The organism is Kribbella sp. NPDC104218 (assembly GCF_055584105.1).
Genome location: NZ_JBVJMQ010000002.1, coordinates 1818068 through 1873498, shown reverse-complemented (window position 1 = coordinate 1873498; position 55431 = coordinate 1818068). Strand labels below are relative to the sequence as shown.

Below are 55431 nucleotides of genomic sequence, written 5' to 3'. Positions count from 1 at the left end.
CCGTCGGTGGCGAACGTGACGATCAGGTTGACGACGAGGCCGAGCACGAGCAACGCCCCGGCCACCGCGAGCACCCGGGGGAGCCGGACCGTGCCGACCTCGGTGTCCTCGGGATTGTTCGGACGTCGTTCGGCTGGCTCGCGGTCCTTCGGGGCGCGGTCTTTGGTGGTGCGGTCCTTGGTGGTGCGCTCCGGCGTACGGTGGTCGTCGTCGGGGATGTTCCAGTCGGCCACCTGGGGCTCGGGCTGGGTGATCTGGGGGCGCTCGGTGCCGGCTGCCCACGGTGATCTGGCCGACTCCAGGTAGTCCGCCGAGGGGTACCCGGGCCAGGCCGCGCCCGGTCCGTCGGGCTGGGCGGACCGTCCGTCTGTCGGCGCGAAGGGCGAGTCTGCCGGTACGTCGTCGTCCTGGTCACCCGGAGTCGTTTCATACCCCGAGCCCGCCGCGCCGGCCGGGGACTCCGCCCGGGCCGAGTACTCAGCGGCCGAGTACGGGCGCGGCGAATACCTGTCTCCCGACCCCCGCCCACCCACGTGCCCACCCGCCGTACCCCGCTCGGCCGCCGTACCTCGCCCAGACGCCGTACCCTGCTCGCCCGCCGCGCCCTGCCCAGCCGTGTACTCGTTCGCTGTACCGCGCTCGGCCGCCGTGCCCTGGTCACCCGAGATACCCCGCTCGGCTGGCGTGCCTTGCTCATCCGCCGTACCTCGCTGGGCTGGTGTGCCCTGCCCAGTCGTCGTCCCACGCTCGCCTGTTGCGCCTCGACCGGGCGCGTACTCGCTTGCTGCGCCGCGTTCGCCCGCTGCACCTCGCTGGGCTGGTGTGTCCTGCCCAGCCGTCGTGCCCTGCTCGGCCGCTGCGCCTCGCCCAGTCGCGTACTCGCTTGCTGTACCCCGGTCGGCTGGCGTGCCCTGCTCGCCCAACGCGCGCTGCTGGGCTGGCGTGCCCCGCCCGGGCGTGTACTCGCTCGCTGTGCCGCGATCGGTCGCCGTGCCCTGCTCACCCAACGCGTCCCGCTGGGCGGGCGTGCCACGCTCAGCCGCCGTACCCTGCTCGCCCGCTGTACCTGGCTGGGCCGGTGTTCCCTGCTCGGCGCCTGTAGCCCGGTCGGGGGTGGCGCTCGCCGCGCCCCAGCCGGGCACGTGGCCGTCTGGTGTGCCGGGGGGTGGGGCGTTTCTGGTGCTTGGATTTGTTGCGGCGGCCGGGGAGTTTGTCTGGGGCGGGTAGTCAGCGGCCGGATAGGAGCGAGGGGAGGGGGTGGCGGGCGGGGCTTGGTTGGGGGTGTCGTTGGCCGGAGTGCCCGGAGTGCCCGGAGTGCCCGGAATGCTCGTGTCGGGGGTTTCCGCTTGGGGGGAGGGGGCGGCTGGTGGGGGTTGGGTGGGGGTGGGGGTGCTTGGGCTGGCGAGTGCGGCGGCTGCGGTGCCTGCGCCCGCGCTCGAAGGACCCACGCCTGATGTGCCTGTGTTCGGTGTACCTGCGTTCGACGCGCCTGTGTCCGGCGTGCCTGCGTTCGACGTACCTGCACCCGGCGTGTCTGCGCCTGCCGTGCCCGCGTTCGGCGTGCCTGCGGCTGCGGTGGGGGTGGGGGTGAAGGTTAGGACTGAGCGGCCGATGTGGATTTGGTCGTTGGGGGAGAGGGGGGTGGGGGCGGTTAGGCGGCGGCCGTTGAGGCCGGTGCCGTTGCGGGAGGCGTCGTGGAGGGTCCAGGTGGCGCCTGAGCGGGTCAGGCGGGCGTGGATGCGGGAGATCTGGTCGTCGGCGGGGAGGCGCACGTCGGCGTTGGAGGCGCGGCCGATGGTGATTTCGGCGGCGGTGGAGGGCAGGGGCCAGTGCTGCGTGCCGAGAGACAGCGCGTATTCCGTTTCCACCAACACCCCACCCGGCAGCAAACTCCGTCGGCGCGATTCTGCCTGCCTTACCCGCGCCCGGTCCAGGGGCCCTGCCCTGTTGAGATGCGCAACACTAACGGAGGACGGCGGCCTCGCGCAGGTGGCCGCCGTACCGAGACCAGTGGGTTCAGTAATTAACCAAGTGTCATACGGGGTTCGCCGTTGCTCAGGCCGGTGCCGGCGATCGTGCAGGTGCCGCCGCGGTTCTGGACGTAGGTCTGCCGGACGCAGGAGCGCAGCGCCAGTTGCGCCCAGTAGTTAGGGTGCAGGGATTCCTGGATGTAGTAGTTCGAGCCGATCGTGGTGACGGTGCGGATCTGGTTGATCCACTCGGTCTTGTCGACGGCGGTCGGTTGCGTCCAGGAGTTCAGGCCGACTTCTTCGTACAGGCCAACGGTCTTCTCGCACAGCCGGCGGCCGTTGAATGCGGACTGCAGTTCGAGCAGCCGTGCGTTCGTGAGGCCGGACTGGGCGATCGCGGCCCGGACGGTGTTGTTGATCGTGAGGAGGGCCGAGCTGTTGGCCCAGTCGGCGTCCGCGTTCCAGAAGCCGCAACCGCCGACGCTCTGGCGCGTGTAGCCGGTCTGGACGTAGCGGAAGCCGCTCCCGGCTGGGATCGGCGAGGGGTACGTCTGGACGACGAGCGTCCAGGCGTTGTCGGCGTACCCGGCGTTCCGCATCGCGGTGCGGACGTTCTGGTACGCCGTCGCGATCTTGGCCCGGACTGTCGTCACGTTGGCCGAGGTGAAGTTGTTGACGACCGACGAGTCGTCCCTGCAGTAGTCGGGCGCCCAGGACGGCGACAGCAGGAAGTTCTGGACGCATCGCGTGACGATGGCGGCGAAGTTGAAGTCGTTGCCGCCGATCGAGACGACGACCTGCCGCACGTTGTGCGTGGTCGCGAACTGCTGCAGGGCCTTCGCCTGGCCGACGCGACCGGCGCCGTTGTCGTAGAAGTCGACACCGGGTTTGAACTCGTCGCCGGCGCTGGTGGTCGCGCGGGCGCCGGAGCAGGCCAGGTTCAGCCCGCCGACGCCGCCGCCGATGAAGGCTTCGGCCGAGCGGCTGCGGTGGCATTTCGGGATCGCCTCGGCGGTCCCGGCGGCGTTGTCGTGGTAGGCGTGCGCGCCGAGCGCGTCGGCGGGCGCCTCGGAGTTGTTCGAGCTGCCGGCCCAGCGGCCGGCCTCACCCGAGATGTAGGAGTCGCCGACGGTGACGACGTACGGCGTCCCGGTGCCGGGACCGTCGGCGCGGGCGGGAGTCGCGACCAGGCAGAGCCCGATCAGAGTGAGGCTGAGGACGGCGGGGAGCCGGAGGGGCGGAATTTTCACCGGGGTACCTCTCTTGCCGGAGGTCGGCGACCGTCAGGCCGCCGACCCCATGTACTCACAGGTAACCGGCGAGGTACAGACCGAGCGTGGTGGCACGTTTGCGTACCGTCACCGCTGTGTCACGCGCCCGGCAGGTCCAGCTGCTCGGCATAGCGCTCGTTCCACCAGGACTGCCAGGCGGCGTCGAGCTCGTCGCGGTCGACGTCGCCGTACAGGGTGAGCAGCGCCATCGAAGCGCCTTCGGGTTTGGCGGGCCCCGGCGGGATGTGGCTGAGTACGAGCAGACCGTTGCCCCAGGCATCTACTGTGACCCCGACCTGGTGCTCGGAGGTGTAGAGGACCTCGCTGTTGACTTGCCCGCCCGGCAGGTCCAGCTCGGCGGCGGGGACGCCCAGCTCGGTGATCGGATTGACGTCGCCGGCGCCCGAGTAGAAGAGCGTCCGCCGGGGCTCGCCGGGGTGTTGCTCGACGGCGAACCGGAGCTGGTTCATGAAGGTGATCCAGCCTTCGGTGACGTCGTCGTAGTACGCGTCCCATTCGGGATTGCCCCCGAGCGGGGCCCGGGTCAGGGTGATCCGGCTGCCGCCCTCGACCGGCTCGACGACGAACTCGTCACCGCTGCCCAGGGTGAGTTTCGTGCCGTCCTCGGTCGACTGGGTGAAGTAGATCAGGTCGATCTCTTCCTCGAGGCCGCCTTGGGGGCCTTCGTACTCCCAGCCGTGCCAGTGCCGGATCTGCTTGCGGTCGCGCAGCGCGTCCCAGACGGCGTCCACCGGCGCGGCGACAGTCACGACGATCTTCGGGGTTTCCTCGCTCATGATGCTCCTTCGGTACGTCGGGGCGCCGGGTGACCACCGGCGATCACGCGATAGGGCCGCCCCTCGGCGGTGTCGAACTGCTCGATCGTCTGCCGGACCGCCTCGGTCAGCGCGTCGGTGAACCGGTGGACGTCGCCCGGTTCGCCGAACCGGACCTCGGCCTCGAGCGTGAAGGTCAGCAGCCGCTTCCCTTCGGCGCCCGCTGCGCTCTGCATTCGCGCGACGTCGCGAACCGTGCCGGCGGCGACGTCGACGAGGTGCTCGGCGGCGTACTGGTCCTGGATGCCGGTGAAGGCGTGGCCCACCACTGCCGGATCGACCACCAGCGTCGCGGCCCGCAGGATCCGCTCGGTGAAACCGCGGCGCTGCCGCTCCTCGACCAGCTCGAGCAAGCCGGCCTTCTCCAGCTCGCGTAGGTGGTAGTTGACCCGCTGTCGCGGCAACTCCAGCGCAGCCGCGAGCTGCGTCGCTGACGACGGCTCCCGCAGCAACTCCAGCAGCCGCCGCCGGATCGGCGACAGCGCCACCCGCACCTGCTCCGGTTCCTCCACATATCCGAGCATGAGCTCAACCTGCCATTAGACAAGAAAAGCTGTCAATATCGGATGGCGTTAGTGCACTGACCTGGAGGCGGGGGAGGATGCCGCCATGGTCCAGGGTCCGCAGTTGCCGGTGGGGACGCAGGTGGTGATCCGGGTGGCCGCGCCCGACGATCAGGGCGGTACGGCGCAGCGCGGCGCCACCGGCCGGGTCGCCGCGATCACCCCGGACGGCCGGTACGCCGTCCGGCTCGCCGACGGCCGGGAAACTCTCGCCGGCCGCGATCAGTTGAGCCTGCGGACGGCGTACCAGGCCGAAGCGCTCGACCTCGGGCAACCCGACGGCGATCGCCTGGTCCGCGAGCACACCATCTTCGCGGCGGTCGTCGGCTCCCGGGCATTCGGGCTCGACACCGACACCTCCGACACCGATACGCGCGGCGTCTATGTCGCGCCGACCCGGGACTTCTGGGGCTTGGCCAAACCGCCCACGCACGTCGACGGCCCGGAGCCGGAGTGGTTCTCCTGGGAGGTCGAGCGCTTCTGCGAACTCGCCCTCAAGTCGAACCCGAACCTCCTCGAGGTCCTCCACTCACCCCTCGTCGTCCACCAGACCCCGCTGGGCGCCGAGTTGGTCGGCTTGCGGACGGCGTTCCTGTCCCAGCTCGCTTACCAGACCTACTCCGGCTACGTCCTCAGCCAGTTCAAGAAGCTCGAAGCCGACTTCCGCCGCGACGGCGCCCCCAAGTGGAAACACGTCATGCACCTCATCCGCTTGTTGCTCTCGGCCCGCACCCTCCTCCTCGAAGCCGAACTCACCGTCGACGTAGGCCCCGACCGAGACCGCCTCCTCGCAATAAAACAAGGCGATCTGCCCTGGGACGACGTCGAACGCTGGCGCCTCGCCCTACACGCCGACCTCGACCAAGCCCTCCGCCACACCGTCCTACCCCCAACCCCCGACGTAGCCCGAGTGGACACCTGGCTGCGATCCGTCCGCCAAAGGAGCCTCGATGACGCGTGACATGCGAACCCTCGACTTCGTCGAGCTCCGGACCATCGTCGGCGAACAGCCGTTTCCGTTGCTGTTCGCAACGGTGTCCGGCGCGCATCTCTACGGCTTTCCGTCTCGTGACTCCGATGTCGACCTGCGCGGCGTCCACATCCTGCCCGCCGCGGAGGTGGTCGGCCTGCGGACTGGGCCGGAGACGCTGGATCGGAGTTGGTTCGAGAACGAGGCCGAGGTCGACCTCGTGACGCATGATCTGGGGAAGTTCGCCCGGCTGATGTTGCGGCGGAACGGGTATGTGCTCGAGCAGGTGCTGTCGCCGCTGGTGGTCGTCAGTACGCCGGAGCACGAGGAGCTCAAGGCGCTGGCGGCCGGGTGTATCACCAAGTGGCATGCGCATCACTACCGCGGTTTCGCGAAGACCCAGTGGGAGCTCTTCGGGAAGACGGGTGAGCTGAAGCCGCTGCTCTACACCTTCCGGGTGTTGCTGACCGGCATTCACTTGATGCGGTCGGGAGAGGTTCAGGCGGATCTGCGGGAGTTGTTGGGCGGGGCGCCGGCGTACTTGCCTGAGTTGATGGCGCTGAAGGCTGAGGCTGAGCATGGCGCGCTGGAGGGGCCGTCGGTCGAGGTGGTGGCGGCTGATGTCGAGCGGTTGATGCGGGCGCTGGATGAGGGGGAGGCGGAGAGTCGTCTGCCGGAGAGTTCGGTTGGGGACGTTGGGTTGCACGAGTTGTTGGTTCGGGTGCGGCTCGGGGGGTGATTCCGTCGTTGTAGAGGGGCGGGCGGAGCTCTATGGTACTTACTTAACTTCGTGAAGCATTGACATCCGGGCTGGCGGGGTAAATAGTTCCGTCACGGAATCAATCAGAAAGCAGAGTGAATCAACAGTGTCGAACATCGAGGTGCTGCAGCTGCGCGCTGCTGGGGTCAGCTTGGTGCTGGACTGCTCGGGGCCGGCGCTGCCGTCCGTGCTGCATTGGGGCGCGGATCTGGGGGAGCTCACGGGGCAGGCTCTGCTGGAGCTGCGGCGTGGGGCCGGGGCCGTGCAGGACGGGAACGGGCTGGACGAGAACCGGCCGATCGCGATCGTGCCGGAGTACTCGGCGGGCTGGTTCGGCCTGCCGGGGCTCAGTGGGCACCGGGACGGTCAGAACTTCTCGCCGAGTTTCGCGCTGACCAGCGTCGCGCAGACTGACAACACGGTTGTCGCGGACGCGGTGGACGCCGAGGCCGGGCTGAGTATTCGCCTGACCGTCGAGCTGACCGACTCGGGTCTCGTCCGCGCGAAGGCGGACCTCACGAACACCGGCGGTACGGCGTACAACGTCGACGGGCTCGTGCTCGCACTGCCCGTGCCGACCGAGGCGACCGAGCTGCTCGACCTGACCGGCCGCCACATCGGCGAGCGGCACCCGCAGCGGCACGCGTTCACCCAGGGCGCGCACATCCGCGACAACCGGCGCGGCCGCACCGGCGCCGACGCGACGCTGTTGCTGATCGCGGGTGCCAAGGGCTTCGGGTTCACCGAGGGCGAGGTCTGGGCCGTCCACACCGCGTGGAGCGGCAACCACCGCTCGTACGCCGAACGCGGCATGAGCGGGTACGCCGTCATCGGCGGCGGTGAGCTCCTCCTTCCGGGCGAGGGCCGCGTCGAGCCGCAGGGCACCTACGCCACCCCCTGGATCTACGGCTCGTACGGCGTCGGCCTGGACCGCATCTCGACCCGCTTCCACGAGTACCTGCGCGGTCGCGCGAGCCACCCGAAGACCGACCGTCCGGTCGTCCTGAACACCTGGGAAGCGGTCTACTTCGACCTCGACCTGGACAAGCTGAAGGGCTTGGCCAACGCCGCCGCCGAGGTCGGCGCCGAGCGCTTCGTCCTGGACGACGGCTGGTTCCGCGGCCGTCGCGACGACCACGCCGGTCTCGGCGACTGGTACGTCGACGAAGGCATCTGGCCCAAGGGCCTGCACCCGCTCGTCGATCACGTCCGCGGCCTCGGCCTGCAGTTCGGCCTCTGGGTCGAGCCCGAGATGGTCAACCCGGACTCCGACCTGGCCCGCGAGCACCCGGACTGGATCCTTGCCACCGGCAACCGCCTCCCGCCGACGGCGCGGCACCAGCAGGGGCTGAACCTCGGCGTCCCGGCGGCGTACGACTACATCCTGGAGCGGCTCGACAGCCTGCTCACGGAGTACGACATCGCGTACCTGAAGTGGGACCACAACCGCGACTTCATCGACGGCGGCAACCAGCAGACCGGGACGGCGGGGATCCACGCGCAGACCCTGGCCGTGTACCGGCTGATCGACGAGCTCAAGCGCCGGCACCCGGGCCTGGAGATCGAGTCCTGCTCGTCCGGCGGCGCCCGCGTCGACCTCGCCATCCTGGAGCGCACCGACCGGGTCTGGGGCAGTGACAGCAACGACGCGCTCGAGCGTCAGACCATCCAGCGCTACACGCAGCTGCTGCTGCCGCCGGAGCTGATCGGCTGCCACGTCGGCCCGCCGAAGGCGCACACCACCGGACGGACGCAGGACCTGTCGTTCCGCGCGATCACCGCGCTGTTCGGCCACTTCGGCATCGAGTGGGACATCTCGCTCGCGTCGGACGAAGAGCGCGCTGAACTCGCCGGGTGGGTTGCCCTGCACAAGGAACTGCGGCCGTTGCTGCACACTGGCCGGGTGGTTCGCGCCGACCGTGGTCCGGACGACTTCCTGCTGCACGGAGTGGTTGCCCAGGACAACAGCCGGGCCGTGTACGCCGCCGTCCAGCTGACGCAATCCGTCACCTCGGCCGTCGGCCGGGTCCGGCTGCCGGGCCTCGACCCGCAGCGGACCTACCGGGTGAGCCGGATCGCGACCCCCGGCCCCGAGCCCCGCTCACTACCGTCCTGGACCGAGCCCGTCGAGCTGAACGGCGCCGCGCTGGCCGCGGTCGGCGTCCAGCTCCCGGCGCAGTGGCCCGAGCACGCGCTGCTGCTGGACGTGACAGCGATCAGCTGACCAGTCCCCGACAAAGGAGATCCCCCGTGACCGCCGCAACCAACGCACCACCAGCTGAACGAAGTCACGGGGAACAGGCGCCGCCGGTCCGGAAGCGACGGCGCCTGGGAGACCTCAAGGTCGCGATGATCTTCCTGGCCCCGGCGACGCTCGGGTTCGTCGTCTTCTACATCTGGCCGACACTGCGCGGCGCCTACCTGAGCTTCACCGAGTACAGCTTGCTCGAGGCCCCCAAGTTCAACGGGCTGGACAACTACGAGCGGATGATCCACGACAGCTTCTTCTGGAACGCGCTCGGCGTCACCGTCCAGTACGTCCTGATCAACATCGGCCTGCAGACCGTCCTCGCGGTCGCGATCGCGATGCTGATGTACCGGCTGACCAAGTCGATCACCGTCCGGGCCGCGATCCTGCTGCCCTACCTGGTCGCGAACGTCGTCGTCGCGCTGGTCTGGTACTGGATGCTCGACTTCCAGGTCGGCATCGTGAACCAGGGCCTGACCTGGCTCGGGATCGACCCGATCGCGTTCTTCGGCGACTCGAACTGGGCCATCCCGACCGTTGCCGGGATCAACGTCTGGCGGCACATGGGCTACACCGCGCTGCTGGTGTTCGCCGGCCTGCAGACCATCCCGTCGTACGTGTACGAGGCCGCCGAGGTGGACGGCGCGAGCGAAATGAAGACCTTCTGGCGGATCACGCTGCCGCTGCTGCGTCCTGTTCTGGTGATGGTCCTGGTGGTCACCATGATCGGGTCGTTCCAGATCTTCGACACCATCGCCGTCACGACCCAGGGCGGACCGATCAACTCGACCCGGGTCATCTACTACTACATCTTCGAGCGGGCGTTCACCCGCTTCGACTTCGGCTACGCCTCGGCGATGGCGATGGTGCTGTTCGCGATCCTGGCGGTCGTCTCGCTGCTGCAGCTGCGGCTGCTGCGCGCCAAGGAGAGTGATCTGGCATGAAACGTCCGCTGAACCCGGGCCGGATCGTCGCCTGGGCCGTGCTGATCATCCTGCTGATCGTCACGCTGTTCCCCTTCTACTGGATGCTCCGGACGGCGCTGTCGAACAACACCCAGCTCGCCGGCCACCCCAGCTCGCTGCTCCCGGTCGAGACCACCCTCGGCGCGTTCAAACGCGTGCTCGGGCTGGCCACGATCGAGGAGGCGCAGGCCCAGGGCGGCTCCGGCGCCTCGGTGAACTTCTGGCTGTACCTGCGCAACTCGTTGGTGGTGGCAACGATCACCACGGTCTGCCAGGTCTTCTTCAGCGCGATGGCGGCGTACGCGTTCGCCCGGTTGCGCTGGCCCGGCCGGGACAAGGTGTTCGCGCTCTTCCTGGCCGCGCTGATGGTGCCGCCGATCTTCACCACGCTGCCGAACTTCGTGCTGATCAAGAACCTCGGCCTGCTGAACAGCTTCGCCGGCATCATCCTGCCGGGTGCGTTCATGACGCCGTTCGCGATCTTCTTCCTGCGCCAGTTCTTCCTCGGCATCAGCCGGGAGCTGGAGGAGGCCGCGATGATCGACGGCGCCGGCCACGCGCGGCTGTTCTTCGGGATGATCATCCCGATGAGCGCGGCGCCGATCGCGACGCTGGCGATCCTGACCTACATCAACTCCTGGAACGACTACTTCTGGCCGCTGCTGGTCGGTCAGCAGGAGAACGTCCGCGTGCTCACGGTCGCCCTCGGCGTCTTCCGCTCGCAGACCCCGCAGGGCGGCCCGGACTGGGCCGGCCTGATGGCTGCCACGCTGATCGCGGCGCTGCCGATGATCATCCTGTTCCTGGCCTTCGCCAAACGCATCACCAACTCCATCGGCTTCTCGGGGATCAAATGATGAACCTCTCCCGCAGGACCTTGCTGAAAGCCGGCCTCGCCGCCCTCGCCGTCCCGCCGCTGGCCGCCTGTAACAACGGCGCCGCGGCGCGCGGTGAGGGGGAGGTCATCTACTGGCTCTGGGACTCCGCGCAGCTACCGATGTACACCGAGTGCGCGAAGGTCTTCCAGCAGCAGAACCCGCAGTACAGCGTCCGGATCGAGCAGTACGGCTGGGGTGACTACTGGTCGAAACTCGTCACCGGGTTCATCTCCGACACCGCGCCGGACGTGTTCACCTCGCACTCGGCGAAGTACCCCTTGTTCGCGGACAAGGGCCAGGTGCTGGCGATCGACGACTTCGTCGCCCAGGACAACGTTGACCTCGGCATCTACCAGAAAGGCCTGGCCGAGCGCTGGATCGGCGCCGACGGCAAGCGGTACGGCTTGCCGAAGGACTTCGACTCCGAGGTGTACTTCTACAACAGCGCGTTCACCGAGGCGGCCGGGATCAGCGTCGAGCAGCTGAACTCGATGACCTGGAACCCGCAGGACGGCGGCACCTTCGAGCAGATCGTGCGCCGGCTGACGGTCGACGCCAAGGGCCGCCGCGGCGACCAGCCCGGCTTCGACAAGACCAAGATCAAGGTCTACGGGCTCGGGTACGGCGACGCGGGCGGCTCCGACGGCCAGACCAGCTGGAGCTGGTACGCCGCCTCGAACGGCTGGAAGTACTCCGAGGGCGAGCCGTGGGGGACGAAGTTCTTCTACGGCGACCCGAAGTTCACCGACACCATCGGCTGGTGGCGGGGGCTGATCACCAAGGGGTACATGCCGACGTACGCGCAGGCGAAGTCCGGGGTCGACGTCACGACGTCGTTCGGCGCGGGGAAGTACGCGATCACGCCGAACGGGTCGTGGATGCTCGGGACGTACAAGACGCTGAAGCAGGTACCGACCAAGCTGGCGCGGTTGCCGGTCGGGCCGATCGGCAAGCGGATGTCGATGATGAACGGGCTGGCCGACACAATCTGGGCCGGCACCACGCGGCGGGAGGCGTCCTGGGCGTGGGTGAAGTTCCTCGGGTCGCAGACCGCGCAGGACATCGTCGCGAAGGCGGGCGTGGTGTTCCCGGCGGTGTCGGCGAGCCTGCCGGCGGCGAAGGCGAAGTTCGCGGCCGACGGGTGGGACGTGACGCCGTTCCTGGAGACGGTCGAAGCCGGTGACGTGTTCGCCTACCCGGCGAACCCGAACGCGGCGGACGTGAGCGCGGTGATGACGCCGGCGATGGACGCCGTGATGTCGTTCGAGGCCGACCCGGCGTCGCTGGCCGGGGCGAACGACGACGTCAACCAGATCCTCGCCGCGAGCGCCTAGGCGGCCGGGGCCCCGCCGTACCCGGGGCCCCGGCGATCTCCTCGGGGTTTGCCCGGGGGCGGGGTACTCCGCGGGGAGTACGGCGGACCGGGCTGGGTGGGGTGTGGTGCGCCTGGCGGGGTAGGCAGGGTGCCGCCGGCTGGGCGACGCGGTGGATGGGGTCGCCGGGACACGATCGGTGCAGTCGAAAACTGCGAACCGAGGAGTGTCATGAACGATCCGATCCGTATCGGGGACAGCGAACGTGAAGAGGCTGTTCGCCGGTTGGGCGAGCACTACGAGGCTGGGCGGCTGACGGCCGAGGAGCACGCCGAGCGCGTTGAGGCCGCGCTTCAGGCGAAGACCGGGCCGGAGTTGTCCGGGATGTTCGGCGATCTGCCGGGCGAACACCAGTCGGGCCCGGACGGCTGGGTGGACCCCGGACGGACGAACCCCGGACGAGGCTCCTGGGTTGGAGGTGCCACCGCCGGTGGCCCTTCGGCTGAGCAGAAGGCATCGTGGGCGGCCGGCCCGCCGTGGGCCCGTAAGGCGGGCGTGGGCGGGATCCCCCTGCCGTTGTTGATCGTGTTGGGCGTGCTGGCTGTTGCCGGGGTCGCCTGTGCCGTGCTGGGCGGGCATCCGCCGGTGTTGCTGTTCGTGGCGCTGCTGGCCGGCGCGGTCTTCTTCCTGCGGAAGCGGCGAGTGGCGTGAGGACGGCGTACCGGGTCCTGGCGCTGCTGATCTCGGTGGCGGTGGGATTGCAGGTGGCGTCGATCGCGTTCGCGGGGTTCACGGTGGCCAAGGACGCCGGTGACGGGGTCGCTATCGGGGCCGACTACACGAACTTCGGTCAGAGCTATCACAGCATCGCGGGGACGGCGATCGGCGTGCTGGCGTTGGCGTTGCTGGTGGTTTCGTTTCTGACGGAGGTGCCGCGGGGCCGGGTGCTGGCAGGAGTCGTGGTCGGGCTGGTCGCGCTGCAGTTCGTGCTGGCAGTTGTGTCGTTCGGCCTGCCGGCGCTGGGAGTTCTGCACGGGCTGAACGGGTTGGCCATCGCGGCCGTGGCGGGGACTGCGGCCGGTCGGGCCGCGGCGCCTCGGCCGGTCAGTGCGTAAGGGGCGGCTGGTCGCTCTCGGGATAGCGCTCGCGGTGCTCGCGCCGCTGGCCTACCTCTGGGCGACCAGCCTGGTCCCGTCGACGTACAACGCGGCCGACATGGGGTACGCCGACTACGGCGGCGGCCCGGCTGGTGGGCACGAGCATCACCACCGCAGCATCGCCGACCTGACCGGCCCCAGGACCGGTACGCCGGACGTCGCGGTCACGCTCGTCGCGCGGCAGGAACGGAAGGGCCTCGCGCGGTACACCCTCAACGGCAGCTCACCCGGACCACTGATCCGAGCCGAGAGCGGTGATCTCGTCGAGGTGACGCTGGTCAACGAGTCGGTCCAGGACGGCGCCACGCTGCACTGGCACGGGATCGACGTCCCGAACGCCGAGGACGGCGTCGCCGGCGTGACTCAGGACGCCGTACCGATCGGGGGCAGGCATGTCTACCGTTTCCGCGCCGAAGACGGCGGTACCTACTGGTACCACTCCCATCAGGTCTCCAGCGAGGTCGTCAAAGGCGGCTTGTTCGGCCCGATCGTGATCGCGCCCAAGGTGCCGGGCGAGGTGATCGCGACGATCCACACGTACGACGGCAAGCGGACGATCAACGGACAGCCGGGTTCGCAGCGGGTGGACCTACCGGCCGGGACGACTGCGCGAGTGCGGGTGATCAACACCGACAACGCAATTCTGCGGGTCGGGCTGGTGGGCACGCCGTACAAGGTGGTCGCGGTCGACGGCCGCGAGGTGAACGCGCCGACGCCGGTGCGCAAGGCGTACGCGCTCGCCGCGGGCGGACGGGTGGACATCGAGGCAGTAGTCCCGGCAGGTGGGATGGGCCTGGTCGCAGGCACGAGTGCGCTCTCGCTCGCGATCGGGCCGAGTGCGGGAGGCACGCCGGGTGAGCTGCCTGCCGACACAGTGGATCTGCTGACGTACGGACGGCCGATGCCGGTCGGGTTCGACCCCGCCACGGCGGACCGGCGGTTCGAGTACCGGATCGGGCGGCGGCCCGGCTTCCTCGACGGGGTGCCAGGGCTGTGGTGGACGATCAACGGGCGGAAGTTCCCCGACGTCCCGATGTTCATGGTCGCGTCCGGCGACGTCGTCCGGATGACGATCTCGAACACCAGCGGGCAGGCGCACCCGATGCACCTGCACGGCCACCATGCCGTCGTCCTCAGCCGCAACGGGACGCCGTCGTCCGGCGCGCCCTGGTGGACCGACACGCTCGAGGTCGGCAACGACGAGACCTACGAGCTCGCCTTCGTCGCCGACAACCCCGGTGTCTGGATGGACCACTGCCACAACCTCCCGCATGCCGCCGAAGGCCTGATGGCCCACCTCATGTACGCCGGCTACACGACCCCGTACCAAGTCGGCGGACACGCCCACAACGAGCCGGAGTAGGAGAACCGTCGGCCTGCATGATGTTCCGATGAGCAAGACGGACGCGGACGACGATCTGGACGGGCTGCAGTCCGTCCTCCTCGTCCTCTTCTTCCTCACGACAGGCGGCCTCCTCTACCTGGCCGGCTGGCTGGCCCGACCGAACTTCCTCTACGACAACCCGTTCATCTGCGCCGCCATCGCCGGCGGCCTCTGTTACCCGGCGCGCCTGCTCGTCGAGCGTTTCGACTGGTGGCACCGCATCGACGAACGCCGTCAGGCCCGAGCCGCGCGCCCGCCGCGCAAAGGCGTCGGGAGCGCGATCCGGATCGCCCGAATCGTGGTCGGGGTGCCGATCGCGCTGTTCGGGATCGCGGTCATCCCGCTGGGGCTGCAGAGCGGCCAGTCCGACGAACAGTTGCTGGCAGCAGGGCCGGTGGTGCCCGCCCAGGTGGTCTCCGTCGAAAGCGACCGCTGGTCGACAACCGATCAAGCCACCGTGAAGGTCGCACGGCCCGGTGACGGCGTGGCCGTCGAGCTGAGCGACGGCGACCAGCTCGAGCCGAGGCCTGCGGTCGGCGACCAGGTCAACGTGGTGGTCGACCCCGAAGACCCGTCCTATGTGCTGGCCGTGGATGTCGACCGGAGCTGGAGCTGGTGGGAGTACCCGCTGATCGGCCTGCTCGCGCTGTTCACCCTCGGCTTCGGACTGTTCCTCGTGTTCGGCCCGCGTCACTGAGCTCTGCGATCAGCGTGCAGGCCGCGGCGAGGGCCGAGGACTGCGTGGGGTAGGAGCCGTGCCAGAGCGGGTTGTCGGGTTGCGGGAACAGCTCGTCGTCGATGTCGGCGTACCACTGGCCGGCTGTTCGGAAGACCCGTGCGTGCAACTGCAGATCGTTCACCGTTTCACTCCTGGAGTGAGGACCGTGTACTGGTTCCAGGATGTGACGGCGATCCGCGCGAAGTGGACAGCGACACGCGGTCAGCTGACGAGGACGGTCATCCGCTGGGCGGAGTTGTTGGCGAAGCCGCCGCGGTTCCAGGGCGCTTCGATTGGTTGCTCTCGGCCACTGGCGTCGACCGCGCGGACGGTGAGGACGTGTTCACCCGGAGTCGCGTCCCAGTCGTGGGTGAAGGAGCGCCAGGCGAGTTCATCGTTGCCAGCAGCATCGAGTTTGGCAGTCTGCCAGCTGACGCCGGCGTCCGTGCTGACCTCGACGCGCTCGATCGGCGCCCATCCGGACCAGGCCCGGCCCTGCAACGTGACGGTGCCGGCGGCAACGAACCGGTGCCGACTCATGAAGTCGGGGAAGCCGGGCGGGATCAGCAAGGCGCGCGGCTCGATCCGGGTCACCGGCGTGCCGAGCTCGTCGGCCTCCTGGCGGATCCGGTAGGCGACGGCGTTCTGGAAGCCGCGGAACTCGTGGTCGATCAGCTCGATCGAGCGCAACCACTTCACACTCGCCATCCCGTACCAGCCCGGGACGACGAGGCGCAGCGGGAAGCCGTGTTGCGGGGGCAGCGGGTCGCCGTTCATCTCCCAGGCGACGATCGCGCCGGAGTCGATTGCCTCGGTCAACGACAGGCCGCGCTGGTAGTCCTGCTCGACACCGCGTTCGATGCCGTGGTCGGCGCCGGTGAAGACGACATCGACGGCGTCCGAGCGGACCCCCGCGTTACGCAGCAGGTCGGCGAGGAGGACGCCCGTCCACTCCGCAGTGCCGACGGCCTCGTTCAACCAGGGTTGGCTGATCGGGCGCGGCTGCAGCGCCGCGCGGCCATTGCCCGCGCACTCCAGCGTGACGCGGACGGTACGCCGTCCCATCGCGCGCAGCTCGGTCAGGCCGATCGACAACGGTTGCTCGACGCATCCGTCGACCTCGAGCCGCCAGGTCTCCGCCGTACCGACGGGGATGTCGTAGTGGACCAGCACGTAGTGCAAGCCGGCTGGTGTGACGTCGTACCGCAACGCCTCCAACGGGATCCCGTGATTACGCGCCGCCAGTTGTAGTTCGTCCCCGGTGATGCCCTCCCCGGTGTCCGCCAACCGCCCCCGCACGCTGAACTGCTCGATCGACATGCCCTCACACTAGGGCGGGCCGGACGTCAGAGCCAGCCGTTGTCGACAGCTATTCGTGCGGCCTCGGCCCGCGTCCGGGCGCCGGTCTTACCGATCGCGGCGGACAGGTGATTACGCACGGTGCCCTCGGACAGATGCAGCTCGCGCGCGATATCGGCGACCGTTCCGCCGGCCCGCGCGGACCGCAGCACGTCGGACTCCCGGCCGGTCAGCGGACTCGTACCCGCGACGAGAGTCTCAGCGGCGAGTGACGGGTCGACCACGCGCAGCCCCTGGTGCACCCGGCGGACGGCGTCCGCGAGCTGCGCCGCCGGGGTGTCCTTGACGACGAACCCGGCCGCGCCGGCCTCCATCGCGCGGCGCAGGTACCCGGGCCGGCCGAAGGTGGTCACCATCAGGATGCGGACGGCGGGGACGGCCTTGCGCAGGGCGGCCGCGGCCTCGATCCCGTCCAGGCCGGGCATCTCGACGTCGAGCAGCGCGACGTCCGGCGTACTGGCCTGGGCCGCGGCGACCACCTCGTCACCGCGGCCGACCTCGGCGACCACCTGGAGGTCGTGCTCGAGATCCAGCAACGCGGCCAGCGCGCCGCGCACCAGGGCCTGGTCGTCAGCGATCAGGAGTCGAATGGTCACGGGCCTACCTTCACAGCGAGTCGGAAGCCGCCGCCCGGCGCCTGGCCGATCTCGACGCTCGCGCCGGCCGCGTCGGCGCGTTCGCGCAGGCCGATCAGGCCGTGGCCGGTGCCGCCGGGGGCCGGGCCGCTGCCGTCGTCCAGGACTTCGATGCGGCGGGCGGAGTACTTGATCGTGCAGCGCTTGGCGCCGGAGTGCCGGATGACGTTCGTGACACCCTCGCGGATCACCCAGGCGAAGAGCTCGCGGTTCTGCTCGGGGACCTCGTCCATCGTGGTCGGCAGCTCGGCCTTGATCCCGGCCGCCTGCAGCGCGGCGCGGGCCGAGACGAGCTCACCGGCCAGGCTCAGCTCGCGGTATCCGGCGACGGCGGCGCGGACGTCGGCGAGCGCGGCCCGGGCCAGGCTCTCGACGTCGGCCACCTCGGTCGCGGCGCGCTCGGGGTTGGCCTGGATCAGCCGGCCGGCCAGCTCGGCCTTGACGGTGATCACGGTCAGCGAGTGGCCGAGGATGTCGTGCAGGTCGCGGGCGAACCGATTCCGCTCCTCCTGGACGGCGAGTTTGGCCATGTCCTCGCGGGCGGCGGCCAGCTCGGTGCCGCGCTGCATCGCGCGGCGCATCCCGAACACGGCCAGGCCGCCGAGGAAGATCGCGAGGCCGTAGCTGCCGTCGTCCGACCAGCCGGGGACCAGGCGCATCGACAGCTCCGCGCCGCCGAGCAGGAGCGCGACGATCACGACGCCGAGCCGGATGTCCAGCGAGACCATCGCCGTCGCGCCGATGTAGACCAGGCAGGTGAGCGCGGTCTGACCGGCGGTCGTGATCAGCAGCAGGGCCAGGGCGAGCATCGCGCCGAGGTAGGTCAGTCGCTGCCACAGCGGCGCCGCGTTCGGCCGGAAACCCTGCCAGCGCAGGAGGAAGAAGTAGCCGAGGTACGACGCCGCGAAAACCAGCAGGTTGAGCAGACCGAGCACGCGGGTGACGCCGTGCTGGGTCTGCACGATCTCTTGCAGCGGCTGACCGAGGTAGAACAGCCAGACCCCGACGGCCAGGAACCCCAACCGGCCGCGCCGCTCCGAATACTCGGGTTCGGCGGCCGGTGGGAGCTTCATGAAGGCCACGCTATGCCACGTCCTCAGGCTCGCGCGGTGTCCGCGCGGAAGCGGCGCAACGCGATGAAGCCGAGGACGACCGTCCACGCGAGTACGACGAGCAGGGCCTGGGTGTCCACACCGGCGGTGGTCAGCGCGCTGCGCGACGTCTGGCCGGTCCAGTACGCCGGGGTCAGCTGCGCGATGTGCTTCATCAGCGACGGCATCTGGTCGACCGGCAGCCAGAGCCCGCCGAAGGCCGCGATCAGCATCGTGCTCAGGCCGGTGATGGGCTGCACGCTGTCCGGTTTGGCGACGTACCCGATCACCAGGCCGATCGCGGCGAACGGGAGCGCGCCGAGCCAGGAGACCAGCGCGACGGTGAGCCACTGGCTCGCGCCGAGGTGGACGTGACCGACGATCCGGCCGAAGAGGAAGACGATCAGCAGCGGCGGGATCGCGAGCAGCAGCGAGAGGATCACCTTGCTGGCGACGTAGGCCTGCGGTTTGAGCGGCGTCAGGCGCAGCGTCCGGTTCCAGCCGCCGTCGCGCTCGGCCGCGATCGCGCCGCCGCTGCTCATCGCGGCCGACATCGAGCCGAACATCGCCATACTGACCATCACGTAGGCGATCGCGGAGATGCCGCCCGTGCTGGCGTCGTCCGGGATGGTCAGGCCGAAGATCGCGAACAGGACCACCGGCATCAGGATCGAGAACAGCAGTACGCGTTTGTTCCGCAGCGTGCGGCGGATGTCGAACATCAGGTAGGTGCGGTTCATGCCAGGGCCTCCTGCTCCGCGCTGATCGCGAGGACGGCGTCCTCGAGGTCGGCCGAGGTGACCTCGATGTCGTGCGCGCGGGTGTTCGCGAGCAGGTAGCGCAGCGTCGCGTCGGAGTCCGCGCATTGGAGCAGGACGACGTCGCCGCGGGTCTCGACAGTCCTTACCCCGTTGAGGGATGCGAGCGTGGTGAGGTCGGCGTTCGGGACGGTGGCCCGGATCGTCCGGCCGGAGACGCTCGCCTTGATCTGCGCGGCGGTGCCGTCGGCAACTACTTTCCCGTTCCGCATCAGGACGACGCGATCGGCGTACGCGTCGGCCTCTTCGAGGTAGTGCGTCGCGAACAGAACCGTTCGGCCGCGGGCGGTCTCGGCGTGCATCGACGCCCAGAAGTCGCGCCGGGACTCGACGTCCATCCCGGTCGTCGGCTCGTCGAGCACGATCAGGTCGGGCTGCGGGACGATCGCCATCGCGAACCGCACCCGCTGCTGCTGACCGCCCGACAGCCCCTTCAGCTTCCGGTCGCGCAGGTCTGCGATCCCGGCCCGGTCCAGCGCTTCGTCCACCGGCATGGGGTGTTTGTGCAGTCCGACCACCAGATTCAGCAGCTCACCGACCTTGGCGTCCTCGATGATCCCGCCGCTCTGCAGCATCACCCCGACCTGCCCCTGCGCGATCGCCTCCTCCGGGGTCCCGCCGTACACCCGCACCGCGCCCTGATCCGGCCGCACCAACCCCAGCAACATCTCGATGGTCGTCGACTTCCCCGCCCCATTGGGCCCCAGCAGCGCCACCACCTCACCGGCCCGGATCTCCAGATCCACCCCGGCCACGGCCTGCACCGTCCCGTACTTCCTGGTCACACCCCTCAGGCTGACCGCACTGGTTGTCGTCATACGACCAGCCTGCGGCGGGACGCCGTCCCGTCCCTCGCTCAGCCGTCACGACCACCCCATGACATCCGTCAGCCGGTTCTCAGGGTCAGGGCTCAGGGGTTTGCCACCAGGGGATTCGCGGCCGGGTGTTCTGGTCGCCGTTGATGATCCGGATCACCCGGATCGCCAGGAACGCGGCGATACAACAGAAGATGCTGCTCACCGTGGCGCACAGGGCGGCGGCGTACAGGCCGGAGGTGACGTCGGATCCGCGACCGCTGACGGCGCCGTTGGCGATCACGGCGGACAGCCAGCCCGTGATGCCCTGCAGGAGCCAGAAGGCCCACCAGTTCGAGACATCCGGTGACTTCCGGGTCTCCAGCCAGACCCCGCGCGGCGACGTCCAGGGATCACTGGCCACCGCGATGTCGCTGACTACGCGCCGCGGTACGAAGAACGACACGATCGGGACGCACCAGCCGCCGATCAGCCAGCCGCGGCGGTACTGGTGCTGACCGTCGCAGAAGAACTCGGCGTTCCGGCGGGCGCGCCACAGCCAGACGATGAACAGCGATCCGGCGGTCAGCAACAGGACGAAGTAGATGCCACTCGTGATGAGACTGAATCGGTCGACCGCCTCCAGTCGCCCGTTGTCGATCCGGTCGACGGCGAACTGCGCTACGGCGGACGCCGTCCGCCAGTCCGCCACGGTCGACGCGACGTTGGCGACCGCGGCCAGGACGATCGCGACGGACGCCGCGACGCCGTACCCGGGGTCCGCTCGGAAGCGGGGCGCGTCGGCTGCCTGGGGGTGCGTTCCGGCTGGGTGCATGGCACCACTGTGCGGCGAATTCGCACCGCGTGGAGGGTGCCGACCGGTTGTTGCCAGCGCATGGGTCGGCCCGGGGATCTGCAGATCCCCGGGCCGGTGGTCGGTCAGGCGGGGAGGGTCCAGAGCTGGTTGGCGCTGGTGGCGCAGGTCCAGATCTGGAGGCGGGTGCCGTCGGCGGAGGATTGGCCGGTGGCGTCGAGGCACTTGCCGGAGGCGGGGTTGCGGAGGTTGCCGTTGGACTGGGCCTGCCAGGTCTGGGCGCCGGTGCCGTTGCAGTCGTAGAGCTGGGTGAGGGTGCCGTTGGTGGTACCGGCGGCGGCTACGTCGAGGCACTTGCCGAGGGCGCGGATGGTGCCGTCGGAGCTGACGGTCCAGGTCTGGCCGGAGCCGCTGCCACAGGTCCAGAGCTGGACGGCGGTGCCGTTGGCGCTGTTGTTGCCGGCGACGTCGACGCACTTGCCGGCGATGCCCTTGATCTGGCCGGTCTTACCGGTCGGCGGGTTCTGGGTGCCGCCGGCGGCGTCGAAGATCGCGCTGAGCAGCGAGAGGCTGCCGGTGGCGTCCTGGGACAGCTCCCAGTTCATGATGCCGCCGGCGTTCGCGACCGCCCACTCGGTCTTGCGCTTGATGGTCGGGATGCCGTTGTAGCACTGCTGACCGCCGTTGTTGTAGCAGTCGACGTTCGCGTTGGCCGGGTTCTGCGCGACGATGTCCTTGTACGCGACGTACGTCGGCCGGCTGTAGAACGGGACGCCGAAGACGGCCTTGGCCTTCGGCAGACCGCGGTTCTTCCAGAAGTTCATCGCGCCGATCGACCAGTTGTAGTTGGCGTGCGGGCTGCCGCCGTCGTACGCCATGATGTTCAGCCAGTCGACGTACCCGAAGACCGCGGGCTGGACGCCGTTCGCCGTCCCGCCCTCGGAGATGACGGCCGCGGTGAGCAGCTTGCCGTTGTTGTGCAACGTGGTGCTCAGCTGCTGCATGAGCAGCGTGAAGCGGTCGCCCGAGACGCCCGGATCCGGGTACTCCCAGTCGATGTCGACGCCGTCCAGGTTGTACTGGTTGATGGCGCCCATGACGGCGTTCACGAACGTCGTCCGCGAGCTCGCGTTGGTCGCCAGCGCCTCGAACGCCGAGTCGTTGCCGTTGTTCCAGCCGCCGATCGCGAGGGAGACCTTGACGCCGTTCTGGTGCGCGAGGCTGACCAGCTGGTTCAGCTTCCCGGGGTCGGGAATGGCCTGCAGGGTGCCGTTGGAGTTCGGCAGCGCGAACGAGTAGTTGATGTGGGTGAGCTTGCTGTACTGGATCGCGGTGACGCTGCCCGACCACGACGGCATGTAGCCGACGCTCTTGAAACCGGCGGGCAGAGCCTCGGCCGCGGTGACTGCCGTGGGGGCGGCGGCAGCAGCGGGCGCGGCTTCGGCTTTCGTCGTCGCGAGAGTGCCGACCAGACCGGCGGTACCGGTCACGAGCGCCAGCGCCGCAACGGCGAGCCGGCTTCGGGTGAATGACTTCATGGGGGCGGGTTCCTTTCGGAGGGATCCCTCGCACCGCACCCGACCGCCCGTCCGACGGCAGGCAGGAGTCGTCGAACGGTCGTCTCGGCACCTTCCTGGGGGCGGCTTGTGGCGAAGGCGAATATAGAAAAGATCTGACCGAAGTGCCGTTAGTTTGCTCGCCGGTCACAGGCGCGTCAAGGTGTCGTGACATACGAGAATGCGCATTCTTACCCGCCCCGGAAACCCCCGCTGGGAAAGCGGTACCGGTTCCGGAAATTTCCGGACAGCGCTTGCCGTAGCCGAAGTGGCCTGCTCCCGAGTCCGCCGTTTCGGTCTGCATCGAAGGGCGTGAGGCGCGGGCCGATGCTCCTTAAGGTGAATCGACCTGAATCTACAACGTTGGAGGAACGCGATGCGAATCTCGGCACGACGCGGCGCGGTGGTCTCGGCGGTCGCCCTCGCCCTCACACTCCCGGTCGCCGGCGCCGCGACGGCAACGGCGGCCCCGGTCAACGAGCAAGTGGTCGGCCCGCAGGCCGTCTTCGCGTTGCAGCACACCGGTACCGGCCGCTGTCTGCTGGACAACGGTTCGATCCGGACCGGGGTCGGTCCGTGCGCCCTGCCCGGTCACAAATGGGACCTGGTTGACGCCGGCGGCGGCTGGATGACGATCCGTAACGTGGGGACCAACCGCTGTCTGGATGCATCCGGCTCCAGCGTCTATCCGCACACTTGCAACAGTGGATTGAACCAGCGGTGGGTTCAGGCGAGTGACGGAGCACTCCTGAATGCGGCCGTTTCCGGTGCGGTGCTCGCCAGTAACAGCAACGGTGACGTGTGGATGGGCAACAGCGGGAGCTGGCGGCGGATCTGACGCGAGTGGCGCCGGGCCTGTAAGGGGCCGGCGCTACGTCTGGCTGAGGGTTTTGAGGCCTTGCCAGAGGAGGTCTTGGAGGGTGCGGGCGACTTTTTGCGGGGTTGGGGGGTTGGGGGTGCGGGAGCGCCAGATGGCGAGGCGTTCGGTGGCGCCGGAGATGGAGTGGGCGAGGATCTCGATCTCTTCGGCGTCGGTGGGGCGGTCCGGCGGGAGGTTGAGGCGGACCATGGTCGAGATCAGCTCGATGAAGGCGTTCCGGACCTCGTCGGTGGCGGCGGCCATCGGGCCGGCGGCGAGCATGCCCTCGTCGATCAGGACCGACCAGGCCTGCGGGTGGTCGTCGAGGAACTGGAACCAGGCGACGAAACCGGCGTAGAGCGCGTCCTCGACATCGGCGGCGGCCATGACGGCGTCCGCGACGTACTCCAGGAGCTGGGTGCGCAGGCTGGCCAGGCAGGCGAGGAAGAGCCCGTCCTTGGAGCCGTAGTACTGGTAGATCAGGGGTTTCGAGACCCCGACCGCGGCGGCGACGTCGTCCATCGAGGTGCCCTGGTAGCCGCGTTCGCCGAAGATCCGCTCGGCCGCGGCGAGGATCTCCCGCTCCCGCGCGGCGCGGTCGCGCCGGCGTTTCGGGGTCTGGTGTTCCGTGGTCGACGTCACTTGCACATCGTAACTGACTCTGGGTAACTTACTCGGAGTAAGTTCGTCCGCGAGGAGGCCTGCCATGGAGAACAAGCACCGGATCGTGGTCATCGGCACCGGGTTCGCCGGGATCGGGATGGCGGTTCGCCTCAAGCAGGCGGGGTACGACGACTTCGTCGTCCTCGAGCGCGCGGACGACGTCGGCGGCACCTGGCGGGACAACACCTACCCCGGCTGCCGCTGCGACGTCCCCTCGCATCTGTACTCGTTCTCCTTCGCCCCGAATCCGGACTGGTCGTCCACGTTCTCCCCGCAGCCCGAGATCGAGCAGTACCTCCGCGACGTCACCGATCGGTACGGCGTCCGTCCGCACATCCGCTTCGGTCACACCGTCGAGAAGGCGACCTGGGTGGACGGCGAGTGGCGGGTCGAGACCGATCAGGGGGACTTCGTCGCCCAGTTCGTCCTGTCCGGGATGGGTCCGCTCGCCGAGCCGTCGGACCCGAAGCTGCCCGGGATCGAGAACTTCGAGGGCGAGGTCTTCCACTCCGCGCGCTGGAATCACGACCTCGATCTGGCCGGCCGTAAGGTCGCCGTGGTCGGCACCGGCGCGTCCGCGATCCAGTTCGTCCCGGCGATCCAGCCCGAGGTCGAGGAGCTGCACCTGTTCCAGCGGACGCCGCCGTGGGTGATGCCCCGGCCGGACCGCAAGATCTCCGCTGCCGAGCGCGCCGTCTTCCGCCGGTTTCCCCTTGCGCAGAAGGCGATCCGGACCGGTATCTACTGGGCGCGCGAGTCGTTCGTGCTCGGTTTCGCGAAGCTGCCCGCGATCATGAAACAGGCGCAGAAGGTCGCCAAGACGCATCTCGATCGCCAGATCCGCGACCCGAAACTGCGCGCCAAACTCACCCCCGACTTCACCCTCGGCTGCAAGCGCATCCTGCTCTCCGACGAGTATTACCCCGCGCTCGCGCAGCCGAATGTCGACGTCGTCACCGACGGGATCGCCGAGGTCACCCCGACCGGCATCGTCGACACCGAAGGCGTGAAGCACGAGGTCGACACGATCATCTACGGCACCGGCTTCAAGGTCACCGACCTCCCGGTGATGGACATGCTCTACGGCCGTGAGGGCCGTTCGCTCCGGGACGCCTGGTCAGAGGGGATGGAGGCCCACCTCGGGACGGCGATCGCCGGCTTCCCGAACTTCTTCCTGCTGATCGGCCCGAACACCGGCCTCGGCCACAGCTCGATGGTGTTCATGATCGAGTCCCAGATCGCCTACATCCTGGACGCGCTGAAGACGATCGACAGCCAGGGTCTGCGCGAGGTCGAGGTTCGGCCGGAGGTGCAGCGGCAGTTCGTCCACGAGGTCCGCTCGTCGATGCAGAACACGATCTGGACTCGCGGCGGCTGCACCAGCTGGTACCTGGACGCCGAGGGCCGCAACACGACCCTCTGGCCGACCTTCACCTTCCGGTTTCGGCAGCTCACCCGGCACTTCGACGCGGGCGAATATCGAACCCTCGCTATGTGACATTGTGCGTGTTACATTCGATCGGTCAGATACCTGATCGGAGGGTGCCGGCGTGCTGGAGCTCTTGGTGCCGATGCACGGGATCGGCGGGCGTGGTGATCTGCCGGTGCCGCTCTGGCTGGCGATCTACTCGGCCGGCGCCGCCGTCGCGGTGTCGTTCTTCGCGCTCGCGGCCTTCTGGTCCCGCCCGCGCTTCGAAGCGGTGGGCGGTACGCCGCTCGCCGTCCTGACCAAGGTGGTCGACGCCCGCGCGACGCGGTGGGTCGTGCGGTTGCTCGGCGTCCTCGCCTTGGCGTTGCTGGTCGGCGCGGCCTGGTTCGGCAGCGCCTCCCCGGCGGAGAACCCGGCGCCGACCTGGCTGTACGTGTGGATCTGGGTCGGCATCATCCCGCTGTCCCTGCTCTTCGGTCCGGTCTGGCGATTCGCGAACCCGCTGCGGACGATCGCCGGCCTGGTCCGGCGGACGTCGTACCGGGCGCTGCCGGAGCGGATCGCGTACTGGCCCGCGGTGGCTGGGCTGGCCGGGTTCGTCTGGCTGGAGCTTGTCTACCCGGATGCGTCCGAGCCGCTGGTGGTCGCGGCGTACGTGACGGCGTACGCCGTCCTGAACATCGCGGCCGGGATCGTCTACGGCCCGGCCTGGTTCGCGATCGGCGACACCTTCGAGGTGTACGCCGAGGTCCTGGCGCGGCTCAGCCCATGGGGCCGCGACGACGCCGGGCGGATCGTGCTGCGCAACCCGCTGGCCGGGCTGGCGACCATGCCGCAGCGGTCGGGGCTCGTCGCGCTGCTCTGTCTGTTGCTCGGTTCGACAGCCTTCGACGGCGTCTCGCGCTGGTCAGTCTGGACGAGCCGGACGAGCGATCTGAGTCGCGGCGGGCATCTGGTCGTCTACACGCTCGGCCTACTCGTCGCGGTCGCGCTCGTGGCCGCGCTCTTCATCCTCGCCGCGCGGACCACCGGGGCTGCCGAGATCCGCCCGGGCGCAGTTGGCTCGGCTGGGCTGCCGGGCGCGTTCGTGCACTCGCTCGTCCCCATCGCGATCGGCTATGCGGTCGCGCATTACTTCTCGTTCGCGATGTTCCAGGGACAGGACGGCGTCCTGCTCGCGACGGACCCGTTCGGCCGCGGCTGGGATCTGCTCGGGACGAGCGGGATGCGCATCGACTACGCGTTCTTGGGTACTGGCCTGATCGCTGGAGTGCAGATCGGCGCGATCGTGCTCGGACACGTACTCGGGGTCGTGTCCGCCCACGATCGTGCCGCCGGTCTGTTCCGGCGCCGGCAGTTGCGGAAGGCGCAGTACCCGATGCTGGCCGCGATGGTCGCCTTCACGGCCGGCGGGATCGCGCTGGTGACGGCCTCGTGATCGCCTTGCACATGGGCGGCGTCCCCGAGACCGCGATGGTGCTCGGGCCGATCCTGCTGATCATCGCGTTCATCCGGATCGCCAAGCGGCACGAGGCCGAGCATCCGGACCTGGCGGACGACGACTGGGACGCCGACCTCGGCGACCTGCCGGCCGCGCCAACTAATTCCCTCGAGTGTGCGTCTAGTTCGGCGTCGGACCACGAAGGGCCGACGCGGAGCTGAGGGGGCTCATATGAACAAGAAGCGTTTCGGTGTACTGGCGGGTGTCGGGGCGGTGCTCGGATCGGGTGGGCTGCTGGCGGCGACGATGCTGCCGAGCTCGGCCGGCACGACGAACACCACGAGCCAGACGCAGGTGACGAGCGCGCAGGCGATCAGCTACGGCTACCGCTACTTCGAGTGCTCGCAGCCGAAGGAGTGCCACGCGACCGCCGTCCTGCCGAAGACCTGGAAGCACGTCGACCAGGGCCGCGAGAAGACCGCCTTCCAGGACCCGACCGCCAACCGGATGATCCGCTTCGACTTCACCCGCCCCGACGTACCGCCGACCACCGAGGCCAAGGCCCGGCAGAAGGTCGCCGCGCTCAAGGGCACCCCGGGCCTGCGGATCCAGAACGTCTACACCGCCCGCATGCAGTCCACCAACAGCCAGGGCCGCCTGACCATGACCACGGTCGTCTACACCTACCGCTCCGGCAAGACCACCCGCTGGGTCGCCACCCGCTACCTCGGCCAGCACGGCAGCAACAAGGCCGAACTCGAGATCACCGTCGGCGGTGTCCCCACCGACTACAAACTCCTCGGCACCGCCCTCCTCAAAGCCACCCAATCCGTAGCCCTCGCCGGCTGATCCCGTCGGACCCAAGACCCGGGGAATCTCCCCGGGTCTTGGCATGTCGTCAGCCGGTGGAGGGGAGGGTGGTGGGGTCGAGGCCCAGTTCTTCGTAGGCGACGACCTCGATCTCGCGGGCCATGGCTTCGCGGAAGGCGGCGACGAGGGCCTGGCCGGCCAGGGGGATGATGTTCTCGAGGGTGCGCTGGATCTCGGGCCAGCCTTCGGCGGGGAGGCCGGCGTCGGCGAACTCGCGCCAGACGGTGGAGCGGAAGAGCTCGACGTAGGTCTTGGCGACGGCGTCGGCCTGGGCGAAGAGTTTGGGCAGCATCGCGAAGATCGCGTCCAGGGGGACGCCGAGTTTGATCACCTCGAGGCCGGTGCGGAGCAGGTCGGGGTTGGGGATCCGCAGGCGGCCGTCGTCCATCCGCTCGGCGATGCCCAGCTCGACCAGCTTGGCGATGATGACCGGGTCGTGGGGGATACCGGCCCGCTCGGCGAGCTGGTACTCGTCGAGCTCCTCGGGCTCGGACGGCGTCCACGGGTTGACGAGCGTCTCGAAGACGCCGAGCGCCATCGCGCCGTCCGGCAGCTCGCTCATCATCCGCTCGACGGCGGCCAGCGTGTAGCCCTTGCCGAGCAGCTCCTGGACGAGGGTGAGCCGGGCCACGTGGTCGTGGCCGTAGTACCCGGTGCGACCGGCCAGCCGCGGCGGGGGGATCAGCCCGCGCCCGGCGTAGGCCCGCACATTACGCACCGTCATGCCCACCTTGGCGGCGAGCTGGTCGACGGTGAACTCCTCGTCTGGTTCCACCCTTGACAGTCTTCCAGATGACACGTTACATAGGGTATGTAACATCTGCCATGGCGCATACTTAATGTCCCGAAGGAGCGACAAATGGCGATCCCGCTGGCCACGACCGGTACGGCGTCCTTCGATCAGATCGCGATCGTGACCGGTGTGGTCGGGTTGCTGTACGTCGCACTGGCCGTCTTCCTCTGGCGGGAGCGGACCGGGCGCGCCACGCTCGTCGGCAGGCTCGCGGACACCATCGGGCGACTGGACGGAGTCCCCCGATGGGCCGCGCTGTCGCCGTACCTGCACGTCGTCTCGCTGCTGTCCTGCGCCTTCGGCGTCTGGTGGGACATCGCCGTCCACATCGACAAGGGCCGCGACACCGGCCCGTTCGGGACGCCGGCGCACTATCCGATCTTCTTCGGCATCCTCGGCGTGATCGTGACCGGCGTGCTGCCGATCGCGCTCGCCGGCAAGCCGCTGCCGGCCCGCACGATCAAGCTGACCAAGAGCTGGCGGATCCCGTGCAGCGCGGCGCTGATCCTGGTCTGCGGCACCTTCGCGCTGGTCGGCTTCCCGCTCGACGACACCTGGCACCGGCTGTTCGGTGAGGACGTCACGCTCTGGGGCCCGACCCACCTGCTGATGATCGGCGGCGTGGTCTTCTCGATCTTCGCCCGGCTGCTCGCGGTCGCCGAGGTCGAGCAGCTGATGGGGATGAACAAGCGCCGGATGTTCCAGGAGATCGCGTCGGTCGGCGCCCTGCTGATCGCCTGGGACCTGTTCAGCACCGAGTTCAACTACGGCGTCCCGCAGTTCCCGCTGATCCTGCACCCGCTGCTGATCGCGTTCGGCGCGGCGCTCGGCTTCACGATCCTGCGCGCCCGCCGCGGCCCCGGCGTCACGTTCGGCGCGCTCGCGATCTACCTCGCCGTCCGCGGCGGGATCGCCTGGGCGGTGGACCAGCCGCTCGGCGAGATCCTCGGTCACTTCCCGCTGCTGATCGTCGAGGCGATCCTGGTCGAGGCCGTAGCCCTTGCCCTCGGCAACAAGAACCGCTTCCGGCTCGGCCTGGTCGCGGGCGCCCTGATCGGGACCGTCGGCGTCACCGCGGAGTACGCCTGGAGCCAGGTCTGGATGCCGATCGCCTGGCCGTCCGGGCTGCTGCCGTCCGCGCTCGGGTTCGGCCTGTTCGTCGGCGCCGGCGCGGGGCTCGTCGGGGCCTGGCTGGCCACCCGGTACGCCGAGGTCGCGGGTGAGCCGCGGTCGACCGACGTCCGCAGCACCCGTCCGGCCGCGATCCGCCGGACGCATCAACTCGGCGCGATCGGCCTGGTCGCGGTCGTCGGGATCATCTTCTTCTGCGTCCCGCGATCCGCTGAGCCGGGCGTGACCGCGACGGTCTCGCTCGAGCGCGTCGCCACCGGCGCCGAGCCGACGGCGTACGTCACCGTCAAACTCGACCCGGCGACGGCCGCGGACGACGCGCGCTGGTTCGAGGCGCTCGCCTGGCAGGGCGGCGGGCGGATCCTGCACCCGATGGAGAAGGTTGCCGACGGCACGTACCGGTCCACCGACGCGTTGCCGATGTACGGCAAGTGGAAGTCGATGATCAGGCTGCACACCGGGCAGCGCGACATGGTCGCGATGTGGGTGTACGCGCCGGAGGACGCCGCGATCGAGAAGCCCGCGATCCAGGTCTCGGACGGGCAGACGGTCGAATTCGTCAACGAACAGCTGACGTTGCGGCGCGAAGAGCGCACCGACGTGCCACGATGGATGTGGAACGGCGGCTACGCCCTGCTGGGCGTGGTCGGTCTGCTGGAGCTCGCCGGCATCGCCTGGCTGGTCGGCCGCGGCGCCCGGGGCGGGCGTCTCCGCGCCGCCCACCTCGCCGCCGGCGACCGGGAACGGGAGACTGCGTGACAATTCAGGCCGAGTGCTCGGGAGTCACCACCACCGACGGCATCCACCTCAACGTCGAGACCACCGGCCCGGCCACCGCGCCGGTCACGGTCCTCCTCGTCCACGGCTGGACCTGCTCGACGCGATCGTGGCACAACCAGGTCGACAGCCTGCCGGGGATCCTCGGCGCGGACAACGTCCGCGTGGTGACCTACGACCACCGCGGGCACGGCCGCTCGGACGCGGCGCCGGCGGGCTCGCTACGCATCGAGCAGCTCGCGGACGACCTCGTCACCGTGCTGGACGACGTCGTCGGCGACGGGCCGGTCGTCTACGCCGGGCACTCGATGGGCGGCATGACGCTGATGGAGCTGGCCGACAAACGCCCGGACGTCTTCGGCGCGCGGATCAAGGCCGCCGTCCTGGTCAGCACGTCGTCCGGCCAAGCCGCCCGCGGCGCCTTCGGCATCCCGTCCCGCTTCGAACCAGCCGCCGTCCGCATCGCTCCCCGCATCGCGAAAGTCGTCGGCAGCCGAGTGGACCGCAGGGTGGAACGCCTTGCGGCCAAGGCGTTGGACGTCGCGCCGCGGACGCGCCGGGGCGCCGCGGAACGAAAAGCTCTGGTCGGCGCGCTCGTCCAGCGGCCGGCGCTCCGGCAGGTCGTGTTCGGCAAGAAGGCGGACCCGGCGGAGATCGCGCTCTTCGTCGACGAGCTCGCACTCTTGCCGGGGCTTTCGTACAGCGGGTTCTTCGAGGCGATCCTGCAGCACGATCGGGCGGATGCTCTGAAGGTGCTGGACCAGATCCCGGTGGAGATCATGCACGGGACGCGCGACCGGCTGCTGCCGCCGCGGCATGCGAACCGGATCGCGGCCGAGCTACCGAGCGCGAGGCTGTGGATGTACCCCGGCGCCGGGCACATGTTGCCGCAGGAGCGGCCGCGGGACGTGACGCATCGGCTGGCTTCGCTGGCGCGCAAGGTGGCTTGAGGGATCAGTCTCATTTCGCGCCACCGTGTGAGCTGACCGAATAGCCTCACAGGCATGCAGCTGCTCTCGGATGTCGTCGTGGTGGACCTGACCCGGGCTCTGGCCGGGCCGCACGCGGGCATGATGCTCGGGGACCTGGGCGCGCGGGTGATCAAGGTCGAGACCCCGGACGGCGGCGACGACAGCCGCGGCTGGGGGCCGCCGTTCGTCGAGGGGGAGTCGACGTACTTCCTGTCCGCGAACCGCAACAAGGAGTCCGTCACCGCGGATCTGAAATCCGCCGAGGGCAAGGATCTGCTGACCAAGCTCGTCCAGCGGGCCGACATCCTGCTGGAGAACTTCCGCCCGGGGGTGCTGGACCGGCTCGGTTTCCCGGTCGAGCGGTTGCACGAGCTGAACCCGGGGCTGATCGTCGTGTCGATCACCGGGTTCGGGCACGACGGGCCGGAGGGCGGCCGGGCCGGGTACGACCAGATCGCGCAGGGCGAGGGCGGCCTGATGAGCGTCACCGGCGAGGCCGAGCCGACGAAGGTCGGCGTCCCGATCGCGGATCTGCTGGCCGGGATGTACGCCGCGTACGGCGCGCTGGCCGCGTTGCACGAGCGGTCGGTGACGGGCAAGGGCCGGGTGGTGCGGACGAGTCTGCTGGCCGCGATGGTCGGCGTCCACGCGTTCCACGGGACGAAGTGGACGGTCGCCGGGCTGGTGCCCGGGCGGATCGGCAACCACCACGCGCAGATCGCGCCGTACGGGATGTTCTCGACGGCGGACGACAGCGTGCAGGTCGCGGTCGGCAGCGAGGGGCAATGGCGGACGTTCGCGCCGATCGTCGGGCTCGATCCGGCCGACCCGCGGTTCGCGACCAACGCGGACCGGGTCGGCAACCGGGACGAGCTGATCGCCGCGATCGAGGCGGCGTTCGCGCAGGCGCCGGCCGACAAGTGGCTGGAAACGCTGGCCGAGCAGGGGATTCCGGCCGGGAAGGTCCGCGACTTCCAGCAGGTCTACGAGTGGGAGCAGACCCGCTCGCAGGGCCTCCTGATCGACGTCGAGCACCCGGCGCTGGGCGCCATCCAGCTGCCCGGCCCGCCGCTGCGCTTCGACGACCTCCCGTACGCCGGCGCCCGCGAGACGAACGTCCCGCCGCCGCGCCTGGGTGAGCACAACGAATCGGTCCGCAAGTGGCTGGCCGAGTAGCGCACCGCTGCCCCATCACAATTGCCACCCGGCGGAACGTGTGAGCGTGGCCGTGACCGCTTGGCCCGATTGTGATGGCCCGGCGGTCCGTGGACTTTACGAACGGAACCTCAGGGCCTTACCAGTGCCATGAGAGGATCACCCGCGTGACTGCCTTGCCGAGTGTTTCGTACTCCATCACCGTTCGCCTCGAGGTGCCCGCGGGCGGCTCGACGGTCAGCAAGCTGACGACCGCGGTCGAGCAGGCCGGCGGCCTCGTCACCGCCCTCGACGTGACCGCGTCCGGCCACGAGCGGCTGCGGATCGACGTCACCTGCGCCGCCGCCGACACCGAGCACGCCGGCCGCCTGGTCGAGGCGATGCGCGCCGTCCCGGGCGTCGAGATCGGCCGGGTCTCGGACCGGACCTTCCTGATGCACCTCGGCGGCAAGATCTCGATGGAGGCCAAGCACCCGATCCGCAACCGGGACGACCTCTCGATGATCTACACCCCGGGCGTGGCCCGGGTCTGCCTGGCGATCGCCGCCAACCCCGACGACGCGCGCCGGCTGACCATCAAGCGGAACACGGTCGCCGTGGTCACCGACGGCTCGGCCGTCCTCGGCCTGGGCAACATCGGCCCGAAGGCCGCGCTGCCGGTGATGGAGGGCAAGGCCGCGCTGTTCAAGCGGTTCGCCGGGATCGACGCCTGGCCGCTCTGCCTCGACACCCAGGACCCGGACGCGATCGTCGAGATCGTCAAGGCGATCGCCCCGGGGTTCGCCGGGATCAACCTGGAGGACATCTCCGCGCCGCGCTGTTTCGAGATCGAGGCCCGGCTGCGCGAGGAGCTCGACATCCCGGTCTTCCACGACGACCAGCACGGGACGGCGGTCGTCGTCCTCGGCGCGCTGTACAACGCGCTGCGCGTGGTCGGCAAGGACATCAGCGAGGTGAAGGTGGTGCTGTCCGGCGCGGGCGCGGCCGGGACGGCGATCCTCAAGCTGCTGATCGCGGCCGGCGTGAAGGACACCTGCGTCGCCGACATCGGCGGCATCATCCACACCGAGCGCGAGGGCCTGTCGCCGGAGCTGCGCTGGATCGCGGAGAACACCAACGCCGCGCAGTACACCGGTGACCTGAAGGGCGCGCTGGCCGGGGCGGACGTGTTCATCGGCGTCTCCGCGCCGAACATCCTGACCGGCGCCGACATCGCCACCATGAACGAGAACTCGATCGTCTTCGCGCTGGCGAACCCGACCCCCGAGGTCGACCCGGCCGAGGCCGGCGAGCACGCGGCCGTCGTCGCGACCGGCCGCAGCGACTACCCGAACCAGATCAACAACGTGCTGGTCTTCCCGGGCGTCTTCCGCGGTCTGCTCGACGCGCAGTCGTCCAAGGTGTCGATCGAGATGGAGCTGGCGGCCGCGAAGGCGCTGGCCGGCGTCGTCACCGACGAGGAGCTGAACGCGACGTACATCGTGCCGAGCGTCTTCCACCCCGAGGTGCACACGCGCGTCGCGCACGCCGTCCGGGACGCCGCCGGCGGCAAGGCGCCCGCGAGCGAGGTCTTCCCGGACGACTCGCCTGCGCTCTGATGACGGCGCCGGCGGTTTCGGTGTGGCTGTGGCGGGCCGCCTTCGTGGCGGCCTGCGCGCTGCAGCTGTACGGCGTCTACTCGCCGGGGTCACCCGGGCCCGAGGAGCTGTTCCCGGGGATCGACAAGATCGCGCACTTCGGGTTGTTCGCGGCGGTCGCGTTCACCGGCCTGAGGGTCGGCGTCCCGGCCCGCTGGCTGCTGGCCGCCCTGGTGCTGAACACGGTGGCCAGCGAGCTGATCCAGCACTACCTGCTGCCGCACCGCGACGGCGACGTCTTCGACGCGCTCGCCGACCTGATCGGGGTCGCGGCCGGGGCCTGGGCGGGGTGGGCCGTGGTGCGCCGGTCCGCGGGCACGACATGATGGGGGTATGACGGTCTCGACCCTCACCGGTTCACTCCTGGTGGCGACCCCGTTGCTCGACGAGCCGCCCTTTCGCCGATCGGTGATCCTGCTCCTCGATCACGACGACGACGGCGCGCTCGGCGTGGTGATCAACCGCGCCGCGGATCTCGCCGTCGATCGCGTCCTGCCGGACTGGTCGACGGCGGTCGACGAGCCGGGAGTGCTGTTCATGGGCGGTCCGGTCGGCACCGACAGCGCGCTCGCCGTCGCCGAGGTGATCGAATCCGCCGACCCGCCGGGCTGGCGGGAGTGCTTCGGCCGGATCGGGCTGGTCGATCTCGACGTCCCGCCGGCGCTGCTCGAGGGCGCGATCCAGCGGATGCGGATCTTCGCCGGGTACGCCGGCTGGTCGTCCGGCCAGCTCGAGGGCGAGATCACCGAGGGCGCCTGGTACGTCGTCGAATCGCGGCCCGACGACGTCTTCGGCCAGGACCCGGACACGCTCTGGCGCCGCGTGCTGCGCCGCCAGACCGACGAGGTGGCCTACCTGGCCACCTACCCCGACGACCCGACCCAGAACTGAGGGCTACTCGCCCTCGCCGTCCCCGCCCGGTTTCATCGTCTCCCAGATCTCCTTGCACTCCGGGCAGACCGGGAACTTCTGCGGATCCCGGCTCGGCACCCACACCTTCCCGCACAGGGCCACCACCGGCGTCCCCATCACCATCGCCTCGGTCAGCTTGTCCTTCGGGACGTAGTGCGAGAACCGCTCGTGGTCCCCGCCCTCCAACGGCTGCGTCCGCTCGTCGACGACCGTATCGGCGCCCGGGCTCAACTGCGTGCTCATCCCCCGAGTGTATGCCGCCGCCCCCGTCACCCCTAGTCGTCCACCGGCCGAACCGGGCGGTTCCGGGGGCGGCGAATCTGTTCTGTCGGTGATGTCGGGTAACGTTCCTGCACGGCTTACTTGTCGTCGATCGGGGGAGTGCCGCCTGTGGAAATGCACGTGCCTGGCGCGTCGGGCGTGCTTCCTCCGGCCTATCCGGACCGGGCTGCGTGGGGTACCGCGAGCAAGCTGCGGGCCTGGCAGGCGGAGGCGCTCACGCTGTACATGGAGAGCAACCCGCGGGACTTCCTCGCGGTCGCGACCCCCGGCGCCGGGAAGACGACCTTCGCGCTGACGGTCGCCGCGGAGCTGCTGCAGCGGCGGCAGATCGAGCGGATCACGGTGGTCACCCCGACCGAGCACCTCAAGGTGCAGTGGGCCGAGGCGGCGGACCGGGCCGGGATCGCGATCGACCCGGCGTTCGCCGGGCGCCGCGGTAAGACGAACAAGGACTTCACCGGCGTCGCGGTGACGTACGCCGGGGTCGCGGTGAATCCGCTCGCGTTCCGGGTGCGGACGGAGCGGTTCAAGACGCTGGTGATCCTCGACGAGGTGCACCACGGCGGTGACGCGCTGAGCTGGGGCGACGGGGTGCGGGAGGCGTTCGAGCCGGCCGCGCGCCGGCTGTGCCTGACCGGTACGCCGTTCCGCAGCGACGACAACCCGATCCCGTTCGTGACGTACGAGCACGGCGCGGACGGGCACGCCCGGAGCAAGGCCGACTACACCTACGGCTACGGGCACGCGTTGCGCGACCACGTCGTCCGTCCGGTCATCTTCATGTCCTACTCCGGCGAGATGCGCTGGCGGACGAAGGCCGGTGACGAGGTGGCCGCGCGGCTCGGCGAGCCGCTGACGAAGGACCTGACCGCCCAGGCGCTGCGGACGGCGCTCGACCCGACCGGCGAGTGGATGGGCGCCGTGCTGAACGCCGCCGACAAGCGGCTGACCGAGGTCCGGCGGCACATGCCGGACGCCGGTGGGCTGGTCATCTCCGGCGACCAGAACACGGCGCGCGCGTACGCGAAGACACTGCGGGAGATCACCGGCGAGGCGCCGACCGTCGTCCTGTCGGACGAGAAGGCGGCGAGCAAGAAGATCGCCAAGTTCTCCGCGGACGAATCGCGCTGGATGGTCGCCGTCCGGATGGTCTCCGAAGGCGTCGACGTCCCGCGGCTGGCTGTCGGGGTGTACGCGACGCCGACGTCCACGCCGCTGTTCTTCGCGCAGGCGGTCGGGCGGTTCGTGCGAGCGCGCAAGCGCGGGGAGACGGCGTCGGTGTTCGTGCCGTCGGTGACGCGGCTGCTCGGGTTCGCGGCCGAGATGGAGGTCGAGCGCGACCACGTCCTCGGCCGGAAGAACAACAACGAGGACGGCGATATCTTCGCCCTCGAGGACGACCTGCTGAAGAAGGCGAACGAGGCCGAGGGCGCGAGCGACGAGCTGGACGCGAAGTTCGAGGCCCTCGGATCGGATGCCAGCTTCGACCGGGTCGTGTTCGACGGCGGCGACTACGGCACCGGCGGTGACAACGCCTCCGAGGAGGAGCTCGACTTCCTCGGCCTGCCCGGTCTGCTCGAGCCCGACCAGGTTCGCGAGCTGCTCCGCGAGCGTCAGGCGAAGTCGATCGCCGCCCAGAAGCGCAACTCCAAACGCGCCGAAGGCCGCGAGGACCCGACCCCCACCGAGCTCGCCACCCACGAGCAGATCGCCCTGCTCCGCCGCGAGCTGAACGGCCTGGTCGCCGCCTGGCACCACCGCACCGGCCAGCCGCACGGCGTCATCCACACCGACCTCCGCCGCAAGCTGGGCGGCCCGCCGGCCGCTCAGGCGTCCTCCGTCCAGCTCAAGGAACGGATCGACCTCATCCGGGACTGGGCCACCCAACGCAAGGCCTGATCCGCACTCTCTGAAACACCCCATCCAGTTTCTGGATGGGGTGTTTTCGCGTGCGGCGAGCTGTTGACGTGTGCCGACGGGTGTTGCAACATGCGAGGACCGTGTTGCAAGAAATTGGCAAGGTGTTGAAAAAAGTAGAGTGCACGGTGCTGTCCGTCTATCCGCCCTCTGACGGAGGAGCCCTTTATGCAAGGGAAAGCAAGGCCTGTCCGCCGGGTGCTGGTGGGGTTGCTGGTGGCGGCGGTGGTTGCGGTGGGGCTGGTGCCCGCGGCGACTGCGGCTGTTACGGCGAACCTCGCGAAGACCCTGTCCGCGAGTAGCTCGGTCGGCGGGTATCCCGCCAACAACGCCGGTGACGGCAACCAGAACACGTACTGGGAGAGCAACAACAACGCGTTCCCGCAGTGGATCCAGGCCGACCTGGGCGCCACCGTGGATGTCAATCAGGTGACGCTCAAACTGCCCGGCTCGTGGGGTGCGCGTTCGCAGACGCTGACCGTCCAGGGCAGCGCGAACGGCACCTCGTTCAACACTCTGGTGAGCAGTACGGCGTACTCGTTCAGCGGGAGCAACGTCGTCACGATCGACTTCAGCGCCGCCTCGGCGCGCTATGTGCGCCTCACCTTCACGGCCAACACGGGGTGGCCGGCCGCGCAACTGTCCGAGTTCGAACTGGCCGGGCCTGGTGGCGGGCCGGTCGAGCCGCCGACCGGCACCGATCTCGCCGCCGGCAAGGCGATCGAGGCGTCGTCCTCGGTCCACTCCTTCGTCGCGACGAACGCGAACGACGGGAACACCGGCACCTACTGGGAGTCGAACGGCTTCCCGTCCACGCTGACCGTCAAGCTCGGCTCGAACGCCGACCTGGGCTCGGTCGTGGTCAAGCTGAACCCCGACCCGATCTGGGGCCCGCGGACGCAGAGTATCGAGGTGCTCGCCCGGGAGCAGGCGTCGAACATCTTCACCTCGATCAAGGCACGCGCCGACTACCAGTTCAACGCCAACAGCGGCCAGAACACCGTCACGATCCCGGTCTCCGGCCGGTACGCCGACGTCCGGCTGCAGGTCTTCTCGAACACCGGCGCCCCCGGCGGTCAGGTCGCGGAGCTGCAGGTCTTCGGGACGGCGGCGCCGAACCCCGATCTCGTCGTGACCGCGGTCGACTGGTCACCGGCGAACCCGTCCGAGACCACGCCGATCACGCTCTCGGCCACGGTCAAGAACAACGGCACGGCGAACGCCCCGGCCAGCAGCCTCAACTTCGTCGTCGGCGGCACAGTTGCCGGTACGACGTCCGTCGGCGCGCTCGCCGCCGGAGCCTCGGCCACGGTCACCGCGAACGTCGGGACCCGAGCGCAAGGCAGCTACACGGTCGCGGCCGTCGCCGACTCGGGCAACATCGTCACCGAGCAGAACGAGAACAACAACACTCTTCAGGCGTCGACGCAGCTCCAGGTCGCCCAGGCTCCCGGCCCGGACCTCCAGGTCACCGGCATCACGTCGAACCCGGCCAACCCGGCGCCCGGCCAGGCCGTCTCGTTCACGGTCACCGTCAACAACCGCGGTACGTCGTCCGCCGCGGCCAGCACCACGCGGCTGACCGTCGGCAGCACCACCCTCAACGGCGCCACCGGCACGATCGCCGCCGGATCCAGCGCCACCGTCGCGATCTCCGGCACCTGGACCGCCACGAACGGCGGCGCCAACCTGGTCGCGACCGCGGACGCCGCGAACGCGGTGGCCGAGACCAACGAGAACAACAACACCTTCACCCGGGCGATCGTGGTCGGCCGCGGCGCCGCCGTCCCGTACACCTCGTACGAGGCGGAGGCCGCCGCGCACACCGGCACCGTGCTGACCACCGACGCGCTGCGCACCTTCGGTCACACGAACTTCGCCACCGAGTCCTCCGGCCGCTCGTCGGTCCGGCTGAACTCGACCGGCCAGTACGTCGAGTTCACCTCGACCGTGCCGACCAACTCGATCGTCGTCCGCAACTCGATCCCGGACTCCGCGAACGGACAGGGGCTCGAGGCAACGATCAGCCTGTACGTCAACGGAGCCTTCAAGCAGAAGCTCACGCTGAGCTCCCGGTACAGCTGGCTCTACGGCAACAGCGACGGCCCCGAGTCATTGACCAACACGCCCGGTGGGGACGCGCGCCGGCTCTTCGACGAGTCGAACGCGCTGCTCAACCAGTCCTACCCGGCCGGTACCAAGTTCAAGTTGCAGCGCGACGCGGGGGACAGCGCGTCGTTCTACATCATCGACTCGATCGATCTCGAGCAGGTCGCGCCGGCCCTCACCCAACCGGCCGGCTGTACGTCGATCACGCAGTACGGCGCGATCGCGGGTGACGGGATCGACGACGCCGACGCCATCCAGCGCGCGGTCACCGACGACCAGAACGGCGTCATCAGCTGTGTCTGGATCCCGGCCGGGCAGTGGCGGCAGGAGAAGAAGATCCTGACCGACGACCCGCTGAACCGGGGTCAGTTCAACCAGGTCGGGATCAGCAACACCACGATCCGCGGCGCGGGGATGTGGTACTCGCAGCTGTACTCGACGATCGAGCCGCAGAACGCGGGCGGCATCAACCATCCGCACGAGGGCAACTTCGGCTTCGACATCGACAAGAACGTGCAGCTGTCGGATATCGCGATCTTCGGTTCCGGCCGGATCCGCGGCGGTGACGGTAACGCCGAAGGCGGCGTCGCGCTGAACGGGCGCTTCGGCACCGGCACCAAGATCAGCAACGTCTGGATCGAGCACGCGAACGTCGGGGCCTGGGTCGGCCGCGACTACGACAACATCCCCGACCTCTGGGGCCCGGCCGACGGGCTGGAGTTCTCCGGGATGCGGATCCGCAACACCTATGCCGACGGCATCAACTTCGCCAACGGCAGCCGCAACTCCAAGGTGTTCAACTCGTCGTTCCGGACCACCGGCGACGACGCGCTGGCGGTGTGGGCGAGTAAGTACGTCAAGGACCAGTCGGTCGACATCGGGCACGACAACTCGTTCACCAACAACACCGTGCAACTGCCCTGGCGCGCCAACGGCATCGCGATCTACGGCGGCTACGGCAACAAGATCGAGAACAACCTGATCTACGACACGATGAACTACCCCGGCATCATGCTGGCCACCGATCACGATCCGCTGCCGTTCTCCGGGACGACGCTGATCGCGAACAACGGCCTCTACCGTTGCGGCGGGGCGTTCTGGAACGAGGACCAGGAGTTCGGCGCGATCACGCTGTTCCCGTCGAACCTGCCGATCCCCGGCGTCACGATCCGCGACACCGAGATCCACGACTCGACGTACGACGGTATCCAGTTCAAGACCGGCGGCGGTGAGATGCCGAACGTCCAGCTCACCAACCTCCGGATCGACAAGTCGAACAACGGCTCCGGCATCCTCGCGATGGGCGGCGCGCGCGGTAACGCCGTGCTGACCAACGTGGTCGTCACGAACTCCCGCGACGGCGACATCGCCAAGGAACCGGGATCGTCGTTCACCTTCACCGGGCAGTAGCCCCGCCCCGGTGATCCGGGCCCCCGCACCCAGCCACCTGGGTGCGGGGGCTCTTGGACGCATCCGCCAAACTTGAGCTCGTGAAGCGGCTCGTGCGGGTGCTGCGGCGAATCTTCGTCGTCCTGGTGGTGGTCTGGCTCGTGGTCACCGGAGCCTCGCTGACGTACAACTTCGCGACCCGTGAGCGGGTGCAACCGCCGGCCGGGCTCAAGTTCGTCCGGACGGCGGATCTGCAGACCAGGTACGACTCCTGGGGGACGACGGGGACGCCGATCGTGCTCGTGCACGGCTCCGCCGAGTCGGTCGAGACCTGGTCGAAGCTGGTCCCGCTGCTGGCGCCGAAGTACCGCGTGTACGCCTACGACATGACCGGCTACGGCTACAGCGAGCGCAAGGCGCCGTACACGATCGAGCATCTCGCCGCGCAACTGCTCGGTTTCCTGGCGGCGATGGAACTCGGTGGCCCTGGGCAACCGAAACCGATCCTGGTCGGTCACTCGCTCGGCGCCGGTGTGATCGCCGAGGCCGCGCTCGAGCAGCCCGCGAAGGTCGGCGGGCTGATGTTCCTGGACGGCGACGCCCTCCCGCTCCCCGGCGGCGGCCCGCCCGAACAACTCGTCCGGACGCTGATCGTCGAGCCCTACCGGACGACGGCGCTGCGCCTCGCCATCGGCTCCGACAGCCTGATCCGCCGCATCTACGACGACGCCTGCGCCCGCCAATGCGCCCAGCTCACTCACGACGAAGTCCAGCAATGGACCCGCCCCTACCGCGTCCCCGACGCCGAACAGGCCCTCTGGCAAATGTTCAACGGCAGCGGCATCCCCTCCGTCACCCCAGAGCGCCTCGCGACGCTGAAAGGCCTGCCCCTCAAGACCTCCGTCGTCTTCGGCGCCCTCGACAACCAAGGCGGCTCGGCCGACCAGACCGCGACCCGCATCGGCGCGCCCCCACCCACGATCATCCCCGAAGCCGGCCACCTCACCCTGATCTCCCACCCCACCCAGGTAGCCGCCGCGATCGACGCCCTCGCCACCCGCTGACGACCCCGGCGGCTGCGACCATCGCCCGTATGAGCTATGACTTCGTGGTGTGGGTGGGCGAGCGTCCGGCCGATGAGGACGCCCTGGAGGAGCTGTACGCCGAGCTGATGGAACAGCTCGAGGTCGAGCCCTCAGACGGTGAGGACGAGGAGCCGGCGCCGCCGAACCCGCGGCTGGTCGAGTACGCGAACGCGCTGCTCGCCCGCTGGCCGGAGCTGTCTGCCGGTGGGCCGTGGGTCGTCGAGCCGCTGATCGCGGATGCGGTCGGCGATCTGTTCCCGTTCGGCGTCCAGTTCGACTACGCCGACGAGGTCGCGGAGTACGCCGCGCAGCTCGCGGAGCAGCACGGTCTGGTCCTGTTCGACCCGCAGGAGATGTGATCAGGCCAGCGTCTGGGTGCCGATGACGTCGAGGAGGCGGAGGGCCTGGTCGGACTCCGAGCCCGGCTCGGCCGTGTAGAGGATGACGCGCTGGTCGCGGTCGGGGACGACGAGGACCTCGCAGATGACGTCGATGCGGCCGACAGCCGGGTGCAGGATGGTTTGGCAGAGGGTTTGCTGGCGGGCCACTTCGTGGCGGGACCAGATGTCGGCGAACTCGGGGCTGCCGGCTTGTAGGTCGGCGATGAGTTGGGTGAGGGCGGGGTCGTCGGGGTAGGTGCCGGCGGCGGCGCGGAGGTCCGCGGCGGCCTCGCGGGCGAACTCGCGGGTCGCGTCGCGGCCGAAGCGGTCGGCTTGGTCGCCGTGCAGGAAGCGCTGGCGGAGCAGGTTGCGGTCGCGCGGCGGCAGGGCGGAGAAGTCGGTGAGGAGGGCGGCGGCCTGGCGGTTCCAGGCCAGGACGTCGTACTTCGCGTCCAGGACGATCGCGGGCACGTCGAGGCGGGCGATCATCCGGAGGACGCCGTCCCGGACGGTCGCGGGCGGGCCGGGCGGCGGGCCGGGTTGTTCGCCGGCCAGGCGGAAGAGGTGGGCGCGCTCGTCGTCGCTCAGGCGGAGGGCGCGGGCGAGGCCGGTCAGGACCGGGCGGGACGGCCGCGGGCCGCGGCCCTGCTCGAGGCGGGTGTAGTAGTCGGTCGACATGGTCGCGAGGCTCGCGACCTCCTCGCGGCGCAGACCCGGCGTCCGGCGCCGGAGCCCAGCGGGCAGGCCGACGTCGGCTGGGGTCAGCCGCTCCCGGCGGACGCGGAGGAAGTCGGCCAGTTGTGCGCGGTCCACTGCTCCATGGTTGCAGGGCGCGGGAGCGGCAACCAGGGACTGCCGGTCCCAGGGTCGGCTCGCTCTGCCACGGCCGTTCGCAGATCGACAACCTGGACGGCATGACGAAGATTGCGCTCGTGACGGGCGCCAACAAGGGCATTGGCAAGGAGATCGCTCGGCAGTTGGCGGACGCCGGGTACGAGGTGCTGCTCGGGTCGCGCGACCTCGCGCGGGGTACGGCGGCCGCGGAGGAGGTCGGTGCGACGGCGATCCAGCTGGCGGTGACCGATCCGGAGTCCGTCCAGCAGGCCGCGGCGGCGATCGCGGCGGCGTACGGGCGGCTGGACGTGCTGGTGAACAACGCGGCGATCATCCCGGACGGCGACGCCGGGGTCCTGGACGTCGCGCCCGGCGTACTGCGGGAGGGGTTCGAGACCAACGTGGTCGGGCTGGTCGGGGTGACCCAGGCGATGCTGCCGCTGCTGCGGAAGGCGCCGCAGGCCCGGGTGGTGAACATGTCGACCGAGCTGGCGTCGTTCACCCGGGTCGGCGACCCGGCGTCCCGGATGTCGACGGTCAGGACACTCGGCTACAACTCGACCAAAGCCGCCGTCAACATGGTCACCGTGATGCTCGCCAACGAGCTCCGCGGCACCGGCATCCTCGTCAACGCCGCCGACCCCGGCAACTGCGCCACCGACATGGGCGGCTGGGACGCCGGCCGCACCGCGGCCCAAGGCGCGGCCGTAGCCGTCCGGTTGGCCACGCTCGGTGCGGACGGCCCAACCGGTGAGGTGTACGCCGAAGCCGGCCGACTCCCCTGGTAGGAGACCTAGAAGAGGACGCCGGACCAGGCGAGGGCTTGTTTGAGGAGCTGGCCGCGGCCGCCTTCGAGGTCGCCCAGGAGGGAGGGGGAGAGGGCCTCCTCGGGGGTGAGCCAGGTGAGCTCGAGGGCGTCCTGGCGGGGGTTGCACTCGCCGGTGACGGGGACGATGTAGACCAGCGCCACGGCGTGCTGGCGCGGGTCGTGCATCGGCGTCAGGCCGGGCAGCGGGAAGTACTCCGCGACCGTGAAGGGCACCGGGCTGACCGGGAGCCGCGGGAAGGCGGCCGGGCCGAGGTCCTTCTCGATGTTGCGGCGGAGCGCGTCGCGGATCGACTCGCCGTGGAAGACGCGGCCGGAGACCAGCGTCCGGACGATCTGGTTGGTCTGGGCCGAGCCGCGGAGCAGGACACCCACGTGCTCGATGTGCCCGCGCTCGTCGACGCGGGCCGGTACGGCCTCGACGTACAGGATCGGGACCCGGGATCGGGTCTCCTGCAGAGCCAGGTCGGACAGCCAGCCAGGGTTCGGGTCAGGCGTGCGCACAGAAGTCACAGGGGACATCTTCACCTACGGCCGAAATGCCTCTCGGTAGCGGGTTGGACTCAGACCGAAATGGGCGCGGAAACGACGGGTGGCGTGGCTCGGGTCGGGCCAGCCGACGAGCGTGCCGATGGACGCGATCGGGAGTTCGGTCTCGATCAGCAGGCCGGCCGCGCGCTCGGCGCGGAGGCGGTTCAGGTAGGCCATCGGCGGGGTGCCCGCCGTCCGCCCGAAGAGCCGGACGAGCGAGCCGGGGGCGAGATTCACGGCGGTCGCGAGCTGGTCGAGGGTCCAGCTCGCGGTGAGGTCCGCTTCCAGCAACCGCATCGCATGCTGGACGGCGGGATGTTGCGCCGTCCGCGAGGTGGCGCCGGAGAGCAGGCCGAACACGTCGGCCCCGAGGTAGGCGTTCCGGACGACGAGCCCGGAGCACTCCGAGTACCCGTGCCACTGCCCGGGCCGGAGGACGACGACCTCCCCGGCCGCCAGCGGGCGGGAACCGTCCGCCGAGACATGGACGCCGGTGCCCGCGACCACGACCGCGATCTCGAAGAACGCGTGGCTGTGCGGTGCGACGTCCGCGGACAGCTCGATCAGCTCTTCGGCGACCGGCAGCCGCGGGTCGGCGAAGACCTCGCTGCTCAGGATCTTGTGCATTTCAGTCAACCACCGGTCAAGGATCGTCTGGCCGCCGCCCAGCCCCGGCGACCAAGGTGGAACTGCCTGCTGACAACGGATTTCGAGGAGTGGCCCGATGACCACCACCGACCCTACGCCCACCGCGGCCGTCGACGAAGCGACCATTTCGGCCTACCGCCGCGACGGCGTCGTCCGCGTCCGCAACGTCATCACCGCCGCCGAGGCCGCCCGGTTCCGGGACGCCGCGATCGAGGTGAGCGGGATCGCGAGCGACTACGCCGGCGGCTCGGCGATCTTCAACCAGTACGTCAACGTCTGGCGCGACCACGACGTCCTCCGCGAGCTCACCCTGCACCCGAACCTCGCCCGGGCCGCGACCGCGCTGGCCGGCGTCCCGCTGCGGATCTGGCACGACCACCTGCTGATCAAACCGCCGCACAACGGCGCGGCAACCGAGTTCCACCAGGACGCGCCGTACTGGCCGCACGGCGGCTCCCGGCAGGCGCTGTCGGCCTGGATCGCGCTGGTCGACGTCCCGGTCGAGAGGGGCTGTATGACGTTCATTCCGGGCTCGCACCGGCATCAGGGCCTGCGCGCCCAGGACCTGGCCGACCGCGACGACCTCTTCCGCGTCGCGCCCGACCTCCGCTGGGAGGAGCGGCTCACGATCCCGCTCCGGGCCGGCGACTGCACCTTCCACAATGCCTACCTCGCGCACTCCGCGACCCCGAATTTCACCGGCGATCCGCGGATCGCGCACGTCACGATCTACATCGACGCGGACACGACTTACACCGGCGGCGGTCATGTGGTCAGCGACGGCCTCGGGCTGACCGTCGGTGCAACGTTGGACCACGACCGGTTCCCGCCCGTGTCATGACATAAGGTGAGCGTTCGTGCCGCTTCTCACCGACATCCGCCCGTTGCGTGAGTCGCCCGACTTCCGCCGGTTGTGGATCGGGTCGACGGTGTCGCAGCTCGGGCAGCAGATGACCGCGGTGACGGTCTCGATCCAGGTGTACGCGCTGACGCACTCGACGTTCGCGGTGGGGCTGGTCGGGCTCTGCTCGCTGGTGCCGCTGGTCGTCTTCGGTCTGTACGGCGGCGCGATGGCCGATGCGATCGACCGGCGGCTGCTCGCGCTGTACTCGTCGGCCGGGTTGTGGCTGCTCTCGATGGTGCTCGTCCTGCAGTCCCAGCTCGGCTGGAACCAGACCTGGGTGCTGTACGCCGTCGTCGCGTGCCAGTCGGCCTGCTTCGCGGTGAACAACCCGGCCCGGTCGGCGATCATCCCGCGGCTGGTCCGGCCCGAGCTGCTGCCGGCCGCGAACACGTTGAGCACGGCGGCGTTCAACCTCGGCTTCACCGCGGGCCCGTTGATCGGGGCGGCGCTGATCGCCTGGCACGGGTTCGCGGCCGCGTACCTGGTCGACGTCCTGACCTTCACGGCAGCGCTCTACGCGCTGTTCCGGCTGCCGCCGGTGCCGCCGACCGGGACGGTCCGCCGGGCCGGGATCCGGTCGGTGCTGGAGGGGTTCACGTTCCTGCGGGCCGCGCCGGCGCTGCTGGCGACGTTCGTGGCCGACATCCTGGCGATGGTGTTCGCGCAGCCACGGGCACTGTTCCCGGCGGTGGCGGGCGCCTTCTTCGCCGGAGGGGTGAAGACGGTCGGCTTGCTGCAGGCGGCGCCGGCGATCGGGGCGCTGCTCGGCGTCCTGTTCTCCGGCTGGGTAACGCGCGTCCGCCGCCAGGGGATCGCGATCTTTGTCGCGATCACCGTGTACGCCGCCGCGGTCGGCGTGTTCGGCCTGGCGCGGACGATCTGGCTCGGTGTGGCCCTGCTCGCGCTGGCAGGCGCGGCCGACATGGTCAGCTCGGCGTACCGGAACACCGTGCTCCAGTCGGCGGCCCCGGACGCGATGCGCGGGCGGTTGCAGGGCGTGTTCATCGTGGTCGTCGCGGGTGGTCCGCGCCTGGGTGACTTCGTCGCCGGTACGTCGGCCTCGCTCACGACCCCGACGTTCGCGCTGCTGGCCGGCGCGGGGATCTGCATCATCGGCCTGCTGATCCTGCTGGCGCGCAACCGCCCGTTCCGGGTCTACGACTCCGAAGTCCGGGCGTTGAGCTAGCCCCCGGTCACCAGCTTGCCGAGGACCTTCGGCCAGGAGGCGGCGTCTGGATCGATCCGCTCCATCTCCTTGTCGCCGACGGTGACGAGCTTGCGGTCGCCCACCGGCTGCTCCAGCTCGACCGCTGTGAGCGAGACGTTGTCGGACGGCGGGCACGGCGTGTCGGCGTCGATCACGACGGTGATCTTGTCGTCGGCCTCGGTGACGCGCAGGTCCGTCGCGCACTCCAGCGACGTCCCGATCAGCAGGTTCTTGTCGCTGTACTTCGGGCCGTTCTGCATCCAGCGCAGGTACGACGGATGCTTCTTCCGCACCAGCTGGTACGCCGGGACCGGCTGCGGGTTCTTCTCGAACGCCGGACCGGTGCCGTCGCCGATGAACGTGCCGTAGAGCATCGTGATGCACGGGTCCTTCGCGGCCTTGCCGTCGATCGCGCCGAACGCGCGGGCCGCGGTGTAGCAGCCGTTCGCCTCCCGGTTGAGCGCGACGTTGAAGCCGACCAGCGCGAGCGCGCCGACCACCAGCAGCCCCGCGAGCATCCGCCGCGAGCGCAGCTGCTGCGCCCCGAGCTCCCGCGACTCGTCGTCCTCCGGGAACTGCCGGAACAGGTTCAGCACCGTCTTCGTCCACTGCGGGTTGATCAGCGTCGGGACGGCGTAGAGCAGCAACAGCCCCACGATGACGGCGATGGCGGGGAGGAGCGCCCAGTAATTTCGCACGGCAGCAAGATACGGGGCCGACGGCTCGCACGGTGAAAGCGCGTAACCCCTCCGGTCCTCACCGATTACCGGATACGCTTCGGAGGTGCCCGCTGAGACCTCACAGACGCTCGACCGGGGGCTGACAGTCCTCGAGCTGCTCGCGGACGCGCCGGACGGGCTCTCGATCACCGAGCTGGCCGCCGCCCTGAACGTCAGCCGGACGGTCGTCTACCGGCTCGTCAACACCCTGGAGCTGCACCGGCTGGTCCGCCGCGACAGCGAGGGCCGGGCCCGTCTCGGGCTCGCGGTCCTGCACTACAGCCGCCGGGTCCAGCCCACGCTGCGTGACGCTGCGTTACCGGTACTGCGGTCACTCGCCGAAGACACCGGCGCCACGGCTCATCTCACCGTCGCCGACGGTGACGAGGCGCTGGCGATCGCGGTCATCGAGCCGAGCTGGACGGACTTCCACGTCTCCTACCGGATGGGCTCGCGACACGCCCTCGACCAGGGCGCCGCGGGGAAGGCGATCCTGGCCGGCCGCCGCAAACCCGACCCCGCCGGCCGCCCGTTCGTCGTCACCTCCGGCGAGCTGCAGGCCGGCGCCCAGGGCGTGTCCTCCCCGGTGCTCGGCGTCCCCGGGGTCGAGGCGTCGATCGGCGTCGTCGTCCTGGGCAAACTCGACCGCGACTTCGTCGGCCCGCGGGTGGCCCGCGCCGCGGTCGAGGTCGCCAAACGCCTCGCCTAACTCTTGGTGGCCGCCTCGACCAGCGGCAGCACGCGGTGCGGGATCTGCTCGGCCAGCGCGATGACGGTCGACGCGCGCTGGATGCCGCGGACGATCACCACCTGGTCGATCACCCGCTGGAGGTCGGCGTTCGAGCGGGCGACGATGCGGCACCAGAGGTCCTCGGCGCCGGTGATGGTGTGCACTTCGAGTACCTCGGGGATCCGGGCCAGCGCGGCGGCGACCGTCGTGTGACCCGAACCCTGCTCGATCTGCAGGGTGGCGAACGCGGTGACCGGGTAGCCGATCGCGGTGGTGTCGATGTCCGGGCCCCAGCCGCGGACGACGCCGTCCCGCTGCAGCCGGTCGAGCCGGGCCTGGACGGTTCCGCGGGCGACCCCCAGCCGCCGGGAGGCCTCGAGGACGCCGACCCGCGGCTCGGCCGCGAACAGCTCCAGGATCCGGGCGTCCAGGGCATCGACGGACATCTCGCCTCCGGTGATGGTCAGACTGACCAAATAGTCCAGCAGGGTGCCGCCAATACTAGACAGGTTGAGCAGTAAAAGAGAGAACTGTTGCGCAACCTGCATGCCGCCTACCAGGCTCGGCGTACCGATCCGAACCTGGAGGAGCCACCGATGACCAGCACCGACCTCACCCCCGCAGAGCTCGACGCCGATCTCGACCTCGACCAGCTCAAGCAGCTCGTCGGCCTGGTGCCGTACGACGAGAGCACCGACCCGTTCCCGGTCACCGCGATGGACGCCGTGGTGTTCGTCGTCGGCAACGCGACGCAGACCGCGAAGTACTACCAGCTCGCCTTCGGGATGGACCTGGTCGCCTACTCCGGTCCCGAGCACGGCAACAAGGACCACAAGGCGTTCGTGCTGAAGGCCGGATCGGGCCGCTTCGTGATCACCGGCGGCGTCACGCCGGACAGCCCGCTGAACGACCACCACCGCAAGCACGGGGACGGCGTCGCCGACATCGCGCTCGAGGTGCCGGACGTCGACAAGTGCATCGCGCACGCCCGCGCCCAGGGCGCCACCGTGCTCGAGGAGCCGAACGACGTCACCGACGAGCACGGCACCGTCCGCCGGGCCGCGATCGCGGCGTACGGCGACACCCGGCACACGCTCATCGACCGCAGCAAGTACAACGGCCCGTACCTGCCGGGCTTCGTCGCGGCGCAGACCCAGGTGACCCGCCCGGAGGGGCACCCGAAGCGGCTGTTCCAGGCGATCGACCACGTGGTCGGCAACGTGGAGCTCGGTCTGATGGACGAGTGGGTCGCCTTCTACAACAAGGTGATGGGTTTCGTGAACATGGCCGAGTTCGTCGGCGACGACATCGCCACCGACTACTCGGCGCTGATGAGCAAGGTGGTGGCCAACGGCAACCACCGGGTCAAGTTCCCGCTCAACGAGCCGGCGATCGCGAAGAAGAAGTCGCAGATCGACGAGTTCCTGGAGTTCTACGACGGCGCCGGCGCCCAGCACATCGCGCTGGCCACCAACGACATCCTGCGCACCGTCGACATCATGCGGGCCAACGGCGTCGAGTTCCTGAACACGCCGGACTCCTACTACGAGGACCCGGAGCTGCGGGAGCGGATCGGGCACGTCCGGGTGCCGATCGAGGAGCTGCAGTCGCGCAAGATCCTGGTCGACCGCGACGAGGACGGTTACCTGCTGCAGATCTTCATGAAGCCGCTCGGCGACCGGCCGACGGTCTTCTACGAGCTGATCGAGCGGCACGGCTCACTCGGTTTCGGCAAGGGCAACTTCAAGGCGCTGTTCGAGGCGATCGAGCGCGAGCAGGAGCGCCGGGGCAACCTGTGAGCGTTGCTCCCGGCAACCGGACACGGCGTGTCGCCGTCCGATTACCGGAATGACTGTTAAGGCAGGGGTTGTTGGCGTAGTGTCCCCCCTGAGCGCGCGTCGGGGCGCGTGCTCAGGAAGGGTTTCGTCATGAAGACTCTGAGCATTCTGCTCAGCACCGCAGGCTTGGCCGGGGCGGGCGCGATCGCCTTCGCCGCGGCACCGGCCCAGGCAGCCGAAACGGCTGCTTGTTCAGGTGCGAGACCGGTCGCCTCCGCGGCCATGTTGCGCGACAACCGACCACCCAGCTGGGGCACTGTCCGCGTGATGCGCGACAACTGCTCCAACTACTGGGCCGAGATCAAGATGAGTAACAAGCTGCCGGCCAACGCGAAGGCCAACGCCTTCCTGGTTCAGCACGGCGGGTCGAACGACGGCCGCGTGCTGAGCTGCGACAGCAGCGGCGGCAACGGCGCGGTCGTCAAGGGGCAGAGCACCTGCCGGACGCCGAAGATCCGCGCCACCAGCAACGGGATCACCTTCCATGCCATCGGCCGGGAGTACCACAACTACGGCGGCGGCTACGAGGAGATCTCGGAGAACGCGACCTCCCGCGGCCGCTGAGCCCGGACACTCGTCACCCATCCGCCGCAGCGCATCGATATTAGGCTCACGAGTATGAGTGCGGTCGTCGAAGAGCTGCGGCGGGTGTTGCCGGCGGAGGCGCTGGTGACGGACCCGGACCGGATGGAGAGTTACCGCTACGACCGGGCGATGTTCTGCCCGGCCGGAGTGCCTGCTGCCGTCGTCCTGGCGCGGGAGACCGCGCATGTCCAGGCGGCCGTGCGGGTCGCGGCCGCGGCGGGTGTGCCCGTCGTCCCGCAGGGCGCGCGGTCCGGCCTGTCCGGCGCGGCCAACGCGCTCGAGGGCTGCATCGTGATCTCGCTGGAGAAAATGGACCGGGTGCTGGCCATCGAGCCCGTCGACCGGTACGTCGTCACCCAGCCCGGCGTCTACAACGCCGTCCTGTCCCGGGCCGTCGCCGAACACGGCCTGTTCTACCCGCCGGATCCGTCGAGCTGGGAGTTCTGCTCGATCGGAGGCAACCTCTCCACCAACTCGGGCGGTTTGTGTTGTGTGAAGTACGGCGTCACGACGGACTACGTGCTCGGCCTGGAGGTGGTCCTGGCCGACGGCCGGATCCTGCGCACCGGCCGGAAGACGGTCAAGGGCGTGGCCGGCTACGACCTGACCAAGCTGATCGTCGGCAGTGAGGGCACGCTCGGCATCATCACCGAGGCGACCCTGGCGCTGCGTCCGCAGGCGGCCCGCCCGCGGACGATGGCGGCCCTGTTCGGCTCCGGCGTCGCGGCCGGCGAGGCGATCGTCGAGATCATCCGCAGCGGCGTCTCGCTGAGCCTGCTGGAGATCATGGACCGGACGACGATCACCGCGGTCAACGCCTACAAGCGGATGGACCTGCCGACCGAGGCGGCCGCGATGCTGATCGCCCAGTCGGACGCCGGTGGCGAGGCCGGCGCGGCCGATGTCGCCGCCGTCGCGAAACTCTGCCGTGAGTACGGCGCGATCGAGTGCATCGAGGCCGACGACCCGGCCGAGGGCGAGCTGCTGCTGGAGGCCCGGCGCGCGGCGCTGACCGCGCTCGAGCAGCTCGGTACGACGATGATCGACGACGTCTGCGTCCCGCGGTCCCGGCTGGCCGACTTCATCGGCGCGATCGAGGTGCTGGCCCGCGAGCTGGACATCACGGTCGGCGTCCTCGGTCATGCCGGTGACGGCAACATGCACCCGACCGTGGTCTTCGACCCGGCCGATCCCGGGCAGGCCGAGCGGGCCCAGCTGGCCTTCGACCGGATCATGGAGATCGGGCTCGAGCTCGGCGGCACGATCACCGGCGAGCACGGCGTCGGCGTCCTGAAACGGAGCTGGCTGGAGGCGGAGATCGGGCCGGTGGCGGTCGACGTCCACCGCGCGATCAAGGCCGCGCTGGACCCGGGAAATCTGCTCAATCCCGGCAAAGTCGTGGCGGGTGGGGTGCTGTGACCCAACCGCAATGGAACTGTCGAGGCCAAACGACCTTCGCGGTCGTCGAATGTGACGTCCGGCCAGCACTATGGAAGGCAGTTGTCTGAATCTCCCGGGGGAATCGATGAGGCAGGGTAGGAGGCGCCCGATGGGACTGCGGCGTCTGCTCGCCCCTGTGATCGCGGCCGTGGCCGCGCTGGCGCTGGTGTCCGGCTGCGGGAACGGCGGCGGCCTGCGGGTCGAGGGCGCCGAGCCGGCCGTCGAGCCGAGTACCGTCCGGCCCGCCACACCGACGACGCCCAGCCCGAGTACCGGCGTCCGGAAGAGCCCGGCGCCGACGCTCCCGCTGGCTCAGGTCAGGACAAAGTTGCTGGCCGACAAGGCGCTCGACGCCTGGTCGCGGGACATTCTCCTGAATTGCACCGTGATTGTGCGTTGCCTCAGCCAGGGTCCGTCCGTTGATGTAATGCACAGTGGTGTTCCTCAGCAGGTCGTCTACATCCACACCCTGGACAAGTTCGTGTTCGGCGCCTTCCTGATCGCGCTGGACGCGCCGGGTCCGCGGCGGATCTGGAGCATGAAGGTCGATCAGCCGACGATCAGGGCCAGCCGGCAAGGCGACCTGGTGGTCGAGTGGAAGGTCTTCACGTTGGACGACCGGCCCTGCTGCCCCTCGGGGAGCAAGGCCGAGGTCTACCGTTGGAACGGCCGACAGATGGTCAGGCTGAGCTCGACGGACCAAAAGGGAGACTGAAGTTCGGTGGTACCGGAAGAACCGGCAGCGCGCATTCTCATGGTCGAGGACGACGCGGTGATCCGTGAGGCGACCCAATTGACCCTCGAGCGCCACGGCTACGACGTGACCACGGCCGATGACGGCCTGGAGGCGATCGAGCGTTTCGAGAAGGTCCAGCCCGATGTGGTGATGCTCGACATCATGCTCCCCGGGCTGGACGGGATCTCGGTCTGCCGCCGGATCCGGGAGACGAGCACGGTCCCGATCGTGATGGTCTCCGCGCGCGGTGACGCGCTGGACGTCGTCCTCGGGCTGGAGGCCGGCGCCGACGACTACGTGACCAAGCCGTTCGACACCCAGGTCCTGGTGGCCCGGCTGCGCGCGGTGCTGCGGCGCGCGGTCGCCGATCCGGAGCGGCCGGCCCCGGCCACCGGCTCCGGCGTCGAGTCGTTCGGCGACCTGGAGCTGGATCGCGAGGCCCTCGAGGTCCGCCGCGGCGGCCAGACCGTCCAGCTGACGCCGACCGAGCTCAAGCTGCTGATCGAGTTCGCGAACAACCCGGGGGTCGTGCTCAGCCGCTCCACGCTGCTGCAGCGCGTCTGGGACTACGAATGGGGTGGTGACGGCCGCCTGGTCGACGTCCACCTGCAGCGCCTGCGGACCAAGATCGGCGCGGACCGCATCGAGACCGTCCGCGGCTTCGGGTACAAACTGCGAGCTTGATGTGGGGCTGAGGGGGAAACTCGGCCTCATCTTCCTGCTGGTCTCGGCGCTCGCGATCCTGGTGCTCTGCGTGGCGGTCTACACGCAGGCCCAGTCGGCGCGGCTGGACCGGACGCGGAGTTTCGCGGACGAGCGGATCCGGGTCGCGGCGCAGAGCTACGACCGCAGCGGCGTCCCGGTCTTCGACGCGAAGCTGAACGACCCGGAGCTGCCGCCGCAGCTGCGGTCGGCCGTGCTGGAGGGTAAGCGGGCGACGTTCAAGACCGGTTCGCCGAACGCGAAGATGTGGGCCGCGGTCGGCGTCAAGGACGGCAACATCCTGTCGATCGTGCAGGACTACGAGAGCACCGACGACTCGATGCGGGCGTTGCAGCAGGCGCTGCTGGTCGGCGGGCTCGGCACGGTCGGTCTGGTCGCGCTGGTCAGCGTCATCCTGGCCGGTGGGCTGTCCAAACGGATCGTCGCCGTCGCGGGGACGGCGCGCCAGATCGCGGCCGGTGACCTGGACGCGTCGGCCACCGACGTCGTCGGCAAGGGGAAGGACGAGGTCTCCGCGCTGGCCGCCGCGCTGGACACGATGGCCAGCTCGCTGCGCGGTCAGTTGGAGGCCGAGCGCCGCTTCACCGCGGACGTCGCGCACGACCTGCGGACGCCGGTCACCGGGCTGACCACCGCGGCCGAGCTGCTGCCGCCCGGCCGCCCGAGTGAGCTGGTCCGGGACCGGGCGAAGGTGCTCCGCCGCCTCGTCGAGGACCTGCTGGAGATCGCCCGGTTCGACTCCGGCGTCGAGCAGGCCGATCTGGAGCTGGTCGGCCTGGGCGCATTCGTCGGCTCAGCGGTCGCCCGGCTCCGGATGCAGCAGGCCCTCGCGCCGGACGACGTCGTCGTCGAGCTGAATGGCAAGGACGAGACCGTCTCGACCGACTCGCGCCGGATCGAGCGGATCCTGGCCAACCTGATCGTGAACGGCCTGCGGCACGGCCGGCCGCCGATCGAGGTGACGGTGACCGGGCGGGTCGTCGAGGTCGTTGACCACGGCAACGGTTACCCCGAGGAGTTGATTGCCGAGGGCCCGCGCCGGTTCCGGTCCGGGATGGCCGAGCGTGGCGTCGGTCACGGTCTGGGGCTGACGATCGCCGCCGGGCACGCCAAGGTTCTCGGTGCGGAGCTCACCTTCGGCGCGGCGCCGGGCGGCGGCGCACTGGCCCGGCTGGTACTGCCGGCGCTTGAGACAGACCTGTAACACAACCTCTTGACGAGTCAGGGCGTCTCTTCTTGCGGAAGGCTCACCGAGGGCCTTTGAACGCAACGAGGGGAAACCATCATCATGTTGAACCGTGCGCAGTTCGTCCGCCGTACCGCCGCCACCGTCGCGGGTGTCGCACTCGCCGCCACCGGCTTCGGTGTCGCCGGCGCGCTGCAGGCGAACGCCGCCGACGGCAAGCCGGCCCCGGTCAAGGCCGCCGTCGCCAAGACCGTCACGATCAAGTCGGACAAGGCCACCGCGAAGGCGTGGGCCAAGGTCTCCTTCAGCGGTAAGACCACCGGGATCGCGAAGAACACCGTCGTCCAGGTGCAGCGGCTGGAGAACGGCAAGTGGGTCAACTTCCCCGCCACCACCAAGGTGACCGCGAAGTCCACCTACTCGGTCTGGGTGCAGAGCGGCCGCGTCGGCGTCAACAAGTTCCGCGTCGTCACCGCGAACACCGCCAGCGCCGCGGTGAACGTCACCATCACCAAGTGACTCCCGAAGCGGGGGGGGGGGGGGGGGGGGGGGGGGGGGGGGGGGGGGGGGGGGGGGGGTGGGGGGGGGGTGGGGGGGGGGGGGGGGGGGGGGGGCGAGGAGGGG

The 55431-nt window shown here is 69.6% G+C and carries 56 protein-coding genes and 1 pseudogene (1 of these 57 running past the window's edge); 36 read left to right on the top strand and 21 right to left on the bottom strand.

The annotated features are described in order from the left end of the window. The 5 genes and pseudogenes from ACZ6ZD_RS24655 to ACZ6ZD_RS24635 all read right to left on the bottom strand — a co-directional run. On the bottom strand, positions 1-533 hold the beginning of the coding sequence (locus ACZ6ZD_RS24655) for a hypothetical protein (RefSeq protein ID WP_465676107.1). The gene continues 583 nt to the left of window position 1, outside the view; only the first 533 of its 1116 coding nucleotides appear in the window; its start codon is at positions 531-533; its stop codon lies off the left edge, out of view. Positions 534-1595: 1062 nt separating this feature from the next. After that, positions 1596-1868: pseudogene (locus ACZ6ZD_RS24650) on the bottom strand (FHA domain-containing protein); the annotation flags it as partial. 155 nt (positions 1869-2023) lie between these two features. Continuing rightward, positions 2024-3220, bottom strand: a complete 1197-nt coding sequence (locus tag ACZ6ZD_RS24645) for an SGNH/GDSL hydrolase family protein (protein WP_465675894.1) — start codon at positions 3218-3220, stop codon at positions 2024-2026. A 119-nt stretch (positions 3221-3339) separates the two neighbouring features. Further along, the gene (locus ACZ6ZD_RS24640) at positions 3340-4038 is read right to left on the bottom strand and encodes an SRPBCC family protein (protein ID WP_465675892.1); all 699 of its coding nucleotides are present in this window, start codon (positions 4036-4038) and stop codon (positions 3340-3342) included. Continuing rightward, positions 4035-4601, bottom strand: coding sequence for a helix-turn-helix domain-containing protein (locus ACZ6ZD_RS24635; RefSeq protein ID WP_465675890.1), 567 nt, complete (start codon positions 4599-4601; stop codon positions 4035-4037). The genes ACZ6ZD_RS24640 and ACZ6ZD_RS24635 overlap by 4 nt, the downstream gene beginning before the upstream one ends. Before the next feature lie 85 nt (positions 4602-4686). Between ACZ6ZD_RS24635 and ACZ6ZD_RS24630 the strand changes: the two genes are divergently transcribed. The 10 genes from ACZ6ZD_RS24630 (at position 4687) to ACZ6ZD_RS24585 (ending at position 15012) form a co-directional block, all read left to right on the top strand. Beyond that, positions 4687-5601, top strand: a complete 915-nt coding sequence (locus ACZ6ZD_RS24630) for a nucleotidyltransferase domain-containing protein (RefSeq protein WP_465675888.1) — start codon at positions 4687-4689, stop codon at positions 5599-5601. Next, positions 5591-6349, top strand: a complete 759-nt coding sequence (locus tag ACZ6ZD_RS24625) for a nucleotidyltransferase domain-containing protein (protein WP_465675886.1) — start codon at positions 5591-5593, stop codon at positions 6347-6349. Before ACZ6ZD_RS24630 ends, ACZ6ZD_RS24625 begins: the two co-directional genes overlap by 11 nt. A gap of 127 nt (positions 6350-6476) precedes the next feature. Then, positions 6477-8594: an alpha-galactosidase gene (locus ACZ6ZD_RS24620; RefSeq protein ID WP_465675884.1), complete on the top strand. Its 2118-nt coding sequence runs from the start codon at positions 6477-6479 to the stop codon at positions 8592-8594. Positions 8595-8620: 26 nt separating this feature from the next. Continuing rightward, the gene (locus ACZ6ZD_RS24615) at positions 8621-9562 is read left to right on the top strand and encodes a carbohydrate ABC transporter permease (protein ID WP_465675882.1); all 942 of its coding nucleotides are present in this window, start codon (positions 8621-8623) and stop codon (positions 9560-9562) included. Further along, on the top strand, positions 9559-10440 hold the full coding sequence (locus ACZ6ZD_RS24610) for a carbohydrate ABC transporter permease (RefSeq protein WP_465675880.1): 882 nt from the start codon (positions 9559-9561) through the stop codon (positions 10438-10440). The genes ACZ6ZD_RS24615 and ACZ6ZD_RS24610 overlap by 4 nt, the downstream gene beginning before the upstream one ends. Continuing rightward, on the top strand, positions 10440-11795 hold the full coding sequence (locus tag ACZ6ZD_RS24605) for an ABC transporter substrate-binding protein (protein ID WP_465675878.1): 1356 nt from the start codon (positions 10440-10442) through the stop codon (positions 11793-11795). The genes ACZ6ZD_RS24610 and ACZ6ZD_RS24605 overlap by 1 nt, the downstream gene beginning before the upstream one ends. 210 nt (positions 11796-12005) lie before the next feature. Beyond that, positions 12006-12485 (top strand): DUF1707 SHOCT-like domain-containing protein, encoded by a 480-nt coding sequence (locus ACZ6ZD_RS24600; RefSeq protein WP_465675876.1) that lies wholly within the window; start codon positions 12006-12008, stop codon positions 12483-12485. Beyond that, complete coding sequence (locus tag ACZ6ZD_RS24595) at positions 12482-12889, top strand: hypothetical protein (RefSeq protein ID WP_465675874.1); 408 nt, start codon at positions 12482-12484, stop codon at positions 12887-12889. Before ACZ6ZD_RS24600 ends, ACZ6ZD_RS24595 begins: the two co-directional genes overlap by 4 nt. After that, on the top strand, positions 12882-14294 hold the full coding sequence (locus ACZ6ZD_RS24590; RefSeq protein ID WP_465675872.1) for a multicopper oxidase family protein: 1413 nt from the start codon (positions 12882-12884) through the stop codon (positions 14292-14294). Before ACZ6ZD_RS24595 ends, ACZ6ZD_RS24590 begins: the two co-directional genes overlap by 8 nt. 28 nt (positions 14295-14322) lie before the next feature. Then, the gene (locus ACZ6ZD_RS24585; RefSeq protein WP_465675870.1) at positions 14323-15012 is read left to right on the top strand and encodes a DUF3592 domain-containing protein; all 690 of its coding nucleotides are present in this window, start codon (positions 14323-14325) and stop codon (positions 15010-15012) included. Here ACZ6ZD_RS24585 and ACZ6ZD_RS24580 read toward each other — a convergent pair. The 8 genes from ACZ6ZD_RS24580 to ACZ6ZD_RS24545 form a co-directional block, all read right to left on the bottom strand. Continuing rightward, positions 14966-15175, bottom strand: a complete 210-nt coding sequence (locus ACZ6ZD_RS24580; RefSeq protein WP_465675868.1) for a hypothetical protein — start codon at positions 15173-15175, stop codon at positions 14966-14968. The genes ACZ6ZD_RS24585 and ACZ6ZD_RS24580 overlap by 47 nt on opposite strands. An 80-nt stretch (positions 15176-15255) precedes the next feature. Further along, positions 15256-16353, bottom strand: a complete 1098-nt coding sequence (locus ACZ6ZD_RS24575) for a sulfite oxidase (RefSeq protein ID WP_465675866.1) — start codon at positions 16351-16353, stop codon at positions 15256-15258. A 26-nt stretch (positions 16354-16379) separates the two neighbouring features. Beyond that, entirely contained in the window at positions 16380-16988 is a 609-nt protein-coding gene (locus ACZ6ZD_RS24570) for a response regulator (protein ID WP_465675864.1), read from the bottom strand. Continuing rightward, positions 16985-18100 carry a sensor histidine kinase gene (locus ACZ6ZD_RS24565; protein WP_465675862.1) on the bottom strand — a complete coding sequence of 372 codons (1116 nt, stop codon included), beginning with the start codon at positions 18098-18100 and terminating at the stop codon, positions 16985-16987. The genes ACZ6ZD_RS24570 and ACZ6ZD_RS24565 overlap by 4 nt, the downstream gene beginning before the upstream one ends. Positions 18101-18123: 23 nt before the next feature. Continuing rightward, positions 18124-18858: an ABC transporter permease gene (locus tag ACZ6ZD_RS24560; RefSeq protein WP_465675860.1), complete on the bottom strand. Its 735-nt coding sequence runs from the start codon at positions 18856-18858 to the stop codon at positions 18124-18126. Beyond that, complete coding sequence (locus ACZ6ZD_RS24555; protein ID WP_465675858.1) at positions 18855-19754, bottom strand: ABC transporter ATP-binding protein; 900 nt, start codon at positions 19752-19754, stop codon at positions 18855-18857. Before ACZ6ZD_RS24555 ends, ACZ6ZD_RS24560 begins: the two co-directional genes overlap by 4 nt. Positions 19755-19839: 85 nt before the next feature. Continuing rightward, positions 19840-20565: a DUF4328 domain-containing protein gene (locus ACZ6ZD_RS24550; RefSeq protein WP_465675856.1), complete on the bottom strand. Its 726-nt coding sequence runs from the start codon at positions 20563-20565 to the stop codon at positions 19840-19842. 104 nt (positions 20566-20669) lie between these two features. Next, complete coding sequence (locus tag ACZ6ZD_RS24545) at positions 20670-22082, bottom strand: glycosyl hydrolase family 18 protein (RefSeq protein WP_465675854.1); 1413 nt, start codon at positions 22080-22082, stop codon at positions 20670-20672. A gap of 394 nt (positions 22083-22476) precedes the next feature. Here ACZ6ZD_RS24545 and ACZ6ZD_RS24540 point away from each other — a divergent pair, with 394 nt between their 5' ends. After that, positions 22477-22938, top strand: a complete 462-nt coding sequence (locus tag ACZ6ZD_RS24540) for an RICIN domain-containing protein (protein ID WP_465675852.1) — start codon at positions 22477-22479, stop codon at positions 22936-22938. A gap of 33 nt (positions 22939-22971) precedes the next feature. Here the strand turns inward: ACZ6ZD_RS24540 and ACZ6ZD_RS24535 are convergent, their stop codons facing one another. Next, positions 22972-23601, bottom strand: a complete 630-nt coding sequence (locus tag ACZ6ZD_RS24535; protein ID WP_465675850.1) for a TetR/AcrR family transcriptional regulator — start codon at positions 23599-23601, stop codon at positions 22972-22974. A gap of 64 nt (positions 23602-23665) precedes the next feature. Here ACZ6ZD_RS24535 and ACZ6ZD_RS24530 point away from each other — a divergent pair, with 64 nt between their 5' ends. The 4 genes from ACZ6ZD_RS24530 to ACZ6ZD_RS24515 are packed head-to-tail and all read left to right on the top strand — an operon-like array spanning position 23666 to position 27341. Further along, entirely contained in the window at positions 23666-25120 is a 1455-nt protein-coding gene (locus ACZ6ZD_RS24530; protein WP_465675848.1) for a flavin-containing monooxygenase, read from the top strand. A 52-nt stretch (positions 25121-25172) separates the two neighbouring features. Then, entirely contained in the window at positions 25173-26489 is a 1317-nt protein-coding gene (locus tag ACZ6ZD_RS24525) for a hypothetical protein (protein ID WP_465675846.1), read from the top strand. Then, positions 26486-26713 carry a hypothetical protein gene (locus tag ACZ6ZD_RS24520; RefSeq protein ID WP_465675844.1) on the top strand — a complete coding sequence of 76 codons (228 nt, stop codon included), beginning with the start codon at positions 26486-26488 and terminating at the stop codon, positions 26711-26713. Before ACZ6ZD_RS24525 ends, ACZ6ZD_RS24520 begins: the two co-directional genes overlap by 4 nt. A gap of 10 nt (positions 26714-26723) precedes the next feature. Then, a complete protein-coding gene (locus ACZ6ZD_RS24515; RefSeq protein WP_465675842.1) occupies positions 26724-27341 on the top strand; it encodes a hypothetical protein in 618 nt (205 codons plus the stop codon). A gap of 49 nt (positions 27342-27390) precedes the next feature. Here ACZ6ZD_RS24515 and ACZ6ZD_RS24510 read toward each other — a convergent pair whose 3' ends face one another. After that, positions 27391-28137: a MerR family transcriptional regulator gene (locus ACZ6ZD_RS24510; RefSeq protein ID WP_465675841.1), complete on the bottom strand. Its 747-nt coding sequence runs from the start codon at positions 28135-28137 to the stop codon at positions 27391-27393. An 84-nt stretch (positions 28138-28221) separates the two neighbouring features. Between ACZ6ZD_RS24510 and ACZ6ZD_RS24505 the strand changes: the two genes are divergently transcribed. The 6 genes from ACZ6ZD_RS24505 to ACZ6ZD_RS24480 all read left to right on the top strand — a co-directional run bounded on the left by ACZ6ZD_RS24505 (position 28222) and on the right by ACZ6ZD_RS24480 (position 34717). Then, positions 28222-30045 (top strand): hypothetical protein, encoded by a 1824-nt coding sequence (locus tag ACZ6ZD_RS24505; RefSeq protein ID WP_465675839.1) that lies wholly within the window; start codon positions 28222-28224, stop codon positions 30043-30045. Then, the gene (locus ACZ6ZD_RS24500) at positions 30042-31013 is read left to right on the top strand and encodes an alpha/beta fold hydrolase (RefSeq protein WP_465675837.1); all 972 of its coding nucleotides are present in this window, start codon (positions 30042-30044) and stop codon (positions 31011-31013) included. Before ACZ6ZD_RS24505 ends, ACZ6ZD_RS24500 begins: the two co-directional genes overlap by 4 nt. Positions 31014-31067: 54 nt before the next feature. Continuing rightward, complete coding sequence (locus tag ACZ6ZD_RS24495) at positions 31068-32210, top strand: CaiB/BaiF CoA transferase family protein (protein WP_465675835.1); 1143 nt, start codon at positions 31068-31070, stop codon at positions 32208-32210. 146 nt (positions 32211-32356) lie between these two features. Then, positions 32357-33787 carry an NAD-dependent malic enzyme gene (locus tag ACZ6ZD_RS24490; protein ID WP_465675833.1) on the top strand — a complete coding sequence of 477 codons (1431 nt, stop codon included), beginning with the start codon at positions 32357-32359 and terminating at the stop codon, positions 33785-33787. Beyond that, a complete protein-coding gene (locus ACZ6ZD_RS24485) occupies positions 33787-34152 on the top strand; it encodes a VanZ family protein (protein WP_465675831.1) in 366 nt (121 codons plus the stop codon). The genes ACZ6ZD_RS24490 and ACZ6ZD_RS24485 overlap by 1 nt, the downstream gene beginning before the upstream one ends. A gap of 7 nt (positions 34153-34159) precedes the next feature. Continuing rightward, positions 34160-34717 (top strand): YqgE/AlgH family protein, encoded by a 558-nt coding sequence (locus tag ACZ6ZD_RS24480; RefSeq protein ID WP_465675829.1) that lies wholly within the window; start codon positions 34160-34162, stop codon positions 34715-34717. A 3-nt stretch (positions 34718-34720) separates the two neighbouring features. Here ACZ6ZD_RS24480 and ACZ6ZD_RS24475 read toward each other — a convergent pair whose 3' ends face one another. Next, positions 34721-34981 (bottom strand): DUF3039 domain-containing protein, encoded by a 261-nt coding sequence (locus ACZ6ZD_RS24475; protein WP_465675827.1) that lies wholly within the window; start codon positions 34979-34981, stop codon positions 34721-34723. 153 nt (positions 34982-35134) lie between these two features. On the opposite strand from ACZ6ZD_RS24475, the gene ACZ6ZD_RS24470 reads away from it, so the two are divergent. The 4 genes from ACZ6ZD_RS24470 (at position 35135) to ACZ6ZD_RS24455 (ending at position 41879) form a co-directional block, all read left to right on the top strand. Beyond that, entirely contained in the window at positions 35135-36919 is a 1785-nt protein-coding gene (locus ACZ6ZD_RS24470; protein ID WP_465676097.1) for a DEAD/DEAH box helicase, read from the top strand. A 186-nt stretch (positions 36920-37105) separates the two neighbouring features. After that, the gene (locus tag ACZ6ZD_RS24465; protein WP_465675825.1) at positions 37106-40456 is read left to right on the top strand and encodes a CARDB domain-containing protein; all 3351 of its coding nucleotides are present in this window, start codon (positions 37106-37108) and stop codon (positions 40454-40456) included. An 80-nt stretch (positions 40457-40536) separates the two neighbouring features. Beyond that, complete coding sequence (locus ACZ6ZD_RS24460) at positions 40537-41499, top strand: alpha/beta fold hydrolase (RefSeq protein ID WP_465675823.1); 963 nt, start codon at positions 40537-40539, stop codon at positions 41497-41499. 29 nt (positions 41500-41528) lie between these two features. Next, the gene (locus tag ACZ6ZD_RS24455; RefSeq protein ID WP_465675821.1) at positions 41529-41879 is read left to right on the top strand and encodes a hypothetical protein; all 351 of its coding nucleotides are present in this window, start codon (positions 41529-41531) and stop codon (positions 41877-41879) included. Here the strand turns inward: ACZ6ZD_RS24455 and ACZ6ZD_RS24450 are convergent, their stop codons facing one another. After that, positions 41880-42713: a helix-turn-helix transcriptional regulator gene (locus ACZ6ZD_RS24450; RefSeq protein ID WP_465675819.1), complete on the bottom strand. Its 834-nt coding sequence runs from the start codon at positions 42711-42713 to the stop codon at positions 41880-41882. A gap of 101 nt (positions 42714-42814) precedes the next feature. Here ACZ6ZD_RS24450 and ACZ6ZD_RS24445 point away from each other — a divergent pair, with 101 nt between their 5' ends. Further along, positions 42815-43522 (top strand): SDR family NAD(P)-dependent oxidoreductase, encoded by a 708-nt coding sequence (locus ACZ6ZD_RS24445; protein WP_465675817.1) that lies wholly within the window; start codon positions 42815-42817, stop codon positions 43520-43522. A gap of 5 nt (positions 43523-43527) precedes the next feature. Here ACZ6ZD_RS24445 and ACZ6ZD_RS24440 read toward each other — a convergent pair whose 3' ends face one another. Next, on the bottom strand, positions 43528-44073 hold the full coding sequence (locus tag ACZ6ZD_RS24440; protein ID WP_465675815.1) for an NUDIX hydrolase family protein: 546 nt from the start codon (positions 44071-44073) through the stop codon (positions 43528-43530). A 15-nt stretch (positions 44074-44088) separates the two neighbouring features. Then, complete coding sequence (locus tag ACZ6ZD_RS24435; protein ID WP_465675813.1) at positions 44089-44718, bottom strand: helix-turn-helix domain-containing protein; 630 nt, start codon at positions 44716-44718, stop codon at positions 44089-44091. Between the two features lie 97 nt (positions 44719-44815). Here ACZ6ZD_RS24435 and ACZ6ZD_RS24430 point away from each other — a divergent pair, with 97 nt between their 5' ends. After that, positions 44816-45580 (top strand): phytanoyl-CoA dioxygenase family protein, encoded by a 765-nt coding sequence (locus tag ACZ6ZD_RS24430; RefSeq protein ID WP_465675811.1) that lies wholly within the window; start codon positions 44816-44818, stop codon positions 45578-45580. A gap of 16 nt (positions 45581-45596) precedes the next feature. Beyond that, entirely contained in the window at positions 45597-46829 is a 1233-nt protein-coding gene (locus ACZ6ZD_RS24425; RefSeq protein WP_465675809.1) for an MFS transporter, read from the top strand. Here ACZ6ZD_RS24425 and ACZ6ZD_RS24420 read toward each other — a convergent pair. Further along, entirely contained in the window at positions 46826-47548 is a 723-nt protein-coding gene (locus tag ACZ6ZD_RS24420; RefSeq protein ID WP_465675807.1) for a hypothetical protein, read from the bottom strand. The two genes, ACZ6ZD_RS24425 and ACZ6ZD_RS24420, sit on opposite strands and share 4 nt — an antisense overlap. A gap of 85 nt (positions 47549-47633) precedes the next feature. Between ACZ6ZD_RS24420 and ACZ6ZD_RS24415 the strand changes: the two genes are divergently transcribed. Then, positions 47634-48278, top strand: coding sequence for a helix-turn-helix domain-containing protein (locus tag ACZ6ZD_RS24415; protein ID WP_171671991.1), 645 nt, complete (start codon positions 47634-47636; stop codon positions 48276-48278). On the opposite strand, the gene ACZ6ZD_RS24410 is transcribed toward ACZ6ZD_RS24415, so the two are convergent. Continuing rightward, positions 48275-48745 carry an Lrp/AsnC family transcriptional regulator gene (locus ACZ6ZD_RS24410; RefSeq protein ID WP_465675805.1) on the bottom strand — a complete coding sequence of 157 codons (471 nt, stop codon included), beginning with the start codon at positions 48743-48745 and terminating at the stop codon, positions 48275-48277. The genes ACZ6ZD_RS24415 and ACZ6ZD_RS24410 overlap by 4 nt on opposite strands. A gap of 150 nt (positions 48746-48895) precedes the next feature. Between ACZ6ZD_RS24410 and hppD the strand changes: the two genes are divergently transcribed. From hppD to ACZ6ZD_RS24375, 7 genes are all read left to right on the top strand, one after another. Next, positions 48896-50098, top strand: a complete 1203-nt coding sequence (gene hppD / locus ACZ6ZD_RS24405; RefSeq protein ID WP_465676095.1) for a 4-hydroxyphenylpyruvate dioxygenase — start codon at positions 48896-48898, stop codon at positions 50096-50098. Between the two features lie 129 nt (positions 50099-50227). Next, positions 50228-50701 (top strand): hypothetical protein, encoded by a 474-nt coding sequence (locus tag ACZ6ZD_RS24400; RefSeq protein WP_465675802.1) that lies wholly within the window; start codon positions 50228-50230, stop codon positions 50699-50701. 54 nt (positions 50702-50755) lie between these two features. Then, on the top strand, positions 50756-52141 hold the full coding sequence (locus ACZ6ZD_RS24395) for an FAD-binding oxidoreductase (RefSeq protein WP_465675800.1): 1386 nt from the start codon (positions 50756-50758) through the stop codon (positions 52139-52141). 130 nt (positions 52142-52271) lie between these two features. Continuing rightward, positions 52272-52877, top strand: a complete 606-nt coding sequence (locus ACZ6ZD_RS24390; RefSeq protein WP_465675798.1) for a hypothetical protein — start codon at positions 52272-52274, stop codon at positions 52875-52877. Between the two features lie 39 nt (positions 52878-52916). Further along, a complete protein-coding gene (cseB, locus tag ACZ6ZD_RS24385; protein ID WP_171671981.1) occupies positions 52917-53582 on the top strand; it encodes a two-component system response regulator CseB in 666 nt (221 codons plus the stop codon). A gap of 1 nt (position 53583) precedes the next feature. Then, on the top strand, positions 53584-54825 hold the full coding sequence (locus tag ACZ6ZD_RS24380; protein WP_465675796.1) for a sensor histidine kinase: 1242 nt from the start codon (positions 53584-53586) through the stop codon (positions 54823-54825). Between the two features lie 84 nt (positions 54826-54909). After that, positions 54910-55326 carry a hypothetical protein gene (locus ACZ6ZD_RS24375; RefSeq protein ID WP_465675794.1) on the top strand — a complete coding sequence of 139 codons (417 nt, stop codon included), beginning with the start codon at positions 54910-54912 and terminating at the stop codon, positions 55324-55326. Positions 55327-55431: the final 105 nt, after the last annotated feature.

What these genes read in the sequence shown, in the direction of transcription:
- hppD (WP_465676095.1), top strand. Translation starts at nt 48,896, where the DNA reads ATGACCAGCACCGACCTCACCCCCGCAGAGCTCGACGCCGATCTCGAC.
- ACZ6ZD_RS24470 (WP_465676097.1), top strand. Translation starts at nt 35,135, where the DNA reads ATGCACGTGCCTGGCGCGTCGGGCGTGCTTCCTCCGGCCTATCCGGAC.
- ACZ6ZD_RS24495 (WP_465675835.1), top strand. Translation starts at nt 31,068, where the DNA reads ATGCAGCTGCTCTCGGATGTCGTCGTGGTGGACCTGACCCGGGCTCTG.
- ACZ6ZD_RS24445 (WP_465675817.1), top strand. Translation starts at nt 42,815, where the DNA reads ATGACGAAGATTGCGCTCGTGACGGGCGCCAACAAGGGCATTGGCAAG.
- ACZ6ZD_RS24390 (WP_465675798.1), top strand. Translation starts at nt 52,272, where the DNA reads ATGGGACTGCGGCGTCTGCTCGCCCCTGTGATCGCGGCCGTGGCCGCG.
- ACZ6ZD_RS24545 (WP_465675854.1), bottom strand. Translation starts at nt 22,082, where the DNA reads ATGAAGTCATTCACCCGAAGCCGGCTCGCCGTTGCGGCGCTGGCGCTC.
- ACZ6ZD_RS24625 (WP_465675886.1), top strand. Translation starts at nt 5,591, where the DNA reads ATGACGCGTGACATGCGAACCCTCGACTTCGTCGAGCTCCGGACCATC.
- ACZ6ZD_RS24600 (WP_465675876.1), top strand. Translation starts at nt 12,006, where the DNA reads ATGAACGATCCGATCCGTATCGGGGACAGCGAACGTGAAGAGGCTGTT.
- ACZ6ZD_RS24540 (WP_465675852.1), top strand. Translation starts at nt 22,477, where the DNA reads ATGCGAATCTCGGCACGACGCGGCGCGGTGGTCTCGGCGGTCGCCCTC.
- ACZ6ZD_RS24410 (WP_465675805.1), bottom strand. Translation starts at nt 48,745, where the DNA reads ATGTCCGTCGATGCCCTGGACGCCCGGATCCTGGAGCTGTTCGCGGCC.
- ACZ6ZD_RS24555 (WP_465675858.1), bottom strand. Translation starts at nt 19,754, where the DNA reads ATGACGACAACCAGTGCGGTCAGCCTGAGGGGTGTGACCAGGAAGTAC.
- ACZ6ZD_RS24630 (WP_465675888.1), top strand. Translation starts at nt 4,687, where the DNA reads ATGGTCCAGGGTCCGCAGTTGCCGGTGGGGACGCAGGTGGTGATCCGG.
- ACZ6ZD_RS24575 (WP_465675866.1), bottom strand. Translation starts at nt 16,353, where the DNA reads ATGTCGATCGAGCAGTTCAGCGTGCGGGGGCGGTTGGCGGACACCGGG.
- ACZ6ZD_RS24515 (WP_465675842.1), top strand. Translation starts at nt 26,724, where the DNA reads ATGAACAAGAAGCGTTTCGGTGTACTGGCGGGTGTCGGGGCGGTGCTC.
- ACZ6ZD_RS24480 (WP_465675829.1), top strand. Translation starts at nt 34,160, where the DNA reads ATGACGGTCTCGACCCTCACCGGTTCACTCCTGGTGGCGACCCCGTTG.
- ACZ6ZD_RS24610 (WP_465675880.1), top strand. Translation starts at nt 9,559, where the DNA reads ATGAAACGTCCGCTGAACCCGGGCCGGATCGTCGCCTGGGCCGTGCTG.
- ACZ6ZD_RS24430 (WP_465675811.1), top strand. Translation starts at nt 44,816, where the DNA reads ATGACCACCACCGACCCTACGCCCACCGCGGCCGTCGACGAAGCGACC.
- ACZ6ZD_RS24435 (WP_465675813.1), bottom strand. Translation starts at nt 44,718, where the DNA reads ATGCACAAGATCCTGAGCAGCGAGGTCTTCGCCGACCCGCGGCTGCCG.
- ACZ6ZD_RS24475 (WP_465675827.1), bottom strand. Translation starts at nt 34,981, where the DNA reads ATGAGCACGCAGTTGAGCCCGGGCGCCGATACGGTCGTCGACGAGCGG.
- ACZ6ZD_RS24395 (WP_465675800.1), top strand. Translation starts at nt 50,756, where the DNA reads ATGAGTGCGGTCGTCGAAGAGCTGCGGCGGGTGTTGCCGGCGGAGGCG.
- ACZ6ZD_RS24400 (WP_465675802.1), top strand. Translation starts at nt 50,228, where the DNA reads ATGAAGACTCTGAGCATTCTGCTCAGCACCGCAGGCTTGGCCGGGGCG.
- ACZ6ZD_RS24565 (WP_465675862.1), bottom strand. Translation starts at nt 18,100, where the DNA reads ATGAAGCTCCCACCGGCCGCCGAACCCGAGTATTCGGAGCGGCGCGGC.
- ACZ6ZD_RS24485 (WP_465675831.1), top strand. Translation starts at nt 33,787, where the DNA reads ATGACGGCGCCGGCGGTTTCGGTGTGGCTGTGGCGGGCCGCCTTCGTG.
- ACZ6ZD_RS24550 (WP_465675856.1), bottom strand. Translation starts at nt 20,565, where the DNA reads ATGCACCCAGCCGGAACGCACCCCCAGGCAGCCGACGCGCCCCGCTTC.
- ACZ6ZD_RS24635 (WP_465675890.1), bottom strand. Translation starts at nt 4,601, where the DNA reads ATGCTCGGATATGTGGAGGAACCGGAGCAGGTGCGGGTGGCGCTGTCG.
- ACZ6ZD_RS24585 (WP_465675870.1), top strand. Translation starts at nt 14,323, where the DNA reads ATGAGCAAGACGGACGCGGACGACGATCTGGACGGGCTGCAGTCCGTC.
- ACZ6ZD_RS24530 (WP_465675848.1), top strand. Translation starts at nt 23,666, where the DNA reads ATGGAGAACAAGCACCGGATCGTGGTCATCGGCACCGGGTTCGCCGGG.
- ACZ6ZD_RS24560 (WP_465675860.1), bottom strand. Translation starts at nt 18,858, where the DNA reads ATGAACCGCACCTACCTGATGTTCGACATCCGCCGCACGCTGCGGAAC.
- ACZ6ZD_RS24375 (WP_465675794.1), top strand. Translation starts at nt 54,910, where the DNA reads ATGTTGAACCGTGCGCAGTTCGTCCGCCGTACCGCCGCCACCGTCGCG.
- ACZ6ZD_RS24605 (WP_465675878.1), top strand. Translation starts at nt 10,440, where the DNA reads ATGAACCTCTCCCGCAGGACCTTGCTGAAAGCCGGCCTCGCCGCCCTC.
- cseB (WP_171671981.1), top strand. Translation starts at nt 52,917, where the DNA reads ATGGTCGAGGACGACGCGGTGATCCGTGAGGCGACCCAATTGACCCTC.
- ACZ6ZD_RS24455 (WP_465675821.1), top strand. Translation starts at nt 41,529, where the DNA reads ATGAGCTATGACTTCGTGGTGTGGGTGGGCGAGCGTCCGGCCGATGAG.
- ACZ6ZD_RS24640 (WP_465675892.1), bottom strand. Translation starts at nt 4,038, where the DNA reads ATGAGCGAGGAAACCCCGAAGATCGTCGTGACTGTCGCCGCGCCGGTG.
- ACZ6ZD_RS24505 (WP_465675839.1), top strand. Translation starts at nt 28,222, where the DNA reads ATGGCGATCCCGCTGGCCACGACCGGTACGGCGTCCTTCGATCAGATC.
- ACZ6ZD_RS24465 (WP_465675825.1), top strand. Translation starts at nt 37,106, where the DNA reads ATGCAAGGGAAAGCAAGGCCTGTCCGCCGGGTGCTGGTGGGGTTGCTG.